The sequence below is a fragment of the uncultured Pseudoxanthomonas sp. genome, assembly GCF_947498795.1.
GTDB lineage: Bacteria > Pseudomonadota > Gammaproteobacteria > Xanthomonadales > Xanthomonadaceae > Pseudoxanthomonas_A.
In genome coordinates this window covers 224,884-281,245 of the sequence record NZ_CANMLQ010000005.1, presented here as the reverse complement: position 1 = coordinate 281,245, position 56,362 = coordinate 224,884, and the positions used below count along the sequence as shown (strand labels likewise).

52 protein-coding genes and 1 riboswitch (2 of these 53 running past the window's edge) are annotated in these 56,362 nt (G+C 67.4%); of the genes, 26 read left to right on the top strand and 26 right to left on the bottom strand.

The genetic code is table 11. From position 1 onward, the window contains the following. The 3 genes from Q0907_RS13995 to Q0907_RS13985 all read left to right on the top strand — a co-directional run. Positions 1-18 carry the end of a DEAD/DEAH box helicase gene (locus Q0907_RS13995; protein WP_296282178.1) on the top strand. The gene continues 1,347 nt to the left of window position 1, outside the view, so only the last 18 of its 1,365 coding nucleotides appear in the window; the start codon falls outside the window, past its left edge; it ends in the stop codon at positions 16-18. A gap of 62 nt (positions 19-80) precedes the next feature. Continuing rightward, positions 81-437 (top strand): 6-carboxytetrahydropterin synthase QueD, encoded by a 357-nt coding sequence (queD, locus tag Q0907_RS13990; RefSeq protein ID WP_296282177.1) that lies wholly within the window; start codon positions 81-83, stop codon positions 435-437. Positions 438-592: 155 nt separating this feature from the next. Further along, a complete protein-coding gene (locus tag Q0907_RS13985; protein WP_296282176.1) occupies positions 593-985 on the top strand; it encodes a phasin family protein in 393 nt (130 codons plus the stop codon). Between the two features lie 110 nt (positions 986-1,095). Here the strand turns inward: Q0907_RS13985 and bioD are convergent, their stop codons facing one another. Further along, positions 1,096-1,764, bottom strand: a complete 669-nt coding sequence (gene bioD / locus Q0907_RS13980; RefSeq protein ID WP_299345809.1) for a dethiobiotin synthase — start codon at positions 1,762-1,764, stop codon at positions 1,096-1,098. A gap of 4 nt (positions 1,765-1,768) precedes the next feature. After that, positions 1,769-2,494: a TMEM175 family protein gene (locus Q0907_RS13975; RefSeq protein WP_299345806.1), complete on the bottom strand. Its 726-nt coding sequence runs from the start codon at positions 2,492-2,494 to the stop codon at positions 1,769-1,771. Positions 2,495-2,576: 82 nt separating this feature from the next. Here Q0907_RS13975 and Q0907_RS13970 point away from each other — a divergent pair, with 82 nt between their 5' ends. The 3 genes from Q0907_RS13970 (at position 2,577) to btuB (ending at position 5,847) form a co-directional block, all read left to right on the top strand. After that, positions 2,577-3,062, top strand: coding sequence for a GAF domain-containing protein (locus tag Q0907_RS13970; RefSeq protein ID WP_296282173.1), 486 nt, complete (start codon positions 2,577-2,579; stop codon positions 3,060-3,062). Continuing rightward, positions 3,059-3,427 carry a TfoX/Sxy family protein gene (locus Q0907_RS13965; RefSeq protein WP_296282172.1) on the top strand — a complete coding sequence of 123 codons (369 nt, stop codon included), beginning with the start codon at positions 3,059-3,061 and terminating at the stop codon, positions 3,425-3,427. The genes Q0907_RS13970 and Q0907_RS13965 overlap by 4 nt, the downstream gene beginning before the upstream one ends. 208 nt (positions 3,428-3,635) lie before the next feature. Beyond that, positions 3,636-3,857: riboswitch (cobalamin riboswitch) on the top strand. Between the two features lie 124 nt (positions 3,858-3,981). Beyond that, a complete protein-coding gene (btuB, locus tag Q0907_RS13960; protein WP_299345802.1) occupies positions 3,982-5,847 on the top strand; it encodes a TonB-dependent vitamin B12 receptor in 1,866 nt (621 codons plus the stop codon). 41 nt (positions 5,848-5,888) lie between these two features. On the opposite strand, the gene Q0907_RS13955 is transcribed toward btuB, so the two are convergent. Further along, positions 5,889-6,365: a hypothetical protein gene (locus tag Q0907_RS13955; RefSeq protein ID WP_299345800.1), complete on the bottom strand. Its 477-nt coding sequence runs from the start codon at positions 6,363-6,365 to the stop codon at positions 5,889-5,891. A gap of 122 nt (positions 6,366-6,487) precedes the next feature. Continuing rightward, positions 6,488-7,558: a DNA polymerase IV gene (gene dinB / locus Q0907_RS13950; protein WP_299345797.1), complete on the bottom strand. Its 1,071-nt coding sequence runs from the start codon at positions 7,556-7,558 to the stop codon at positions 6,488-6,490. A gap of 213 nt (positions 7,559-7,771) precedes the next feature. Here dinB and fabA point away from each other — a divergent pair, with 213 nt between their 5' ends. Together fabA and fabB are read left to right on the top strand one after the other, a co-directional pair. Further along, positions 7,772-8,287 carry a 3-hydroxyacyl-[acyl-carrier-protein] dehydratase FabA gene (fabA, locus tag Q0907_RS13945; RefSeq protein WP_299345794.1) on the top strand — a complete coding sequence of 172 codons (516 nt, stop codon included), beginning with the start codon at positions 7,772-7,774 and terminating at the stop codon, positions 8,285-8,287. Beyond that, positions 8,287-9,495 carry a beta-ketoacyl-ACP synthase I gene (fabB, locus tag Q0907_RS13940; protein WP_299345791.1) on the top strand — a complete coding sequence of 403 codons (1,209 nt, stop codon included), beginning with the start codon at positions 8,287-8,289 and terminating at the stop codon, positions 9,493-9,495. Before fabA ends, fabB begins: the two co-directional genes overlap by 1 nt. 6 nt (positions 9,496-9,501) lie before the next feature. Here fabB and Q0907_RS13935 read toward each other — a convergent pair whose 3' ends face one another. Then, positions 9,502-10,587, bottom strand: a complete 1,086-nt coding sequence (locus tag Q0907_RS13935; RefSeq protein WP_299345788.1) for a glycerophosphodiester phosphodiesterase — start codon at positions 10,585-10,587, stop codon at positions 9,502-9,504. Positions 10,588-10,846: 259 nt separating this feature from the next. Here Q0907_RS13935 and Q0907_RS13930 point away from each other — a divergent pair, with 259 nt between their 5' ends. From Q0907_RS13930 to Q0907_RS13900, 7 genes are all read left to right on the top strand, one after another. Next, positions 10,847-11,488: a DUF2170 family protein gene (locus tag Q0907_RS13930; protein ID WP_296282163.1), complete on the top strand. Its 642-nt coding sequence runs from the start codon at positions 10,847-10,849 to the stop codon at positions 11,486-11,488. Beyond that, a complete protein-coding gene (locus Q0907_RS13925) occupies positions 11,488-12,150 on the top strand; it encodes a PspA/IM30 family protein (protein WP_299345784.1) in 663 nt (220 codons plus the stop codon). The genes Q0907_RS13930 and Q0907_RS13925 overlap by 1 nt, the downstream gene beginning before the upstream one ends. Positions 12,151-12,166: 16 nt before the next feature. After that, a complete protein-coding gene (locus tag Q0907_RS13920) occupies positions 12,167-12,802 on the top strand; it encodes a hypothetical protein (protein ID WP_299345781.1) in 636 nt (211 codons plus the stop codon). Positions 12,803-12,832: 30 nt separating this feature from the next. Next, a complete protein-coding gene (locus Q0907_RS13915; protein ID WP_299345778.1) occupies positions 12,833-14,806 on the top strand; it encodes a hypothetical protein in 1,974 nt (657 codons plus the stop codon). Between the two features lie 86 nt (positions 14,807-14,892). Then, a complete protein-coding gene (locus Q0907_RS13910; protein WP_299345776.1) occupies positions 14,893-20,217 on the top strand; it encodes a DNA repair ATPase in 5,325 nt (1,774 codons plus the stop codon). Then, on the top strand, positions 20,214-20,912 hold the full coding sequence (locus Q0907_RS13905; RefSeq protein ID WP_299345774.1) for a hypothetical protein: 699 nt from the start codon (positions 20,214-20,216) through the stop codon (positions 20,910-20,912). The genes Q0907_RS13910 and Q0907_RS13905 overlap by 4 nt, the downstream gene beginning before the upstream one ends. Then, the gene (locus Q0907_RS13900) at positions 20,909-22,012 is read left to right on the top strand and encodes a toxic anion resistance protein (protein ID WP_299345771.1); all 1,104 of its coding nucleotides are present in this window, start codon (positions 20,909-20,911) and stop codon (positions 22,010-22,012) included. Before Q0907_RS13905 ends, Q0907_RS13900 begins: the two co-directional genes overlap by 4 nt. A gap of 77 nt (positions 22,013-22,089) precedes the next feature. Here the strand turns inward: Q0907_RS13900 and glmS are convergent, their stop codons facing one another. Beyond that, positions 22,090-23,916, bottom strand: a complete 1,827-nt coding sequence (gene glmS, locus Q0907_RS13895; protein ID WP_299345767.1) for a glutamine--fructose-6-phosphate transaminase (isomerizing) — start codon at positions 23,914-23,916, stop codon at positions 22,090-22,092. A gap of 194 nt (positions 23,917-24,110) precedes the next feature. Between glmS and Q0907_RS13890 the strand changes: the two genes are divergently transcribed. The 6 genes from Q0907_RS13890 (at position 24,111) to Q0907_RS13865 (ending at position 31,615) form a co-directional block, all read left to right on the top strand. Further along, complete coding sequence (locus Q0907_RS13890; protein WP_299345968.1) at positions 24,111-25,379, top strand: efflux RND transporter periplasmic adaptor subunit; 1,269 nt, start codon at positions 24,111-24,113, stop codon at positions 25,377-25,379. An 81-nt stretch (positions 25,380-25,460) separates the two neighbouring features. Further along, entirely contained in the window at positions 25,461-26,183 is a 723-nt protein-coding gene (locus Q0907_RS13885) for an ABC transporter ATP-binding protein (RefSeq protein ID WP_299345764.1), read from the top strand. Between the two features lie 75 nt (positions 26,184-26,258). Beyond that, entirely contained in the window at positions 26,259-27,569 is a 1,311-nt protein-coding gene (locus Q0907_RS13880; RefSeq protein ID WP_296281488.1) for an ABC transporter permease, read from the top strand. A 23-nt stretch (positions 27,570-27,592) separates the two neighbouring features. Further along, on the top strand, positions 27,593-28,816 hold the full coding sequence (locus tag Q0907_RS13875) for an FtsX-like permease family protein (protein ID WP_296281487.1): 1,224 nt from the start codon (positions 27,593-27,595) through the stop codon (positions 28,814-28,816). Positions 28,817-28,952: 136 nt separating this feature from the next. Then, entirely contained in the window at positions 28,953-30,290 is a 1,338-nt protein-coding gene (locus tag Q0907_RS13870) for a sigma-54 dependent transcriptional regulator (RefSeq protein WP_299345760.1), read from the top strand. Next, positions 30,287-31,615, top strand: a complete 1,329-nt coding sequence (locus tag Q0907_RS13865; protein ID WP_343229820.1) for a HAMP domain-containing sensor histidine kinase — start codon at positions 30,287-30,289, stop codon at positions 31,613-31,615. The genes Q0907_RS13870 and Q0907_RS13865 overlap by 4 nt, the downstream gene beginning before the upstream one ends. 178 nt (positions 31,616-31,793) lie before the next feature. Here Q0907_RS13865 and glmU read toward each other — a convergent pair whose 3' ends face one another. Continuing rightward, positions 31,794-33,161 carry a bifunctional UDP-N-acetylglucosamine diphosphorylase/glucosamine-1-phosphate N-acetyltransferase GlmU gene (gene glmU / locus Q0907_RS13860; RefSeq protein ID WP_299345757.1) on the bottom strand — a complete coding sequence of 456 codons (1,368 nt, stop codon included), beginning with the start codon at positions 33,159-33,161 and terminating at the stop codon, positions 31,794-31,796. 77 nt (positions 33,162-33,238) lie between these two features. On the opposite strand from glmU, the gene Q0907_RS13855 reads away from it, so the two are divergent. Then, positions 33,239-34,816 (top strand): glycosyltransferase 87 family protein, encoded by a 1,578-nt coding sequence (locus Q0907_RS13855; protein ID WP_299345754.1) that lies wholly within the window; start codon positions 33,239-33,241, stop codon positions 34,814-34,816. Here Q0907_RS13855 and Q0907_RS13850 read toward each other — a convergent pair. Further along, a complete protein-coding gene (locus tag Q0907_RS13850) occupies positions 34,782-35,738 on the bottom strand; it encodes a glycosyltransferase family 2 protein (RefSeq protein ID WP_299345751.1) in 957 nt (318 codons plus the stop codon). The genes Q0907_RS13855 and Q0907_RS13850 overlap by 35 nt on opposite strands. A 42-nt stretch (positions 35,739-35,780) precedes the next feature. Here Q0907_RS13850 and Q0907_RS13845 point away from each other — a divergent pair, with 42 nt between their 5' ends. After that, positions 35,781-36,185: a GtrA family protein gene (locus Q0907_RS13845; protein WP_299345748.1), complete on the top strand. Its 405-nt coding sequence runs from the start codon at positions 35,781-35,783 to the stop codon at positions 36,183-36,185. A gap of 167 nt (positions 36,186-36,352) precedes the next feature. On the opposite strand, the gene Q0907_RS13840 is transcribed toward Q0907_RS13845, so the two are convergent. The 10 genes from Q0907_RS13840 to Q0907_RS13795 form a co-directional block, all read right to left on the bottom strand. After that, positions 36,353-36,775, bottom strand: a complete 423-nt coding sequence (locus tag Q0907_RS13840) for a F0F1 ATP synthase subunit epsilon (protein ID WP_093489858.1) — start codon at positions 36,773-36,775, stop codon at positions 36,353-36,355. An 80-nt stretch (positions 36,776-36,855) separates the two neighbouring features. After that, on the bottom strand, positions 36,856-38,262 hold the full coding sequence (atpD, locus tag Q0907_RS13835; protein WP_299345745.1) for a F0F1 ATP synthase subunit beta: 1,407 nt from the start codon (positions 38,260-38,262) through the stop codon (positions 36,856-36,858). A gap of 39 nt (positions 38,263-38,301) precedes the next feature. Next, on the bottom strand, positions 38,302-39,165 hold the full coding sequence (gene atpG, locus Q0907_RS13830) for a F0F1 ATP synthase subunit gamma (protein WP_093489856.1): 864 nt from the start codon (positions 39,163-39,165) through the stop codon (positions 38,302-38,304). Positions 39,166-39,249: 84 nt separating this feature from the next. Further along, complete coding sequence (gene atpA, locus Q0907_RS13825; protein ID WP_296281474.1) at positions 39,250-40,797, bottom strand: F0F1 ATP synthase subunit alpha; 1,548 nt, start codon at positions 40,795-40,797, stop codon at positions 39,250-39,252. A 46-nt stretch (positions 40,798-40,843) separates the two neighbouring features. Then, positions 40,844-41,371 carry a F0F1 ATP synthase subunit delta gene (locus Q0907_RS13820; RefSeq protein WP_299345742.1) on the bottom strand — a complete coding sequence of 176 codons (528 nt, stop codon included), beginning with the start codon at positions 41,369-41,371 and terminating at the stop codon, positions 40,844-40,846. A gap of 17 nt (positions 41,372-41,388) precedes the next feature. Continuing rightward, on the bottom strand, positions 41,389-41,859 hold the full coding sequence (locus tag Q0907_RS13815; RefSeq protein ID WP_299345739.1) for a F0F1 ATP synthase subunit B: 471 nt from the start codon (positions 41,857-41,859) through the stop codon (positions 41,389-41,391). Positions 41,860-41,964: 105 nt separating this feature from the next. Further along, on the bottom strand, positions 41,965-42,264 hold the full coding sequence (gene atpE / locus Q0907_RS13810; RefSeq protein WP_055939490.1) for a F0F1 ATP synthase subunit C: 300 nt from the start codon (positions 42,262-42,264) through the stop codon (positions 41,965-41,967). A 64-nt stretch (positions 42,265-42,328) separates the two neighbouring features. Next, on the bottom strand, positions 42,329-43,126 hold the full coding sequence (atpB, locus tag Q0907_RS13805; protein ID WP_299345736.1) for a F0F1 ATP synthase subunit A: 798 nt from the start codon (positions 43,124-43,126) through the stop codon (positions 42,329-42,331). 24 nt (positions 43,127-43,150) lie between these two features. After that, positions 43,151-43,522, bottom strand: a complete 372-nt coding sequence (locus Q0907_RS13800) for a hypothetical protein (RefSeq protein WP_299345733.1) — start codon at positions 43,520-43,522, stop codon at positions 43,151-43,153. A 171-nt stretch (positions 43,523-43,693) separates the two neighbouring features. Continuing rightward, positions 43,694-43,873, bottom strand: a complete 180-nt coding sequence (locus tag Q0907_RS13795; RefSeq protein WP_299345730.1) for a hypothetical protein — start codon at positions 43,871-43,873, stop codon at positions 43,694-43,696. A gap of 66 nt (positions 43,874-43,939) precedes the next feature. On the opposite strand from Q0907_RS13795, the gene Q0907_RS13790 reads away from it, so the two are divergent. Then, positions 43,940-44,881: a hypothetical protein gene (locus Q0907_RS13790; RefSeq protein WP_299345728.1), complete on the top strand. Its 942-nt coding sequence runs from the start codon at positions 43,940-43,942 to the stop codon at positions 44,879-44,881. A gap of 107 nt (positions 44,882-44,988) precedes the next feature. After that, the gene (locus Q0907_RS13785) at positions 44,989-45,192 is read left to right on the top strand and encodes a DUF2061 domain-containing protein (RefSeq protein WP_299345725.1); all 204 of its coding nucleotides are present in this window, start codon (positions 44,989-44,991) and stop codon (positions 45,190-45,192) included. Between the two features lie 25 nt (positions 45,193-45,217). On the opposite strand, the gene Q0907_RS13780 is transcribed toward Q0907_RS13785, so the two are convergent. From Q0907_RS13780 to Q0907_RS13770, 3 genes are read right to left on the bottom strand one after another with little or no spacing between them, the layout of a single operon-like run. After that, complete coding sequence (locus Q0907_RS13780) at positions 45,218-45,826, bottom strand: hypothetical protein (protein WP_299345722.1); 609 nt, start codon at positions 45,824-45,826, stop codon at positions 45,218-45,220. Next, entirely contained in the window at positions 45,823-47,970 is a 2,148-nt protein-coding gene (gene lpdA, locus Q0907_RS13775) for a dihydrolipoyl dehydrogenase (protein WP_299345720.1), read from the bottom strand. Before lpdA ends, Q0907_RS13780 begins: the two co-directional genes overlap by 4 nt. A 17-nt stretch (positions 47,971-47,987) precedes the next feature. Beyond that, on the bottom strand, positions 47,988-49,415 hold the full coding sequence (locus tag Q0907_RS13770) for a dihydrolipoyllysine-residue acetyltransferase (RefSeq protein WP_296278986.1): 1,428 nt from the start codon (positions 49,413-49,415) through the stop codon (positions 47,988-47,990). A 275-nt stretch (positions 49,416-49,690) separates the two neighbouring features. Between Q0907_RS13770 and Q0907_RS13765 the strand changes: the two genes are divergently transcribed. Then, complete coding sequence (locus Q0907_RS13765) at positions 49,691-50,449, top strand: hypothetical protein (protein WP_299345717.1); 759 nt, start codon at positions 49,691-49,693, stop codon at positions 50,447-50,449. Here the strand turns inward: Q0907_RS13765 and Q0907_RS13760 are convergent. From Q0907_RS13760 to pgmB, 5 genes are all read right to left on the bottom strand, one after another. After that, entirely contained in the window at positions 50,411-50,968 is a 558-nt protein-coding gene (locus Q0907_RS13760; RefSeq protein WP_299345714.1) for a DNA-deoxyinosine glycosylase, read from the bottom strand. The genes Q0907_RS13765 and Q0907_RS13760 overlap by 39 nt on opposite strands. A 3-nt stretch (positions 50,969-50,971) precedes the next feature. Beyond that, positions 50,972-51,424 (bottom strand): DMT family transporter, encoded by a 453-nt coding sequence (locus tag Q0907_RS13755; protein WP_299345712.1) that lies wholly within the window; start codon positions 51,422-51,424, stop codon positions 50,972-50,974. A 67-nt stretch (positions 51,425-51,491) separates the two neighbouring features. Beyond that, complete coding sequence (locus Q0907_RS13750) at positions 51,492-52,733, bottom strand: MFS transporter (RefSeq protein WP_299345709.1); 1,242 nt, start codon at positions 52,731-52,733, stop codon at positions 51,492-51,494. A gap of 140 nt (positions 52,734-52,873) precedes the next feature. Further along, positions 52,874-55,279, bottom strand: a complete 2,406-nt coding sequence (locus tag Q0907_RS13745) for a TonB-dependent receptor (RefSeq protein ID WP_299345706.1) — start codon at positions 55,277-55,279, stop codon at positions 52,874-52,876. A gap of 74 nt (positions 55,280-55,353) precedes the next feature. Beyond that, positions 55,354-56,362, bottom strand: partial view of a beta-phosphoglucomutase gene (pgmB, locus tag Q0907_RS13740; protein WP_299345703.1) — the 3' end only. It continues 2,003 nt past the right edge of the window; only the last 1,009 of its 3,012 coding nucleotides appear in the window; the start codon falls outside the window, past its right edge; the stop codon is at positions 55,354-55,356.

Genomic DNA, 56,362 nt, shown 5'->3' with positions numbered 1-56,362 from the left:
TCGCGTCCCGCCCGCTGAGTCGAACCCGACGCGCGGCACACGATCCGTGCCGCGCGTTTCCCCGTTTCCGGAAACGCCGCATGGACATCTTCAAGGTCTTCACCATCGAAGCCGCTCACCGGCTTCCTCACGTGCCGGAAGGCCACAAGTGCGCGCGCCTGCACGGCCATTCGTTCCGCATCGAAGTGCACCTGTCCGGCCCGGTCGATCCGCAGGCCGGCTGGGTGATGGACTTCGCCGACGTGAAGGCCGCCTTCAAGCCGATCTACGACCGGCTCGACCACCATTACCTCAACGACATTCCGGGTCTGGAAAATCCGACCAGCGAACAGCTGGCGGCATGGATCTGGCGCGAGGCCAAGCCGGTGCTTCCGCTACTGAGCGCCATCGTGGTGCATGAAACCTGCACCTCCGGCAGCCGCTACACCGGCGACTGAGGCGTGGAACCGGTTTCATACCAGTCCCTACAAGCGTTTGATTTTTAACGGCTCCTGACCGTTCGTCGGATTTCCATACGGCTATTATTGCACTGCAGCATGGACGCAGCTATGCTGCGTCGCAACAGATGGGAATCCCCTTTCAGGAGCACGCCATGAACACCCAATTCAACGAAAGCTTCAGCCAGTTCACGCACCAGTTCGCCGCGGCCGCATCGCGCGCCAACCGCCTGGCGCTGGAAAGCGCCGAGACCGTGTTCGGCGTGCAGCTGAAGACGTTCGAAAAGAACATCGACGCCACCACCTCGTTCTTCGGCGAGCTCGCCGAGACCCGCGACCTGGACGGTTACAAGAATCTGTGGCCGAAGGGCCTGCAGGTCGCCAAGGACAACGCCGAGCGCATGGTCGCCGCCAGCCAGGAAATGTTCGGCCTGAGCCTGAAGACCGGTGAAGCCTTCGGCCAGCTGGTGAAGACCCAGTTCGAAACCGCGACCGACAACGTCCAGGCCTCCGTGGCCAAGGCGACCAAGGCCGCCAAGGGCAAGTAAGACCCGCCCCGGACGTTCGCGTCCACCCTTTATTGCGCGGGTCCCCTCCCTCCGCGCAGCCGACCCGGTAGCCCCCACGCTGCCGGGTTTTTTATTTTTCGGCCCCGCGCCTAGAAAGGAAGCGCGATGTGCCGGCTGAGCGTGCCGGCGTCGATTTGCGGCGCATGCGGCAAGCGTCCCCAGCACGGCACCGGCATGCGCGCGGACAGCAGGGCGAAGTTTTCGTCGCGGCGCGCCATCTCCGGATCGACTTCGTTGGCGATCCAGCCCACCAGGCGCGCGCCGTCGTCCTGGATCGCGCGCGCACTGAGCCGTGCATGGTTGATGCAGCCCAGGCGCATGCCCACTACGAGCACCACCGGCAGGCGCAATTCCTGTACCAGGTGGCGTTGGTCCAGCGTGCCCGTCAGCGGTGCGGCCCAACCACCGACGCCTTCGACAAGCACCACGTCGGCCAGCGGATGCAGGCGCTCGAACGCGGACACCAGAACGCCCAGCTGCACGTCCACGCCGGCGTCGCGCGCGGCGATCTCCGGCGCGAGCGGCGCAGGCAGCGCATAGCGGTTCACATCCTCGTAGGGCGGCACGGGATCGCTGGCGGCCTGCAACGCGAGTGCATCCTCGTTGCGCCAGCCGTCCGGCGTGGCCTCGCAGCCGCTGGCGACCGGCTTCATGCCCACGGCACGCCGGCCGCGCGCACGGAACGCATGCAACAACGCGGCGCTGGCAACGGTCTTGCCCACGCCCGTGTCGGTACCGGTGACGAACAGCCGGTCCATTCGCCTAGCCCTCCACGCGCTCGGGCCAGCGGCGTTTGCCCCAGCGCTGCCCCCCCACGTGGACGATGCCGGTGAACGACAGGAGGAAGTAGACGCTGCCCGCCATGGCGACCTGCCAGGAGCGCGCGTGCTCGCCCAGCAGGCAGGCGATCAGTACCGACAGCAGACCCACGCCGACGAAGTACGCATGCGAGGCGATTTCGCCAGCGGCGTTCGCGGCGGCCTCGCCATCCAGACCCAGCCGCGTGCGTGCACGCCAGGCCAGCACGTACAGGCCGCCGATGCAGGCCGACATCGACGCGAACGCGAGTCCGTAGAAGGTGAACATGAAGGCGAGCGGGCGCGCGCCATTGGCATCGGTCAGCGGCATCGGCAGCCAGCCGCCGGTGATCCACGCGAAGAAGGTGCCCAGCAGCAGCCGCAGCGGATACACGTAGACCAGCACCAGGAACACGAGAAGCAAGCTGAGCAGCGTGGCCGGCACCGTGCCGAGGCGGTAGCGACGGCTCCAGCGCACGTGCGCGTACCAGAACATCGCCACCATCGCGAAACTGGCGGCGAAGGCCGGCACGTTCTTCAGCGCCTGCTGCAGCGCTCCGATGCTGTCCGGGATGCGGTCCACGGAGATGACCAGCAGGGTCACCGCGAACGCGAAGGCCGCATCCACGAACGCCTCCAGCCGGGTCACCCCGTGGCCGCGCCACCCGGCTTCATCATCGCCCGCGTTCATGCCCACCCGTGTCCCCGTCAGGGTTGCCGATGGAATGCATCATATCGGTCCACCGCGAGAGGCCGGGAGTAGAATCGACGGCATGTCATTCGCCTCCCAGACGCTCACCGGCAGCAAGCCGGAACAATACGCACAGCTGGCCGACCAGGCCCGCGCCCTGTTGGCCGGCGAACCGGACCGGATCGCCAACGCCGCCAACCTCGCCGCGCTGCTGTACCACGCCCTGCCCGACTTCAACTGGGCGGGCTTCTATTTCTTCGATGGCCGGGAATTGGTGGTCGGTCCGTTTCAGGGACTACCAGCCTGCGTGCGGATCCCGTTGGACAAGGGGGTCTGCGGAGCCGCCGCACGCACCCGCCAGACCCAGCGCGTGGACGATGTCGAGGCCTTTCCGGGCCACATCGCCTGCGATTCCGCATCGCGCTCGGAACTGGTGGTACCGCTGGTGAAAGGGGACGAACTGGTCGGCGTGCTCGATCTGGACAGTCCCCGCCTGGCGCGCTTCGATGCCGACGACCAGGCGGGCATGGAACGCATCGCCGCCATTTTCGTGGACTCGCTGACATGACAGGCACCAAGCTGCGCAACATCGGCCCCAAGTCCGCCGCCTGGCTTCGCCAGGTCGGCCTGCGCACGCAGGAGGACCTGGAGTCGGTCGGCGCGGTGGAAGCCTTCATCCGGGTGAAGCGTGCGGGTTTCCGACCCAGCCTCAACCTGCTCTACGCGCTGGAAGGCGCCCTGCTGGACTGCCACTGGCAGCAATTGCCCGAAGACCGCCGCGCGGAACTGCTGGTGGCCTACGATGCGGCCGCCGCCCTGCTGCCACCGCCACGCGGTCGTCCCGCCGCCGGCCCGGTGACGACCACGCACACCGAGCGCGAGGAAGACGCGGGTCCGTCGCTGAACCTGTTCGATTCGCGCGGCGACGACTGACCGCGACAATTCGCGTCATCTCGGATCCTGCACGCCACCTGCCTGCGACGCAAAGAAGCAGCGGAGCACGCTCGGCTCTATGCGCCTCCTGAAAGCAACCCTCGCGGGTCTTCCTGTCGTAGCGTCGAGCTTGCTCGACGCCAGACCGTCCGTTGGCGAAAAGCAGCGGAGCAAGCTCCGCTCTACGTGGCGGGCGGACGCTTCCCGTATAATGCGCGCGCTTTCAGGTGACCCAGGCATTCCTGCCACGGGTTGAAACGGGAAGCCGGTGCCCCGCGCAAGCGGCATTCCGGCGCTGCCCCCGCAACGGTAGGCGAAGACAGCCTCGGCATCGGCCACTGTGCGTCCAACGCATGGGAAGGCGCCCCGGCAGCGTGCATCGCGCACGCCTTCGCAAGCCCGGAGACCGGCCTGGAAGTCCACTGGTTGCGATGCGGAGGGCGTCGTGGCGTGCCGCGCCGCCGCTCGTCTGCCGCGCTGTCCGCAACGTTCCCTCTCCGTCATCGCGACTCCACGCCGACAATGCGCGCGGGGCGCGCGATGGAGTTGTTCCGATGCAGAGCCGTACCCTTTCCTCCCCTTCCCTGCTGGCCTTCGCGGTCGCGATGGCGCTGCCACTCGCCGCGCAGGCGCAGGACGCCACCAACCTCGACGAGATCGTCGTCTCCGGCACGCGCACCGAGGTGTCCGTCGAAGACAGCCTGGTCCCGGCGCAGGTGATCGGCCGCGAGGCGATCCAGCGCAGCCAGGCGCGCTCGCTGGGCGAGCTGCTGCAGGGACGCGCCGGCATCTCGATCGCCAACCAGGGCGGCGCGGGCAAGATCACCACGCTCAATCTGCGCGGTGCCGAATCCGACCACGTGCTGGTGCTCGTGGACGGCGTGCGCATGGGTTCGGCGACCGCCGGCCTGCCCGCGCTGCAGGACCTGCCGATCGACCAGATTGATCGCGTCGAGATCGTGCGCGGCCCGCGCTCGAGCCTGTGGGGCTCCGAGGCCATCGGCGGCGTGATCCAGGTGTTCACCCGCCGCAACACCGGCAAGGTACGGCCGAACGTCCGCATCGGCGTGGGCAGCGACAGCACGCGTGAAGCCAGCGCCGGTATCGGCGGCGGCATCGGCCGCGGCTGGTTCGGTGCCGACGTTGCGTATACGCGCACCGACGGCTTCAACGCCTGCCGCGGCACCAGCGGGGATGCCGCAAACCCGTTCGGTGCCGGCTGCTTCGCCGACGAACCCGACCGTGACGGCTACCGCAACACCTCGGCCAGCCTGCGCGGCGGTTACGCGTTCACCGACACGCTGACGCTGGAAGCCAACGCGCTGCGCGCCGACGGTGAGAGCGAGTTCGACGGCAGCTTCACCAACCGGTCCGAAACCGTGCAGCAGGTGTTGGGCACCAAGCTGCGCTACGCGCCTAGCGACAAGGTCAACCTGCTGCTGAGCCTGGGCCGCAACGACGACAAGTCCGACGACTTCCATGACGATGTGCCGTCCGGCTACTTCGAGACGCGTCGCTACGTGGCATCGGCGCAGGGCGACTTCACCGTGGCCACCAACCAACTGCTGACCGCTGGCATTGACTGGCAGGACGACAAGATCGAAAGCGCCACCGCCTTCGACGCCACCCAGCGCGACAACCTCGCCGGCTTCGTCGAATACCAGGGCCGCTTCGGCGCGCACCAGCTGCAGGCCAGCGTCCGCAACGACGACAACGAGCAGTTCGGCAACCACACCACCGGCAGCCTGGGCTACGGGTTCGGGTTCGGCAACGGCCTGAAGCTGACCGCCAGCGTGGCCACCGGCTTCAAGGCACCGAGCTTCAACGACCTGTACTATCCGTTCTTCGGCAACCCGGACCTGAAGCCGGAAGAGTCCGAGAGCGTCAACCTCGGCATCGCGCAGTACGCGGACACCTGGAACTGGACGTTCAACGTCTACCAGAACAAGGTGGACCAGCTGATCTCCTACGACGCGGCGATCTTTCTGCCCAACAACATCGACGAAGCCCGCATCCGCGGCGCGGAGTTCACCGTCGACATCGCGGTCGCAGGCTTCGACATCGCCACGCAGCTGAGCCACACCGATCCGCGTAACCGTTCGGCCGGCTTCAACCATGACAACCTGCTGGCACGCCGTCCGCGCAACACCGCGCGCATCGACGTGGACCGCGCGTTCGGCGCGTTCCGCACCGGCGTGACGTTCAACGCCGCGGGTGAGCGCTACGACAACCTGGCCAACACCGTCCGCCTGGGCGGCTACAGCACGCTGGACCTGCGCCTGGAGTACGCCATGGCGCCGGCATGGACGCTGCAGGCGAAGGTGGGCAACGTGTTCGACCGCGAGTACGAAACGGTCGCCTGGTACAACCAGGCAGGCCGCACCTATGGTCTCAGCCTGCGTTACCAACCGCAGGAGTGACGTCGCTTCCGGTGGCCCGCCTCCGCGGGTCACCGGCGCGTTCAGTGCAGAGGCCCGGTGCGGTGTCCGTACACGGGAATGCTGCCGTCGCCACGTACCGCCCGCAGCGTGTGCACGAGCTGGTGATACGTGGATGCCAATTGCGTGAACAGGTCCGCATAGGCGCTGCGCCCGCTGTCGGCCACCCCCTGGTAGGCGCCACGACCGAGGTCGACGAAGTACTCCACGCTCACGCGGCGCCGCTGCGCCAGCGCGGGAAACAGGCCCGCGATCAGCAGGCAGCGGTCGCCTACATCGCGCAGGGCATCGCTGCGTGCGCTGCCGACGCGCAGCTGCGCGTCCAGCCATTCCAGCGCCTGTGTGCGCGCCAGCAGGTGTCCGTCGCGCTGGTGCCGCAGCAGCACGAAGACCAGATAGCTCTCCTGCGCCTCGTCCAGCGCCTGTCCGCAGCGCGAACACGCCTCACGCACCAGCGCCTGCCACAGCTCGGCCGCAGAACCCTGTCGAATCGCGTCCATCTTCCGCCTCCCCTCAGGCCAACGACGCCGAGACTATCGCCGACGCGCGCGACGTGCTGGCAGACGCGCGCAGGGACTGCCAACGGGCAGCCGCCGCGTGCACAAGCACCCCGTGACCGGCATCAAGCGACGGTGTCGAACAGCCCTGGCTGCGTGGCGACCTCGTCGCGGTCGCGGAAACCCGACAGGCCTACGCCCACCAGCCGGTAGCGCGTCGCGGCAGGCAGGTCCACGCGCTCGCGCAGGGCCATCGCGATGTCGATGAACTCCTGTTCCGACGCCGGCGGCGCCTCCGGCGTGAAACTGCGGGTGAGGATGCGGAACTGGGACGTCTTCAGCTTCAGCACCACGGTCCGGCCCACGCGCTCGGTCTTGCGGCTGGCCTGCCACGCTTTTTCCGCGATGCGGACGATGTGCGGCTCCAGTTCCGACAACAGCAGGTCGGTGGCGAAGGTGTCTTCGGAGGAGATCGACTGCACCGGCTGGTCGGGCTCGACCGGGCGCTCGTCGATGCCGCGCGCACGCCGGTACAGGCCGCCACCGAAACTGCCGTAGCGTGCTTCCAGTTCATGCTGCGTGTACGCACGCAGATCGCCGACGGTACGGATGCCGTCGGCATTGAGCTTGCCCTGCATCACCTTGCCCACTCCGGGGATGCGTTCCACCGGCAACGGCGTCAGGAAGGCTTCCACCTGATGTGGCCGCAGCACGAACTGTCCGTCCGGCTTGCGCCAGTCCGACGCGATCTTGGCGAGGAACTTGTTCGGCGCCACGCCGGCCGACGCGGTGAGCCGCGTTTCTTCGCGGATCTGCGCGCGGATGGTCTCGGCCACGGCAGTGGCGGTCGGCAGGTCGGTCTTCGGCGCGGTGACGTCGAGATAGGCTTCGTCCAGCGAGAGCGGTTCGACCAGGTCGGTATGGCGGAAGAAGATCTCGCGCACCTGCCGCGACACCGCCTTGTAGCGAACGAAATCGGGCGGCACGAACACTGCCTGCGGGCACAGGCGTTCCGCGCGTACTGCCGGCATCGCCGAGCGCACGCCGAACACGCGCGCTTCGTAGGACGCCGCGCACACCACCGAGCGCTCGCCGCGCCACGCCACCACCACCGGCCGCCCGCGCAGCGACGGATCGTCGCGCTGTTCCACCGACGCGTAGAACGCGTCCATGTCGATGTGGATGATCTTGCGCATCACGCGATGATATCGGCCGCCGTACGCGATCGCATGGATGCGCGCGGAAACGATACGGTCGCGTGTGGAGATGCGGACAATGTGCGCGAAACCCTTGCCGCAATTGCGTTGCGCGGATGGTACGGCGGCGTATGGAAAAACCCGGTTGATTTGCATCAAGACAAGCGTATGCACATGTGTGCATTATTTGCGCTTCGCAGAACGGACGATGCAATGAACGCCCCCGCTTCCTTCTCGCGCGACCAGCTGCTGGCCAGCGCGCGCGGTGAACTGTTCGGCCCCGAGAGCGGCCGCCTCCCGAACGACCCGATGCTGATGTTCGACCGCATCACCGAGATCCGCCAGGATGGCGGCACGCATGGCAAGGGCATGGTGCGAGCCGAACTCGATATCCATCCGGACCTGTGGTTCTTCCAGTGCCACTTCCTCGGCGATCCGGTGATGCCTGGCTGCCTGGGCCTGGATGCGATGTGGCAGCTGACCGGCTTCTTCCTGACGTGGATCGGCGCGCCCGGCCGCGGCCGCGCACTGGGTTCCGGCGAAGTGAAGTTCACCGGCCAGGTGCTCCCCACCGCCAAACGCGTGAGCTACGAGATCGACATCAGCCGCGTGGTCAACCGCAAGCTGGTGCTGGCGGTGGCCGATGGCCGCATGCTGGTCGACGGCCGCGAGATCTACACTGCGCGCGATCTGCGCGTGGGCCTGTTCACGTCGACGGAGAGCTTCTGATGCGCCGTGTCGTCATCACCGGCCTGGGCATCACCTCCTGCCTGGGCAACGACGCGGACACCGTGTCGGCCGCATTGCGCGAGGGCCGCTCCGGCATCCGCCATATCCCGCAGTACGCCGAGCTCGGTTTCCGCAGCCAGGTCGGCGGCGCGCCCGAGATCGACCTCGATGCGCAGATCGACCGCAAGCAGAAGCGCTTCATGGGCGACGCGGCCGCGTTCGCGCACATCGCGCTGCGCGATGCGATCGCCGATGCCGGCCTGGACGAGGCCTTGGTCAGCCAGCCGCGCACCGGCCTGATCGCCGGCTCCGGCGGCGGCTCGGCCGAATGGCAGATCGAAGCGGCCGACCTGCTGCGCGCACGCGGCATCCGCAAGGTCGGCCCGTACATGGTCCCGCGCACGATGTGCTCGACGGTATCGGCGACGCTGGCCACCGCGTTCAAGATCAAGGGCGTGAGCTATTCGATCTCTGCGGCCTGCGCGACCTCCGCGCACTGCATCGGCGCGGCGGCGGACCTGATCCGCGCCGGCCGCCAGGACATCGTCTTCGCCGGCGGCGGCGAGGAACTGCACTGGGCCCTGACGATGATGTTCGACGCGATGGGCGCGCTGTCGAGCAAGCGCAACGACGACCCGACCCACGCCTCTCGTCCGTACGACGCGGACCGCGACGGCTTCGTCATCGCCGGTGGCGGCGGCATGCTGGTGCTCGAAGACTATGACCACGCGGTCAAACGCGGCGCGTGCATCCATGCCGAACTGCTCGGCTACGGCGTGACCTCCGACGGCGCCGACATGGTCGCGCCATCCGGCGAAGGCGCGGTGCGCTGCATGCAGATGGCACTGGAAGGCGTCACCAAGCCGCTGGACTACCTCAACACGCATGGCACCTCGACGCCGCTGGGCGACGTGATCGAACTCGACGCGATCCGCGCCGCGCTCGGCGACGCCCTGCCGCCGATCTCGTCCACCAAGGCGCTGTCCGGCCATTCGCTGGGCGCGGCCAGCGTGCACGAAGCAATCTACTGCCTGCTGATGATGCGCGACGGCTTCATCGCGGGCTCCGCCAACATCGAGACACTGGACGAAGGCGCGGCGGCTTTCCCCATCGTGCAGGCGAGCCGAGAGGCGAAGCTCGATACGGTGATGTCGAACAGCTTCGGTTTCGGCGGCACCAACGCCAGCCTCGTGTTCGGCCGCGTCTGAGACGGCTCAGCGGGCGTCGACCGCTCGACGCCCCAGCGCCGGATCGTCGGTGAAGAAACCACCGATCCCCAGCGCGAGGTAGGCCCGGATCTCGGCGATGGAGCCCGCTTCACTGCGCGTGCGCGGCTCGTCGCCATGGCGCAGTGTCGCCGGCAGGAACTGGTTTTCCGGACGGAAGGTGTAGGGCCACACCTGCAGGCCTGCGCTACGGGCATCCGTCATCAACGCCGTCGGCACGCCCAGCGCACCCTCCTCGGTCACCGGGATCAGCAGACGTGCCCAGGGTCCGATGATGTCCGCGTAGCGTGCGATGTCCTTCAAACCTGCGGGCGTCATCAGGTCCGCGTAGCGGGTCGGCTTGCCCGCCGCCAGTGCATCGCCGGGCTGCGCGTCCGGCGCGCCCAACAGCTGCAACAGGCGGATGTTCCCCTGCGACGGTCCCAGGCGCGCACGCAATGCGCGCAGGTTGTCCTGCTCGAACGACTGGATCACCACGGGCGCGGCGCGCGTGTGGGCGTGCGCCGCCAGCGCGTCCAGCAGGCGCTCCTCCATCGGCAGGCCGATGCGCCGGAAGTGGCTGGGATGCTTGATCTCCGGAATCAGGCCGATGGTGCGTCGGCTACGCAGCGAGTGCTCCGACGCCAGCACGATGATCTCGTCCAGCGTCGCGATCTCGTAGCGGCCGTCGTGCGCCGTGCCGCGCAACGCGGGCAGGCGCTCGCGCGCACGCAGCGTCTTCAGCTCGGCCAGGGTGAAGTCTTCGGTGAACCATCCCTCGAACGTCTCGCCATCGATGACCTGCATGCGCCTGCGCGACGCGAACTCCGGCCGCTGCGCGACATCGGTCGTGCCGCCGATCTCGTTCTCGTGGCGTGCCACCAGCACGCCGTCACGCGTGGCGACCAGGTCCGGCTCGATGTAGTCGGCGCCATCGGCGATCGCACGCTCGTACGCGGCCAGCGTGTGCTCCGGCAGGAGCGCACTGGCACCGCGGTGGCCGATGACGAGGGGCTTTCCCGGCGTATCGCCGGCCATGGCAGACGGTAGCGGGGCGACGGCCATCAGCAGCGGGAGCAGATAGCGGAACGGCATGGTGGAATCCTCATGGCGACCAGCATGCCACGCATCATGCGTGGCCCGGACAGCACGAAGCCCGGCTTCCGCCAGGCTCCGGTGCAACGCGGGAGGAGAGAGATGCCTCGTTGCAGGGCGCATTCTGCGCGCCGCCTGTTACACGCAGACGACAGCCGCCACCGCCCGGTCATCTTGCCGGGACATCCTGCGTGACCACAACCGGACCGTGACGCACCGCCGCTTGACATCATTACATGTAATCAATAAACATCATTTCATGACAGCCTCGCACACCGCCATAAAGGCATCCACGCTGCACGTCCGCAACTACCGCGAACGCATGCGCGAGCAGGGGCTGGTCAAGAAGGACGTGTGGATCCGCCCGGAGTACGCCGAGGAACTGGCATCCATCGAGAAATCGATGCGGGAGGCCGAGCGGGAGTCCGGCATTCCCTACCTGCCGACCCAACCGGCGGAAGCGGGATGGACCGTGGCAGCGATCCGCCACGCACTGCAGCAGGCCAGCACCGTGCGCGATGGCCTGATCACCCTGGAGACCATCGAAGGCGCCGAACCCAGCCTGCACCTGGTGATGCACGAGTACGGCGACCTGTCGGTGTTCCTCGCGGTGGGGGGCGAGCAGATCCTGGTCGAAGCCTATCTGTGGCCGGTGGAGGACGTCACCGATGTGGCGGCGTTCAATGCGCACGTGCTCAGCACGCATGTGCTGCTTCCGCTTTCCACCATCGGCATGCAGCGCATCGGCGGCGTGGCGGGCTACACCATGTTCGGCGCGCTGGACACGCATTCCAGCCTGGCCAACGTGATGTTCGAGATCGAGACGCTCGCCGAGAACGCGATCAGCGCGACCGAGGCCTATCGCCCGTTCCTGCGTCCCGCCGCCAGGAAGAAGGCCTGATGCCCGATACGCTGAAAACCCTGTTCAAGCGCATCCAGGAAGGCATGGAAGGCCTGGCCGGCGCGGTGATGGGCGACCGCGCCGAACGGCTGCTGGACGAGGAAATCCGCGCCGTCGACGACGCCCTGCATGGCGCGCGCGGCGAGCACGCCGCCGCGAAGGCGCGCCGCGTGGCGAACGAGCAACACCAGGCTGCGCTGGCCACGCGCATCGGCGAGACCGAGGCCAAGGTGGAATCGGCGTTGCGGCAAGGGCGCACGACGCAGGCGCGCGCGGCGGCGGACGACGTGGTCCGCCTGCAGGCGCAACGCAGCCAGCGGCTGGAGGAGGGTCACGAGCTGGCCGCGCAGGAGCGCCAGTTCCAGCATGTCGTCGAGCAGCTCGAAGGCCGCCTGCGTCGCCTCAAGCACCAGCTCGACATCCTGCGCGCCTCCAACAGCCTGCAGCGCGCGCAGGCCACGGTGGCGAAGCGCCAGCCGGGCGACGCGCTGTACCCGGAACCTGCGTTCGCGTCGGCAGCACGCATGAAGCAACGCCGCGCGCCGGTCCAGGGGAGTGGATCGAGCGGACCGGGCAAGCGCACGAAGGCCGCCGGGGATCCTGCACAGGCCGTGCTGGACCGCGCCCGCAAACGCATCACTTCGTCCGCGCGCAAGCGCTGAAACAGGGGGAGCCACGATGAATGAGTTCCTGAACACCGTCTTGACCTTTCCCACGCTGGTGTACAGCGTGCTGCTCGCTTTCTGCACGGTGTACTGGTTGCTCGCCGCCACCGGCATGGTGGACATCGACGCCGTGGATGGCTGGCTGACGACCGACGGCGACACTGCCGAACCCAGCGTGGTCGCGGGCATGTTGGCGAAGCTTGGACTGTCCGGCGTACCGATGATGCTGGTACTCACGGTGCTGTCCTTCTTCGGCTGGCTGATCACCTACTTCGTGCACCTGTTCGTGCTCCAGCACATCCCCGACAGCCTCCGCTGGCTCGCCGGTGCCGGCACGCTGGTCGTGGCGCTGCTGCCGGGCGCCCTCGTGACCTCGCTGTTGCTGCGTCCCATCGCCGCCGTGATCACGCGACTGCGTCCGCCGGTGCCTCCGTCCGTGCTCGGCCGCACCGGCTCGGTGATCTCGCCGCATGCGGATGCGACCAGCGGACGCGCGCATTTCGACGACGGCGGCGCCGGCCTGATCCTGCAAATCCGCACGCTGCCGGGCGAGCGCCTGATGCGCGGCGACCGCGTCGTGCTCATCGAACACCTCGAACCCGACAACACGTACCGCGTCATGTCCGAAACCGCCTTCCACCAGCAGTAAACACCCGCGCCGTCTACAAGGAGTTCTGCAATGACCACTGCCTCGATCCTTCCCTTCGCCATCGGACTCGTCGTCCTGCTGGTGCTGGGTTTCGGCTTCATCGGCATCTTCAAGGCCTTCTACAAGAAGGTCGAACAGGGCACCGCGCTCATCGTCAACGACATGAGTTCGCAGCCGAAGGTGCATTTCACCGGCGCGCTGATCATCCCGGTGCTGTACAAGGCCGAGCTGATGAAGATCAGCCTGATCACCCTGCAGGTGGACCGTCGCGGCAAGGAAGGCCTGGTCTGCAAGGACAACATGCGCGCCGACATCGCGGTGGCGTTCTACCTGCGCGTCAACGAGACCCCCGGCGACGTGCTGCGCGTGGCCAAGGCGATCGGCGCCGACCGCGCCTCGGACAAGCATGCGGTGGATGAGCTGTTCAACGCCAAGTTCTCCGAGGCCCTGAAGACGGTGGGCAAGAAGTTCGACTTCACCGAGCTGTTCGACAAGCGCCAGGAGTTTCGCGACGAGATCGTCGCCGTCATCGGCCAGGACCTCAACGGCTACGTGCTCGAGGACGTCGCCATCGACTACCTGGAGCAGACGCCCAAGCACCTGCTGGACCCCAGCAACATCCTGGACGCAGAAGGCATCCGCAAGATCACCGAGCTGACCGCGCGCCAGAACGTGCATACCAACGAGCTGGAGCAGAACGAGAAGCTCGCCATCACCAAGAAGAACACCGAGGCACGGGAAGCGCTGCTGGCGCTGGAACGCCAGCAGGCCGAGGCGGAAGCCCGGCAGAAGCGCGAGGTCGAGACCGTGCGCGCACGCGAGGCGGCCGAAACCGCCAAGGTGATCGAAGAGCAGCGCCAGGTATCCGAGCGTGCGCGCCTGGAGACCGAAGAGCAGATCAAGATCCGCGAGCAGGAACAGCTGCGCCAGGTGGAAGTCGCCGAGCAGAACCGCCGCCGCGCCGTGGCGATCGAACTCGAGCGCGTCGCACGCGCCGAGCAGCTCGAGCGCGTGAACACCGACAAGGAGGTCCAGATGCAGCAGGTCGACCGCGACAAGGTCGTCGAGCAGGGCCGCATGGAAGTGGCGAACGTGGTGCGCGAGCGTACACAGATCGAGCAGACCGTCGCGGTGGCCGAAGAGAAGATCAAGGAGACCCGCGAGGTCGCCGAGGCCGATCGCGCCAAGCAGGTCACCGTGCTGGCCGCCGAGGCGGCCGCCCAGGAGACGCTGGTCAAGGACGTGAAGGCCGCCGAAGCCGCCGAACAGGCCGCGCGCCACCGCGCCGTCGAGATGACCGTGCTGGCCGAGGCGGAACTGCAGGCCGCCGGCAAGCAGGCCGAGGCCAAGCGCGTGCTGGCCGACGGCGTGCGCGCCGAAAGCGCTGCGCCGGGCCTGGCCGAAGCACAGGTGCAGGAAGCCAACGCCGTGGCCATGGAGAAGACCGGCCTGGCCGAAGCGCGCGTGCTGGAAGCCAAGGCCGACGCCACCTACAAGCAGGGCAACGCCGATGCACGCGTGCTGACCGAGCGCCTGACCGCCGAAGCCGAAGGTGCGCAGAAGCTGGGCCAGGCCAATGCCAGCGCGACGCAGGCGATGGGCGACGCCGAAGCCAGCAACATCGCCAAGAAGATGTCCGCCGAGGCCGAGGGCCTGACGTCCAAGTTCGATGCGATGGGCAAGATGAGCCCGGATGCGCGCAGCCACGAGGAGTTCCGCATGCTGCTGGAAACCCAGCTGCGCCAGCTGCTTGCGTCGATCGACGCCGGCAAGGCGATCTCGCGCGAGAACGCCGAAGTGCTGGCCGGCGCGCTGAAGAACGCCAACATCGAACTGATCGGTGGCGACGGTGGCGTGTTCAATGCGCTGACCAAGGGCATCTCGCTGGGCAAGGCGCTGGAAGGCATCGTTGGCGAGAGTCCCATCGCCTCGCAGCTGCTGGGTCGGCTGGCAGGCACGGGACTGCCGGCGGCCGGTCGCCAGGCAGAAGCCACCGACGCCTGACGCCCTGCCATGAGCCGGACCGGCGGCGCGTGCCGCCGGCCCCGATTTCCGCATCGACCGCCCAGGACGGGCGAGGATGAGGTCCGATGTCCGAGACGCCGAACACCGCCGTTCCCTCCACCGATACGCAGGTCGACCAGGCCGTGGCCCAGGGCGGCGCCTACGACGTGCTGCGCCGTCGCCTCGACGAACAGGGTGCGCGCCTGCGTACGCTCGTGGAAGCGCTGAACACGCGCCGCCTGCAGGAATTCGGCGACAGCCGCATGGAGGCCATCGGCCGCCTGCGCATCCGCACCGAGCACAATTCGGTCGGGCGCGACATCGTGCAGGTCGGCGACCTGCTGCTGTTCGGCTTCAACGTCTACATGGGCCTGAAGGCGACCACCTCGGTCGCCGACGTGTTCGGCATCTATCGCCTGGTGGAGACCGGCGACGGCTACGACGTGGCGCCCGTCGACATTGCGGCGACCTTCCTGGGCGACGACGCGTTCCAGCGCGATTTCAGCGAGCTGTACAGCTACTACAAGGACGCGCGGCTGCTGCAGTTGATCGTGCGCGACGGGCGCCTGCTGATGGCGTTCCAGATCGGCCTGAAGAACACCGACGTGCGGGTGTTCCGCTGGACGCTCACGGCCGAGGGCGAGGTGAACTACCTCGATGCGCGCGGCGAGCGCGACATCGTGCTGCCGCCTCCGTTCGATTTCGAATGGTCGCGCGCCACCAAGGACATGGAGGTCAGTGGCCGCCACCCGCACCTGAACATCCTCGACACCCTGTTCGTGGAGACCATCGGCGGCGACCTGACGCTGAAGGTGGAAAACAACACGGAGACCGGCGCCGGCGTCTACAGCGAACCGGTCGAGGACCGCACGCAGTCGCTGGACGACGCGCAGATCGAATTCGCGCGGGTCGGCTCGCTGATCCTGCTCAAGGTGCTGCCGTACCGCGAGGGCACGTGGCGCGGACTGGTCTACAACACGCAGACCGGCAAGGCGACCCGACTGGACGCCATCGTGCAGGCCTGCATCCAGCTGCCCGAGGACCACGGCATCATCTTCCCGGGCGGCTACTACCTGCAGAATGGCGAGCACAAGGCCTTCGACGCCGCCGTGCAGCACATGCAGTACAAGCGCACGATCCGTTCGCCGAACGGCGAAGACGTGATGTACATCTTCTACGAGCGCGAGACCGGCCAGGCCGCCCTGCTCGTCTACAACCTTGTGCAGCGCCGCCTGCAGCCGCCGGTGCTCGCGCACGGCTATGCGCGCCTGCACGACGGGCGCATGGTGCTGTTCCGCGCCGAGAACGACGACCCCACCCGCGTCCACCCGATGCAGGTATGGCAGACGCCCTTCACGTCCGACGAATTCGCCGCCACGCGTCCGGCCGGCACGTCGTTCATGGCGAAGCTCGGCAATGCCGAGCTGGTGCGCGCCGTGTCGAATCTGTTCGACCTCGCCCGCGAGATCGAGCGCCCGGACGTGTCCGCGCAGCGCTACCAGTTGCTGACGCACGGCACGCGACGCCTGTTCGACGTGCACCACTGGATCGACGATACGCAGTGCGATGGCCTGGCCACGCTGCTGCACGAGATCGCCGGCACCGGTGAGTCGGTGCTGGACGAGTACGAGAAGGTGCAGGAGATCCGGCGCCAGTCGGAAACGTCGATGGCGCAGGCGCAGCGCGACCATCGCGCCCTGCTCGGCCGCCTGCAGCCGGAGGGGTGGACCGGCATCGGCGAGTTCGTCGAGGCGCTGGGCGCGGTATCGCGCCTGCGCGGTCATCTGCTGACGCTGCGCGACTTCCGCTACATCGATACGGCGGCCATCGACGCGATGACGGCCGCGCTGCAGGAAGCGCATGAGCGTATCGGCACGGCGACCGGCCAGTTCCTCGCCGGCGAAAAAGCGCTCGCGCCGTTCCAGCAGCGCCTGCTGGAACTCGACGCACGCGCGCAGAAAGCCGCCAGCGCACGCGAACTGGCAGAAGCCATCGAGGCCATGCAGGGCATGGCCGGCGAGCTCGACATGCTGTCCGAACTGATGGCGACGCTGCGGGTGGACGACGCGACCCAGCGCACCCGCGTCGTCGACGCCCTGTCGGCCATCTACGCCCGCCTCAACCAGACCCGCGCACGCGCCACCCAGCGGCGCCGCGAACTCGGCTCCGCCGAAGCAGTGGCGCAGTTCGGCGCGCAGTTCACTCTCTTCAGCCAGGCCGTGAGCAATGCGCTGGCCATGGCCACCACGCCGGAGCGCGCCGACGAGCAGCTGTCGCGCCTGATGGTGCAGCTGGAGGAACTGGAGAGCCAGTTCGGCGAGCACGAACAGTTCCTCGGCGACATCCTGTCCAAGCGCGAGGAGATGCTGGACGCCTTCGAGGCGCACAAGCAGGCGCTGCTGGACGATCGGCAGCGCAAGGCGCAGTCGGTGCAGGAAGCCGCCAACCGCATCCTGGAGGGCCTCGGCCGGCGCACCGAGCGCTTCACCACGCCGGACGAACTCAACGCGTTCTTCGCCGGCGATGCGCTGATCCTGAAACTGCGCGAACTGGCCGGCCGCCTGCGCGAGCTGAAGGACTCGGTGAAGGCCGACGACATCGAAGCGCGCATCAAGGGCGCCCGCGACCAGGCCGTGCGCGGCCTGCGCGACCGCAGCGACCTGTTCGAAGACGCGGGCAACGTCATCCGCCTCGGACCGCGCCATCGTTTCAGCGTCAACACGCAACCCTTGGACCTGACGCTGATCCCGCGCGGCGACACGCTGGCCGTGCACCTGACCGGCACCGACTACCTGGCGCCGCTGCAGGAACCGGCGCTGGACGCCCTGCGCGACTACTGGAACGTCAGCCTCGAATCCGAATCGCCCTCGCTCTACCGCGGCGAGTACCTCGCATGCCGGCTGCTGGATGACGCGCTGGCGGGCGAGGCCGGGCTCAGCATGCAGGCGCTCGAACACGCACTGGCCGATCCCGAGGCACTCGACAGGATCGTCCGCGAGTACGCCGCGCAGCGTTATCGCGAAGGCTACGAGAAGGGCATCCACGACCATGATGCGGCCGCGATCCTGCGCGCGTTCCTCCCCCTGCGCAATGCCGCGGGCACCCTGCGGCACGCGCCGTCCGCGCGCGCGCTGGCGGTCGCCTGGTGGTGCCGCAGCGACGCCGTGCCGCAGGAAACGATCGAGCGCATCCGCGCCGCCCGCGCGATCGATGCGCTGTCGCCGGCGGGCCGCGCCATGGCGACGCTGCGCGACGACCTGGCGGCCACGCTCGCCGAGTGGATCCAGCGCGATGCGCTGCCCTTCGCCAGGACGGACACGAAGGCGGCCGCCACGTTCCTGATGGACACTGTCACCACGGCGACACCGACCTTCCGCTTCACCCACTACGCCGACGCGCTGGTGTCCGCCTTCCGCGCACGCCTGACCGACGACGCGGGTGGTGCCGTCCTCGCCAGCGCACTGCAACGGCTGGAGGCGAAGCCCGCCGCGGCGTGGTCGCTGCTGCGGCAGGCGCTCGAAGCGTTGGCCGCCCTGCCCGACCATGCCCCTCTCGCCGCCTACGTGCCGGAAGCGATTGCGCTGCTGCGGCACGGACCGCAGCTGACGCACGTGGTCGAACACGTCACGCTGATGGCCACCGTCGACGGCCTGCTGGGCGAGCACGCGCGCATCCGCGAGGGACGGCTGGCGCTGGCAGTGGACGACCTGCCGGCCCGCTTCGCCACGCACCGCGAGCACTTCGTGCCGGCATGGCAGCGGTACCAGGCATTGCGCGGCGAAGTGGCGCAGCGGGAACGCGCGGCGATGCGCCTGTCCGAGTTCAAGGCGCGCCCGCTGACCTCGTTCGTGCGCAACAGGCTGATCAACGACGTCTACCTGCCCGTAATCGGCGACAACCTCGCCAAGCAGATGGGCACCGTCGGCGAGAGCAAGCGCAGCGACCTGATGGGCTTGCTGATGATGATTTCGCCTCCCGGCTACGGCAAGACCACGTTGATGGAGTACGTGGGACACCGGCTGGGGCTGGTCTTCATGAAGATCAACGGACCGGCGCTCGGCCACGAGGTGCGCTCGCTGGATCCCGCGCAGGCCCCGGATGCGACCTCGCGGCAGGAGCTCGAGAAGCTCAACCTCGCGCTGGAGATGGGCAACAACGTGATGCTGTACCTGGACGACATCCAGCACACGCATCCGGAATTCCTGCAGAAGTTCATCTCGCTCTGCGACGGCACGCGCCGCATCGAGGGCGTGTGGCGCGGCAAGACCAAGACCTACGACATGCGCGGGCGCAAGTTCGCGGTGGTGATGGCGGGCAATCCTTACACGGAGTCGGGCGAAGTCTTCAAGATTCCCGACATGCTGGCCAACCGCGCCGATATCTACAACCTCGGCGACGTGCTCGGCGGAATGGAAGACGCTTTCCTGCTGAGCTACGTGGAGAACTGCCTGACATCGAACCCGGTGCTCGCGCCGCTCGCCACTCGCGACCTGGCCGATCTCTACCTGCTGGTCGACAAGGCGCGCGGCAAGGACGTCAGCACCAACCAGCTGTCGCATGCCTACAGCGGCGCGGAGATCGGCGAGATCGTCGCCGTGCTGCAGCGGCTGCTGACCGTGCGTGACGTGGTCTACCGCGTCAACCAGCAGTACATCGCCAGCGCCGCGCAGGCGGACAAGTACCGGGTGGAACCACCGTTCCGGCTGCAGGGCAGCTACCGCAACATGAACAAGCTGGCGGAGAAGATTTCCCCGGTCATGAACGCTGCCGAGCTGCAGCAGCTGATTTCCGACCACTATCTCGGCGAGGCGCAGTTGCTGACCACCGGGGCCGAAGAGAACCTGCTCAAGCTCAGCGAGTTGCGCAGCATGCTGACCGGCGAAGAACAGGCGCGCTGGAACCAGATCAAGGCGGACTTCCTGCGCAACAAGGCGATGGGCGCAGACGATGCGGATGTCGGCGGTCGCGTGGTCGCACAGCTGGCCGACATCGCCGTCGGCCTGCAGCGGATGAGCGAACCCGCGCCGGTGGAAGTGGCTGCACCTGCGCCCTGGGAAGCCTTGCTCTCCGCCCTGCACGCCCTGCGCATGCCGGAGACCGCCACGCCGGTCACGCCCGCCCCCGCAGCGGCGGTCGTGGACACAGCGCCGGTACTTCAGGCGCTGCAGCAGACGATGGTGCGGCAGGACCAGCTCAACGCCGCCCTCGTCGCGCTGGCGCAGGCGATGCGCAGTAACGTGGCGGCCCCCGTGCCTGCCGGTGCGCGCAAGGCCAAGCCGAGATCGCCGCGTGAAGCGGAATTCGACCAGGTGATCGCCAGCCTCGCCTTCAAGGAAGAGCGTCCGACGCCCACGCTGGACGTATCGCCGTCGACATCCGGCGAGGATGAAGAAGGGGAGCCGCGGAGGTGAGCCTGCCGCCTTCCACCGACGCCGACACCATCGGCGTCGCCGAACACGCCGCCGCGATCCGTGCGTTGGCGCAGGCCGGCGCGGGCGACCTGCAGGCGACGTTGCGCGACCTGCGCACGGTGCTGCTGTCCGCCGATCCGCGCGCGTTGCGCCGTAGCGTCGGCTTCTGGGGCCGGCTGATCGGCCGCGACATCCGCCTGGCCGCCGAGGCACGGTCCTTGCGCGAGCGCAGCGGCATCCTGCTGCGGCAGGCCGGCTTCGAAGCCTCCCGCTTGCACCGACAGCATGAGACGCTGGCCGCGCATGCGCAGCAACTGCGTGATGCATGCGCGCGCCTGCAACGCGAGATCGACGACCTGGCGCGCCAGCAGGCCGCGGATGACTCGCACGCGGGGACGTCGCGGCTCGCGCACCTCATCACCCTGCGCAGCGCCTACGAGATCACCGCCAGCCAGCTGGACCTGGTCGCCGCCAACGCACTCGCCATCGCCGAGCGCCACGCGCAGCAATTGCCCCTGCTGACCGTGCTGCTCGACCAGCAGCTCGGTGTCGCCGCCGGTGCCGACCACGGAATGCAGCTATCCTCCGCCACGCGGACGATAGAAGCGCTGGAAGCCCACATCGAACACCTGCCCGCCCCGTCTGCCACGCAGACAGCGGTCGCGCAGCGAACCCTACCCAAGGAGGCCACATGACGACGACCCCATCCGAACAGACGCTGGTGCCCGCGGCGCTGTCGCCGCAGTTGCTGACCGACCTGGGCCTGGAAAGCGCCGACATCCCGCGCATCCAGGAGGCGACCAAGGCGCTGCAGGACATCGCGCCCGGCAACCTGCACACCTATGGCCGTGAAGCGACCACCAAGACCAGCGCCTTCAGCACGCAGTTGCTGGACAAGGTCCGCAATGCCGACCTCGACAGCAGCGGCGACAAGCTGGGCGAAGTCGTGCGCATCGCGCGCTCGCTGAATCTCGAGTCCTTCCATGGCCGCTCCAAGCTGCCGATCCTGGGACCGCTGATCGACAGGATGCGCGCGACCAAGGACGACCTGGTCCAGCGCTACAGCTCCACCAACCGCCAGATCGACCAGCTGATGGGCGACGTGGGCAAGACCCAGCAGATCCAGCAGCAGCGCGTACGCGAGTACGACCAGATGCACGACATCGTGCTGGACGAGCGTCGCGAACTCGGCGTGCACGTAGCCGCCGGCCGCGTCCGCATCGCCGAACTGGAAGCGGAGCTGGCGACGCTGGCGGGCAAGGAGGATCAGGAATCCCGTACGCGCCGCGCCGCCCTGGACACCGCGCTGCGCCTGATCGACAAGCGCGTGTCCGACCTGCAGGTACTGCAGCACGCGGCGGACCAGACGCTGCCGATGATCCGCCTGATCCAGGCCAATGCCATCCAGCTGATCGAGAAGTTCAGCGCCGTGCGCGACATCACCATCCCGATGTGGCGCAACCAGTTCGCTATCCAGCTGTCGCTGGCCGACCAGCGCAACGCGGTGGAACTGGCCAACGCCATCGACGACGCCAGCAACGAATTGATGCGCAAGAACGCCGAGCTGGTGCATGCGACCGCCGTCGGCACCGCACGCGCCAACCAGCGCTCGGTGATCGACATCGAGACCCTGCGCACCGTCAACGAAACCCTGATCCGGACGGTGGAGGAAGTCCGCGAGATACACCGCGAAGGCATGGCCAAGCGGAAGCAGCTGTCCACCGAGCTGGTGGACATGCGCGAAGATCTGGAAAAGCGATTGGCGCTGCCGACGGCGGGCACCGCAGCTTCCTGATCGCAAGTTCGCGTCTTACCAAACAGAAACGGGCCGCATTGCGCGGCCCGTCCTCTCTCCGGCATCTGGATGGACGACTACTCCACCGTCACCGACTTCGCCAGGTTGCGCGGCTTGTCCACGTCGGTGCCGCGCGCCAAGGCGGTGTGGTACGCCAACAGCTGCACCGGGATGGTGTGCACGATCGGGCTGAGCACGCCGACGTGGCGCGGCGTACGGATCACGTGCACGCCTTCGGATTCGCTGAAGTGGCTGTCCTGGTCGGTGAAGACGAACAGCTCGCCGCCACGCGCGCGCACTTCCTGCATGTTGGATTTCACTTTCTCCAGCAGGACGTCGTTCGGCGCGATCACCACCACCGGCATGTCCGCATCCACCAGCGCCAGCGGACCATGCTTCAGTTCGCCGGCCGGATACGCCTCGGCGTGGATGTACGAGATTTCCTTCAGTTTGAGCGCGCCTTCCAGTGCGATCGGGTAGTGCAAGCCGCGGCCGAGGAACAACGCATCGGACTTCGGCGCGAAACGCTCGGCCCACGCGGCGATCTGCGGCTCGAGGTTCAATGCGTGCTGCACGCTGCCCGGCAGGTGCCGCAGCTGTTCCAGATAGTCGGCTTCCTGCGCCGGCGTGACCTTGCCGCGCAACTTGCCCAGCACGACGGTCAGCTGGAACAGCGCCGCCAGCTGGGTCGTGAAGGCCTTCGTCGACGCCACGCCGATCTCAGCGCCGGCGCGGGTGTAGCAGACCAGTTCGCTGGCGCGCGGGATGGCGCTCTCGGGCACGTTGCAGATCGACAGCGTGTGCTGGTGCCCCAACGACTTGGCGTACTTCAGCGCTTCCATCGTGTCCAGGGTTTCGCCGGACTGCGAGATGGTGACGATCAGGTGCTTGGGATTGGCGTAGGCGTCGCGGTACCGATACTCGCTGGCGATCTCGACGCTGCACGGCAGGCCGGAGATGGCTTCGAGCCAGTAACGCGCCGTCATGCCGGCATAGTAGCTGGTGCCGCAGGCGAGGATCTGCACGCCTTCGATGTCCTTCAGCGCGGCTTCGGCATCGGCACCGAACAGCGTGGGCGAGAAGCCGCCGTCGACCACCGCTTCGATGGTGTCGGCGATCGCACGCGGCTGCTCGTGGATCTCCTTCTGCATGAAGTGGCGGTACGGGCCCAGTTCCAGCGAGGCCAGTGACACATCGGACACGTGCACGTCACGCTGCACCGGCTGGTCCTTGCCGTCGAACACCTTCACGCTGTCGCGCGTCACCTCGGCGGTGTCGCCCTCTTCCAGGAAGATCACGCGGCGCGTCGCCTGCAGGATCGCGGACACGTCGGACGCGATGAAATTCTCGCCTTCGCCGATGCCGATCAGCAGCGGGCAGCCCATGCGGGCGCAGACCATGCGGTCCGGTTCCTTGCGGCTCACCACCGCCAGCGCATATGCGCCGGTGAGTTCCTTCACCGTGCGCTGCAACGCAGCCAGCAGGTCATCACCACCCTTGAGGTGGTGGTGCATCAGGTGGGCGATCACTTCCGTGTCGGTCTGCGACTCGAACACGTAGCCGAGGGCGCGCAGTTTCTCGCGCTGCTCCTCATGGTTCTCGATGATGCCGTTGTGCACCAGCGCCACGCCGTGGCTGATGTGCGGATGCGCGTTGGCTTCGGTCACGCCGCCGTGGGTCGCCCACCGCGTATGGCCGATGCCCAGGCTCGCATTGAAGCCCTCGGCAGCGGCCGCGCCTTCCATTTCGGCCACGCGGCCGGTGCGGCGCACGCGGCGTACGTCCTGCTGGTCCACGACGGCGATGCCCGCCGAATCGTAGCCCCGGTATTCCAGCCGCTTCAGTCCTTCGATCAGTACCGGCACCACGTCGCGCCCGGCGATCGCGCCCACAATTCCGCACATAAGCGTGTGTCTTCCATCTGAGTGAAACGAACGGACATTCTACGTGTCCGGTACTGGACAGCCCCTGTCCGCGCAGTGTCCGCGGACACCCGGACAGCCTCCAGTCCCGGACAACCCCCTTGCGAATCAATCGCTTGCGTTTGGCACGCATCCTGCTGATACCTGCAGGTCATTCCACAGAACGCATGCCGCCGATGATTCGGGACACCTCCGCGCAAGACCGAGTGCTCAGCTCCTCGCAGACCCGTCCGGCCTGGCGCCGCTGGGTATGGCCCGCGGCCGGCGGCGCCCTGCTGCTGGCAGGCATCGTGTTCGCCGCACGGGGCTGGCTGTCGGGCACCGCGTCCATCGACGGGGCGCGCCTGCGCATCGCCGAAGTGACGCGCGGCGACCTGGTCCGCGACATCGCCGCCGACGGCCGCGTGATTGCCGCCAACAGCCCCACCCTGTATGCCGTGGCCGGGGGCGTGGTCACGCTGAAGGTCGTGGCCGGCGACAAGGTCGCCAAGGGCCAGCCGCTGGCCGAGATCGACAGCCCGGAACTGCGCAGCAAGCTGGCGCAGGAGCAGACCACCCTGGCCGGCCTGGAAGCCGAAGCGAGCCGCGCCACGCTGGATGCCAGCGTCACCCGCGCCGATGCGCAGAAGGCGCTCGACCAGGCCGAGATCGAACGCCAGGCCGCCGAGCGCACCCTGCAGCGCTACCAGCGTGGCTACGACGGCGGAGCGGTGCCGCAGGTCGACGTGCTGGAAGCGCAGGACAACCTGCGCAAGGCCGAGATCGCACTGTCCCACGCACGCAAGGACGCCGGCCTGCAGGGCCAGGGTGCGGGCCTGGATGCGCGCAACAAGCAGCTGCTGGCCGAACGCCAGCGCGCCGTGGTGACCGAGGTGCAGCGCCAGGTCGATGCCCTGACCCTGCGCGCGCCGTTCGACGGACAGGTCGGCCAGATCCAGGCCGTGCAGCGCTCCAACGTGGCGATCAACGCGCCCGTGCTGAGCGTGGTGGACCTGTCGGTGTTCGAAGTCGAGATCAAGGTGCCGGAGAGTTTCGCGCGCGACCTCGCCATCGGCATGCCGGCCACGCTCACCAGCGCCGGCCAACCGTACCCGGGCGAGATTTCCGCGGTGTCGCCGGAAGTGGTCAATGGCGAAGTCGTCACCCGCCTGCGCTTCTCCGACAAGCAGCCGCCGGGCCTGCGCCAGAACCAGCGCCTGGCCGCACGCATCCTGATGGATACGCGCCGCAACGTGCTGATGGTCGAACGGGGTCCGTTCCTGGAACAGGGCGGCGGTCGCTACGCCTACGTCATGGACGGCAGTTCCGCCGTGCGCCGTCCCGTGCAACTGGGCGTCAGCAGCCTGAGCAACATCGAAGTGCTCGGTGGCCTGCAGCCCGGCGACAAGGTCGTCGTCTCCGGCAGCGACCTGTTCGGCGATGCCGAGCGCGTCTCGGTCAACTGATCTCCCCTACTCCACACGCTGCTCCCCCACGCCCCTCCCCCGCCATCCATTCCGCACCAGAACCCGAAGAAGGAACCCGCCATGCTTGAGATGCGCCAAGTCGCCAAGGTCTACCGCACCGAACAGGTGGAAACGCACGCGCTGCGTTCCCTGGACCTGCATGTCCGCGAGGGCGAGTTCGTCGCGGTCACCGGCCCGTCGGGTTCCGGCAAGACCACCTTCCTCAACATCGCCGGGCTGCTGGAGACGTTCACCGGCGGGCAGTTCCTCCTCGACGGGCAGGACGTCAGCCACCTGGGCGACGACGCGCGCTCGCGCCTGCGCAACCAGAAGATCGGCTTCATCTTCCAGGGCTTCAACCTGATCCCCGACCTCAACCTGTTCGACAACGTCGACGTACCGCTGCGCTACCGCGGCATGCCGGCCGCCGAGCGCAAGCAGCGCATCGAAGACGCACTGGCGCGCGTCGGCCTGGGTTCGCGCATGAAGCACTTCCCCGCCGAACTGTCGGGCGGCCAGCAGCAGCGCACCGCGATCGCGCGCGCACTGGCGGGCAGCCCGCGCCTGCTGCTGGCGGACGAACCGACCGGCAACCTCGATTCGCAGATGGCGCGTGGCGTGATGGAGCTGCTCGAAGAGATCAACCGCCAGGGCACGACCATCATCATGGTCACGCACGATCCGGAACTCGCCGCGCGAGCGCAGCGCAATGTGCACATCGTGGACGGCATGGCCACCGACCTGTCGGTGGAGCCCGCGCTGATGCGCGCGGCCCACGCCGCCGAAGCCAACGCGTCCGCGTAGGGTGGGCCCCGGCCCACCGCAGACAGACCCAAGACAACCCCATGGTGGGCCAGGGCCCACCCTACGGAGCCACGCATGTTCGGCTACTACTTCTCCCTTGCGCTGCGCAGCTTCAAGCGCAACAAGGCATTGACCTTCCTGATGGTGCTGGCCATCGCGCTGGGCATCGGCGCCAGCATGACCACGCTGACCGTGTTCTACGTGCTGTCCGGCGACCCGATCCCGCAGAAGAGCGACAAGCTGTTCTATCCGCGCATCGACCCGCGATCGGCGAACGGCTTCACGCCGGGCGACGAGCCGGAGGACCAGTTCACGCGTTACGACGCCGAACACCTGCTGCGCGACAAGAAGGGCGACCGCCAGGCCTTCATGACCGGGGGTGCTTCATCGATCGAAACGGAGGATGGCCGCATCGAACCCTTCCGCGTCGATGCGCGCTACACCACCGCCGACTTCTTCCCGATGTTCGACGTGCCGTTCCGCTACGGCAACGGCTGGTCGGCGGCGGACGACGAATCGCGGGCGCGCGTGGCGGTGATTTCCAAGGCGCTCAACGAGAAGCTTTTCGGCGGCGCGAACAGCGTCGGTCGCGACATCAAGGCGTCCGGTGCGACCTTCCGCGTGATCGGCGTGCTGGACGAGTGGCGCCCGGCACCGAAGTTCTACGACATGACCCAGGACCGCTTCACCGAGGTCGAGCAGCTGTTCGTGCCCTTCTGGACCTCCCGCGCCGTGAAGATGGGCACGCAGGGCAACATGAACTGCTGGGGCGACTCGAGCGCGGACGAGGAAGGCTCGCAGGGCCCGAACGCACCGTGTTCATGGCTGCAGTACTGGGTGGAACTGGGCACGCCGGCCAAGGTCGAGGCCTACAAGCAGTACCTGCAGAACTACTCCGACCAGCAGCGGGCGGCGGGCCGTTTCGAGCGCGCCACCAACGTCGACCTGCACAACGTGATGCAGTGGCTGGACAAGCAGGGCGCGGTGCCTGGCGACGTGCGCCTGCAGATGTGGCTGGCGTTCGGCTTCCTGGCGGTCTGCCTGCTCAACACGGTGGGTCTGCTGCTGGCGAAATTCCTCGGCCGCGCGTCGCAGATCGGCGTAAGGCGTGCACTGGGGGCGACCCGCAAGGCCATCTTCGCGCAATGCCTGGTCGAAGCCGGCACCGTCGGCCTGGTCGGCGGCGTGCTTGGCCTGGTACTCGCCTGGCTCGGCCTGCTGGCGGTCCGCCAGCAACCGGCAGGCTATGCCGACCTCGCGCACATGGACCTGAAGATGCTGCTGGCCACCTTCGCGCTGGCGATCGTCGCCAGCCTGCTCGCCGGCATGCTGCCCGCCTGGCGCGCGATGCAGGTGACGCCCGCCATCCAGCTCAAGAGCCAGTGACCCATCCATCCAAGAGGCACGTCATGGACATCCGCCCCATCCTTTCCACCCTGGCCCGCCACAAGACGGCCGCCGCCCTGATCGTGCTGGAAGTGGCGCTGTCGTGCGCCATCATCTGCAACGCGGTCTTCCTGATCACCCAGCGGCTGGAGCGCATCGATCGCCCCACCGGACTGGCGAACGAGGAGATCGTGCGGATCAGCATGGGCAACCTCGGCGAAGATCCCAATGCCGATGCGCTGGTCAGGCAGGACGTCGCCAGCCTGCGCGCCCTGCCGGGCGTCAAGGCCGCCGGCAGCATCAACCATGTGCCGTTCGACAACTCGTCGTGGAACAGCTCCATCCAGCTCGCGCCCGAACAGGAGCGTCCCAGTGCGCAGGCGAACATCTATCTTGGCGATGCGGTCGTCGAGACGCTCGGCCTGAAGCTGGTGGAAGGCCGCGACTTCAACGCGGACGAATACGTCAGCTGGACCGAGATCAACAAGCAGAACGCCAAGTTCGTGATGCCGGCCGTGATCCTCAGCCGGGAGCTGGCGAACAAACTGTTTCCCGGCGAGAGTGCCGTCGGCAAGAACATCTACTCATGGAATACCGACAACGCGCCGCACCGCGTGGTCGGCGTGGTCGATCGGCTGATCCGCACCAACGACAACGGCGGGCCGGCCGAAGGCGGCTTCACCATGATCCTGCCCGCGAAGGACCTGACCATGGGAACGTTCGTGCTGCGTACCGCACCGGAACGCCGCACCGAGGTGATAAAGGCCGCGTTGGCGGCGCTGGAGAAGAACAGTGCCCGCCGCCTGGTGCTGCGAGACGGGACGTTCGAAGACATCAAGCACAACTACTACCGCGGCGATCGCGCGATGGCCTGGCTGCTCATCACCGTGATCATCTCGCTGCTGGTCGTCACCGCGCTGGGCATCGTCGGGCTGGCCAGCTTCTGGGTGCAGCAGCGCACCAAGCAGATCGGCATCCGCCGGGCGCTGGGCGCCACGAAGGGCCAGATCCTGCGCTACTTCCTGACCGAGAACTTCCTGCTGGCGACCATCGGCATCGTCATCGGCATGATCCTGGCCTACGGCATCAACCAGCTGCTGATGGGCAAGTACGAGCTGCCCCGCCTGCCGCTGCTGTACCTGCCCGTCGGCGCCGTGCTGCTGTGGTTGCTGGGCCAGGTGGCGGTCTACGGCCCCGCACGCAAGGCGGCCTCGGTGCCGCCGGCGGTCGCCACGCGTACCGCGTAAACTCGACCGGGCGCAGGGAGCGCGTGCGAAGGAACGGGGAGCGAGAGGACGCAACGCCCCTCGTTCCTCGTTCCTCGTTACGCTCCACTCCCTCCTCGCTACGTGCTACCCGCCTCAAGCCCCGGTCCGCCACACCATGCCCACCATCCTCGTCATCGACGACAACCTCGCCGTCAGTACGGCGCTGGAAGTCCTGTTCTCCCTGCACGACATCGACACGCTGCACGCGGAATCGCCGGACGCGGGGCTGGCGGTGCTGCGCGAGCAGCAGGTCGACTTGGTCATCCAGGACATGAACTTCACCCAGGACACCACCTCCGGCGCGGAGGGCGAACAGCTGTTCGCCGACATCCGCATGCAGTGGCCAGACATGCCGGTGATCCTGCTGACCGCATGGACGCACTTGGAAGTCGCGGTGAACCTGGTGAAGGCCGGCGCAGCCGACTACGTCGCCAAACCCTGGGACGACCGCAAGCTGTTGGCCACGGTCAACACGCTGCTGGAACTGGCCGAAGCGCGCACCGAACTGGAGCGCCGCCGCAGCCGCGAACGGCGCGGCCGCGACCAGCTGTCCAGCCGGTACGACCTGCGCAACCTGGTGTTCGAGGATCCCGCCAGCGAGCGCGTGGTCGCGCTCGCCTGCCAAGTCGCGCGCTCCGACCTGCCGGTGCTGATCACCGGGCCGAATGGCGCGGGCAAGGAGAAGATCGCGGAGATCATCCAGGCCAATTCCAGCGTGAAGTCCGGCCCGTTCGTCACGCTCAACTGCGGCGCACTGCCGTCGGAGCTGATCGAAGCGGAGCTTTTCGGCGCCGACGCCGGCGCCTACACCGGCGCCAACAAGGCTCGCGAGGGCAAGTTCGAAGCCGCCGACGGCGGCACGCTGTTCCTGGACGAGATCGGCAACCTGCCGCTCACCGGCCAGATGAAGCTGCTGCGCGTGCTGGAGACGGGCCGCTTCGAACGGCTGGGTTCCAACCGCGAGCGCCACGTCACCGTGCGCGTGATCAGCGCGACCAATGCCGACCTGCCCGCGATGATCCGCGAGGGCGGCTTCCGCGAAGATCTCTACTACCGCCTCAATGCGATCGAGCTCGCGCTGCCGCCGCTGGCCGAGCGTCCCGGCGACATCCTGCCGCTGGCCGAGCGTTTCCGGCCCGCCGACAAGCCACTGGGCGAGAGCGCACGCGCCGCGTTGCTGCGCCACGCATGGCCCGGCAACGTGCGCGAGTTGCGCAACGTCATCCAGCGCGCCGGCCTGCTGGCGATGGGCGAGCGCATCGAAGCCACCGATCTCAACCTGCCGCGACCGGCGCCGGTGCGCACCGCGGTCGCCGCCGAACCCGAGCGTACCGATATCGAAGCCGCCATCGCGCGCGCCGGTGGTGTCATCGCACAGGCGGCGGCGGACCTCGGCATGAGCCGGCAGGCCCTGTACCGGCGCATGGAACGCTTCGGCATCAAGGCCCCATGATGCGTCGCTCGCTCGCCGGCCGCATCCTGTCCTGGCTGCTGCCGCTGCTGGCACTGGCCGTGGTGCTGCCGGTGCTGCTGTCGCACTGGATCGGCGACGACGTCGTCGCCGTACTGGCGTCCGCGATCATCGTGCTGCCGCTGGCGATGTGGGCGATACGCCGCGGCCTGCGCAGCACGTATTCGCTGTTCCGCGCCCTGGCCGGAAGCGTCAACAGTTATCGCGACGCCGAGTACAACTTCGGCATCCACTGGCGCGGCAACGATGAACTCGCCGAACTGGTGCGGTCGCACGCGGCACTCGGTGAGGTACTGCGGGAACAGCGCCTGAGCCTGGTGCAGCGCGAACTGCTGCTGGACACCATGGTGCAGAACACGCCCGTCGCCATGCTGCTGATCGCCCCGGGAGGCGATGCGGTGCGTCGGGTGATCTTCGCCAACGTCGCGGCCCGCAAGCTCCTGCACAGCGGCTGGAAGCTCGAGGGACAGGACTACGACACGCTGATCGCCGCGGCACCGGTCGAGATGCGCGAAGCACTGGGCCGGGGCGGTGACAGCCTGTTCGCCATCGGCAGCGAGGAAGAGGACGGCGAGGAACAGGTGTACCACCTCGCCCGCCGCACTTTCCGTCTCAATGGACGCCCGCACGAACTGCTGCTGCTCCGCCTGCTGACCAGCGAACTGCGCCGCCAGGAGGTGATGACCTGGAAGAAGGTCATCCGCGTGATCAGCCACGAGCTCAACAACTCGCTGGCGCCGGTGGCCTCGCTCGCGCATTCCGGTGCCGAGCTGGTGCGCCGTGAACGATACGAGCGCCTGGAGGAGGTGTTCGGCACGATCGAAGAACGCGCACGCCACCTGGAGGGCTTCATCCGCGGCTATGCGCGCTTCGCCAAGCTGCCCTCGCCGCAACTGCAGACAGTGCACTGGCGCGCCTTCTTCGAAGGCCTGCAGCGCCAGATCGGTTTCGAACTGCTGATGACCGAAACCGAGATCGACGGCCGCATCGACGTCGCGCAGCTCGAGCAGGCGCTGCTCAACCTGCTGAAGAACGCGCACGAATCCGGCACGACCGCCGACGGCGTGTCCGTGCGGTTGACGCGGCTGCCCGACTGGCTGCGCATCGAGGTGATGGACCGCGGCACCGGCATGAACGACGCCGTGCTGCAGAACGCGCTGGTGCCGTTCTATTCGACCAAGCGCAACGGCACCGGCCTGGGCCTGGCGCTGACCCGAGAGATCATCGAAGCGCACGGCGGCCGGCTGTCGCTGCACAACCGCGACGGCGGCGGGTTGTGCGTGTCGATCCAGTTGCCGGAAAACTGATCTGTCCAAAGCCCGGACACCGAATCCACTCGTCCGCACCCGAAGCCGGACCAGCATGGCACCGACTCCCCCTCTCCCTCCGGGAGAGGGCAAGGGGTGAGGGCTGGCCGCCGCGATGCCGATTCAACGGGCTTTCGTCCGAATGCCCCACCCATGGCGGGCTTGAGCCCGCCCTACGTCACTTCGGCTTCTTCACCGGTCGATGCCAACCTTCGATGCTGACCTGGCGCGCACGCGCCACCGTCAACGTGTCGGCCGGCGCATTCTTCGAGATCACGGAGCCCGCACCGATGGTGGCGCCATCCGCCAGCGTCACCGGCGCGACCAGCGAGGAGTTCGAACCGACGAAGACGCGATCGCCGATCGTCGTGGTGGACTTGTTCACGCCATCGTAGTTGCAGGTGATGGTGCCGGCGCCGATGTTGGTGCCGGTGCCGATGACGGTGTCGCCGAGATAGGTCAGATGGTTCGCCTTGCTGCCCACGCCGATGCGCGCGTTCTTCGTTTCGACGAAGTTGCCCACGTGCACGCCATCGGCAAGCACGGTGCCGGGACGCAGGCGCGCATAGGGGCCGATCAATGCGGCACCTTCGCTGGTGACGCCTTCCAGGTCGCAATGCGCGCGCACCTGCGTGCCGGCCGCGAGCGAAACATCCTTCAGGCGCGTGAACGGGCCGATGACGACGCCATCGCCCAGTTCGACTTTGCCTTCCAGCACCACGTCGACGTCGATCTGCACGTCGCGACCCACCGTGACCGTGCCACGCTGGTCGAAGCGCGCCGGGTCGACCAGGCGTGCACCCTGCACGCATAGCGCGCGTGCAGCGCGAACCTGGTAGGCACGCTCCAGCTGCGACAGCTGCCAGGGATCGTTCGCGCCTTCGGCCTCGATGGGCTCGCCCACGAGCACCATTTCCGCAGGGGTGAATTCCTCCGCCGCCATCGCGAAGACATCGGTCAGGTAGTACTCGCCCTGCGCGTTAGCGTTGGACAGGCGTGCCAGCCACCCCTTCAACGCACTGCCGTCGGCGGCGATGATGCCGGTATTGATGGTGCGGATGCGGCGCTGCTCCTCATCGGCGTCCTTGTGCTCGACGATCGCGGCCACGCGGCCCGCCTCGTCGCGCACGATGCGTCCGTAACCCGTCGGATCGACCGGCTCGGCCACCAGCACCGCGAGCCGCCCGGGCGCATCGAGCAGGCGCTGCAGCGTCTCGCTGCGCGTCAGCGGCACGTCACCGTACAGCACCAGCACGCGCGCGCCGTCGGGGACATCGGGCATCGCCTGGGCCACGGCGTGGCCGGTGCCCAACTGCTGTGCCTGGTGCGCCCAGTGCAGGTCCAGCTGGTCGGCGAAGGCTGCCTGCACCTGGTCGCCGCCATGACCGTAGACCACATGCACGCCGGCCGGCGACAACGCGCGCGCCGCCTCGATCACGTGCGCCAGCATCGGGCGTCCGGCGATGGGCTGCAGCACTTTCGGCAGCGCGGACTTCATGCGCTTGCCTTCGCCGGCGGCGAGGATGACGACGTGGAGTGGTTTCATGTGGTTTCCCATTACGATGATGACGGCCTTCGACCTTGGTGCGATGGTATCAACTCAGTCCCCGCACGACCCTGCCCATGACCCAGCACATACGCTCCACCCCTCTCCGCGACGGACGGCTTGCCTGGGTCGTCGCACTGCTGCTGGTGCTGCTTGCGCTGTTCAAGCAGGGGCAGGACGCGAACTGGGACCTGCGCAACTACCACCTCTATACGCCATCCGCGCTGCTGGACGGCCGCTTCGGCGATGACATCGCGGCGGCGCAGTTGCAGACGTGGCACAACCCGGCGCTCGATATTCCCTTCGCCTGGATGGTGAAGGCGGGTCTGCCCGGATGGCTCGTATCGATGTGGCTGGCACTTCCTTCATTCATCGCGATCCTCTTCGCGCTGCGCCTGCTGGACCTGGCGTGGCCACTGGGACGCAGCGCCACGCGTACCGTGATGGCCGGTCTGGCCGCCGTCACGGGAGCGGCGGTGATGCCCAGCATCGGTACCACGTTCAATGATGCGGTCGTGGCGGCCGGCGTGATGGCGGCGCTGTGGTGGATCGCGGACTCGCAGGGACGCCGCCACGCATGGGCGACCTGGCTGCCGGCGGGCCTGATGGCCGGCGCGTGCGCGGGCCTGAAGCTCACCGGCGCGCTGTACTGCATCGGCTTCATCGCGGCCGCCCTGGCCTGTGGCCCGATGCGCGGGCTGCCGCTGCGCATCCTGGCGCTGGCGATCGGCGGCCTGGCCGGGTCGGCACTGACGGCTGGGCCGTGGGCACTCCACCTCTGGCAGGCGCATGGCAACCCGTTGTTTCCCTACTTCAATGACTGGTTCGGTTCGGTCGACGCGCTGCCGCAGGCGTACAAGGACGGCCGTTTCATTCCGCACGGCATCGATGCCCTGCTGGTACCGTTCCATCTGCTGACCGACAGCAGCCGCTTCTCGGAAGGGAAGCTTGCCGACCCCCGCGTACTGCTCGGCTTCGCCTCGCTTGGCGCGTGGTGGATATCGGTGTGGCGGGGACGGCAGCGGGACGCCGCCGCGATGCCGATCGCCCATGCCCTTCTCGCGTTCGCGCTGGTCAGCTTTGCCGTGTGGGTAATGCTCTATGGCATCTACCGCTACCTGTTCGCGCTGGAGTTGCTCTGCTCCATCGCCCTCTTCGGCGTCGTATCGACGCGGCTGCCAGCCCGCTATGTACGACCTGCCATGGTGGCGCTCGCCGTTCTGCTGGTCGTAGCCACCAACCGACCGAGTTGGGGTCGCTCGCCCTTCGTCACCCCCATGGTGTCGGTACGGATGCCGGCGCTGCCCGCCGACAGTCTCGTGGTGCTGGCGGACGATGATCCGATGGCGTACACCGTCGCATACCTGCCTCGGCGAATCGCCGCGGTATCGATTCGCAACAATTTCATGGCGCCGACGCGCTGCACGGGGTTGCAGGTGGCGGCCGAACAACGCGTTCGGTCGCATGAAGGACCGGTCTACCTGCTTCGCTTGGCCTCCACGCCAGCGGCGAACGAGGCGTTGGGTGCCTACGGTCTGGTCGCTCAGGGCCCCTGTCTTCCCGTGTCGACAAGCCTGGGGGACCTTGCGCTCTGCCCGCTGGCACGGGGTACGCCCACGCCTACGGTCTGCGCTGCGACAGCACCTGGTCGGTGATCAGCCGCTGGATCTCGTTCGTTCGCCGGTTGACGGTATCCAGGATCAGCCCGGTCGCGATCGACACCACCCCGACCAAGGCGAATGCGACCGCGAGCACGGCGGTTGATGGATGGGTGACCAGGCCCGTGCGCGCGAACTCATGGATGACGATGGCGCCGAATCCAAGACTGGATACCATGCATGCCGCCGCCAGCACGCCGAAGAACAGCAGCGGCCGCATGTCCTTGAACAGGAACAGGATCGTCTTCAGTACCCGCATCCCGTCGCGGTAGGTGTCGAGCTTGGATTCACTGCCATCGGGGCGCGTGCCGTACTCGATGACCCGTTCGGACAGCACGAAGCCATTGGCCAGTGCGAACACCGTCATTTCGGTCTCGATCTCGAAGCCGCGCGAAAGCACCGGCATGGACTTCACGAAGCGACGCGAGAACACGCGGTAGCCGGACAGCACGTCGCGGACCGGGTGGCCGAACAGGGCGCTGATGCAGCCGCGCACGAGTCGGTTTCCGATGCCGTGGAAGCGACGGAAAGAGGCACGATCGTGCGACTCCAGCCGCGTGCCCACGACCATGTCGGCCCGTCCCTCCGCAATATCCTCGATGAGCGACCGCACGGCGGATGCAGGATAGGTATCGTCGCCGTCCGCCATCACGTAGATATCGGCATCGACGTCGCGGAACATCGCCCGCACCGCGTTGCCCTTGCCCTTCGCAAGTACATGCCGCACCTGTGCTCCGGCCTGCGCCGCCAGCAGGGCGGTGGCGTCGGCGCTGGCGTTGTCGAACACCCACACCTCGGCCTCCGGCAGCGCCTCGCGGAAATCGGCGACGACCTTCTGCACGGTCGGCGCTTCGTTGTGGCAGGGAATCAGTACGGCGATGCGCAAGGCGACGGTCCGGTCGACGACGGGCGCGGGCATCTTACACGGCAAGCGGTGCGCGACCGGGGTTACCATCGCTGCATGGCCTCTCCGTCTTCCAGGCACGTCCTGCTTCGCCAGGGCGGCAGCTTCCTCATCATCGGCGCGCTGCAGCTGCTGGTGGACTGGGCCCTGTTCGTGGCGCTGACCGCGCTCGGCGTAGCGGCGGCGCCGGCGAATCTCGCCAGCCGCGTGGGCGGCGCACTGCTCGGCTTCTGGTTGAACGGACGCGTGACCTTCGCGAGCGAGGGTGCCGCACGCCTGGGCTGGTGGCGCTTCGCCAAGTTCCTGCTGGTGTGGGTGCCACTGACGGTGGCGAGCACGCTGGCGGTGACCTGGGTGGCCACGTCGCTGGGCCTGGCGCACGCCTGGCTGGCCAAACCGCTGGTGGAAGGCGTGCTGGCCCTTGTGGCCTTCTTCCTCTGGCGGCACGTGGTCTATCGTTGATCGACCGCGTGTAGCGTGCGCCATGCGCACGATGCCGTGGCTGGTCCGCGGTGCGCCGGGGAAGGCGTGGCGCGGGCGGTATCGCCAGATCGTGCGCATGGCGCACGCTACGAAACGACAACGCCGGCACTAGGCCGGCGTTGTCGATGGTGCGGAAGCGGTGGACCTCAGTGCTTGAGGTTCTTGCGCAGGCGCTCCAGCGCGCTGAGCTGGGCGATGCTCATGGCCAGCTGGGCCTGGGCTTCTTCCACGCTCATCTTCGGGTCCTTGTGGGACAACACGCGCTCGGCTTCTTCCTTGGCCTTGCGGACCTGCGCCTCATCGATGTCGGTCGCGCGCACGGCGGTGTCGGCCAGCACGGTCACGACCTGCGGCTGCACCTCGAGGATGCCGCCGGAGATGGCGAAGTCCAGCTGCTCGCCGCTGGCCAGCGTCACCACCACCTTGCCCGGCTTCAGGCGGGTGATCAGCGGCGCGTGCTTCGGCGCGATGCCGAGCTCGCCCAGCTCGCCGGTGGCGACGACCAGGGTGGCTTCACCGTGGAAGATTTCCTGCTCGGCGCTGACGATGTCGCAACGGATGGTGCTCATGGAACTCTCTTTGCCGTGTAGGGCGGGCCTGGGGCCGCCGCCGGTTGCCACGAAGGTGGGCCTGGGCCCACCCTGCGTGCTTACGCCTTCTCGGCGAGCTTCTTGGCCTTCTCGACCGCTTCTTCGATGCCGCCGACCATGTAGAACGCCTGCTCCGGCAGGTGGTCGTACTCGCCGTCGACGATCGCCTTGAACCCGCGGATCGTGTCCTTGAGCGAAACGTACTTGCCCGGCGAGCCGGTGAACACTTCGGCCACGTGGAACGGCTGGCTGAAGAAGCGCTCGATCTTGCGGGCGCGCGACACGGCCTGCTTGTCTTCTTCGGACAGTTCGTCCATGCCGAGGATGGCGATGATGTCCTTCAGTTCCTTGTACTTCTGCAGCGTCGACTGCACGCGGCGCGCGGTGTCGTAGTGCTCGTGGCCGATGACGTTCGGGTCCAGCTGGCGGCTGGTCGAGTCGAGCGGGTCCACGGCCGGGTAGATACCCAGCGAAGCGATGTTGCGGCTCAGCACGACGGTCGCGTCCAAGTGGGCGAACGTGGTGGCCGGCGACGGGTCGGTCAGGTCGTCCGCGGGCACGTACACGGCCTGGATCGAGGTGATCGAACCGGTCTTGGTCGAGGTGATGCGCTCCTGCAGGACGCCCATTTCCTCGGCCAGCGTCGGCTGGTAACCCACGGCCGACGGCATGCGGCCGAGCAGTGCCGACACTTCGGTACCGGCCAGCGTGTAGCGGTAGATGTTGTCGACGAACAGCAGCACGTCCTTGCCCTTGCCGGACGCGTCCTTCTCGTCGCGGAAGTACTCGGCCATGGTCAGGCCCGTCAGCGCGACGCGCAGGCGGTTGCCCGGCGGCTCGTTCATCTGGCCGTACACCATCGCCACCTTGTCGAGGACGTTGGAGTCCTTCATCTCGTGGTAGAAGTCGTTGCCCTCGCGGGTACGCTCGCCCACGCCGGCGAACACGGACAGACCCGAGTGCGCCTTGGCGATGTTGTTGATCAGTTCCATCATGTTGACGGTCTTGCCGACGCCGGCGCCGCCGAACAGGCCGACCTTGCCGCCCTTGGCGAACGGGCACATCAGGTCGATGACCTTGATGCCGGTTTCCAGCAGGTCGGTGGCCGAGGACTGGTCCTCGTACGACGGGGCCGAACGGTGGATTTCCCAATGATCCGACGCCTGCACCGGGCCGGCTTCGTCGATCGGGTTGCCCAGCACGTCCATGATGCGGCCCAGCGTGCCCGCGCCGACCGGCACCGAGATGGCCTTGTCGGTGTTCACGGCGACCAGGTTGCGCTTCAGGCCGTCGGTGGAACCGAGGGCGATGGTGCGCACGACGCCGTCGCCGAGCTGCTGCTGCACTTCGAGCGTGATGGCGGTGTTCTCCACCTTCAGCGCGTCGTACACCTTCGGCACTTCGTTGCGCGCGAATTCGACGTCAACCACCGCGCCGATGATCTGAACGATCTTGCCCTGACTCATTGCTGCATTCCTCTAGATGAATTCTTGTGACTACGCGCGTCAGACTGCCGCCGCGCCGCCGACGATTTCGGAGATTTCCTGGGTGATCGCCGCCTGGCGAGCCTTGTTGTAGACCAGCTGCAGGGTGCCGATGAGCTTGTTGGCGTTGTCGCTGGCGGCCTTCATGGCCACCATGCGCGCCGCATGCTCGGACGCGATGTTCTCCAGCACGGCCTGGTACACCAGCGACTCGATGTAGCGCGTGATCACGTGGTCGAGCACGGTCTCGGCATCGGGTTCGTAGATGTAGTCCCAGTCGTGGTGCGCGACCTGCGTTTCCGCGGCGGGCAGCGGCAGCAGCTGGTCGAACGCCGCGCGCTGGGTCATCGTGTTGACGAAGTCGTTGTAGACGACGAACACGCGGTCCAGCGAGCCTTCGGTGTAGGCGTCCAGCATCACCTTGATCACGCCGATCAGCTGGTCCAGCTTGGGCGCATCGCCCAGGTGGGACACGCTGGCCAGCATGTTGACCTTGACCCGGCGGAAGTACACCGAGGCCTTCTGGCCGATGGTGACCACGTCGACCTCGACGCCCTTCTCGTTCCACTGGCGGATCTCGCCGAGCATCTTGCGGAACAGGTTGTTGTTAAGGCCGCCGGCCAAGCCGCGGTCGGACGACACGATGATGAAGCCGACGCGCTTGACGTCCTTGCGCTCCACCATGAAGGGATGCTGGTAGTCGGTATTGGCCTGGGCCAGGTGGCCGATCACCTGCTTCATCGCCCGCGCGTACGGGCGCGAGGTCTTCATGCGGTCCTGCGCCTTGCGGATCTTGGAGGCCGAGACCATCTCGAGCGCGCGCGTCACCTTGCGGGTGTTCTGCACGCTCTTGATCTTGGTTTTGATTTCGCGTCCGCCTGCCATGTCTCGCTCGCTTGTTTCGTCTTCGTCGGGCGGACCTGCGATCCGCCTGCCTACGAACGGTGGGCCGGGGCCCACCCTACGCAATTACCAGGTACCGGTCTGCTTGAACTCGGCGATGCCCTTCTTGAAGGCGCCTTCGATCTCGTCGTTCCAGTTGCCGGTGCTGTTGACCGTATCGACCAGCGCGCCCTGGGTGTTGGTGAAGTGCGCGTGCAGCGCATCTTCGAACGCCAGGATCTTGTTGACCGGCACGTCGTCCAGGTAACCCTCGTTGACGGCGTAGATGGACAGCGCCTGCAGGGCGATGGACATCGGCGCGTACTGCTTCTGCTTCATCAGCTCGGTGACGCGCTGGCCACGCTCCAGCTGCTTGCGGGTGGCTTCGTCCAGGTCCGAGGCGAACTGCGCGAACGCGGCCAGCTCACGGTACTGGGCGAGCGAGATGCGGATGCCGCCCGACAGCTTCTTGATGATTTTGGTCTGGGCGGCGCCACCGACGCGCGACACCGAGATGCCGGCGTTCACGGCAGGACGGATGCCGGCGTTGAACAGGTCGGTTTCCAGGAAGATCTGGCCGTCGGTGATCGAGATCACGTTAGTCGGCACGAACGCGGACACGTCGCCGGCCTGCGTTTCGATGATCGGCAGCGCGGTCAGCGAACCGGTCTTGCCGGTGACCTTGCCTTCGGTGAACTTCTCGACGTACTCCTCGGACACGCGGGCAGCGCGCTCGAGCAGGCGGGAGTGCAGGTAGAACACGTCGCCCGGGTAGGCTTCACGGCCCGGCGGACGCTTCAGCAGCAGCGAGATCTGGCGGTAGGCGACGGCCTGCTTGGACAGGTCGTCGTACACGATCAGGGCGTCCTGGCCGCGGTCCATGAAGTACTCGCCCATGGTGCAGCCGGAGTAGGCGCTGATGTACTGCATCGCGGCCGATTCGGAAGCGGTGGCGGCGACGACCACGGTGTGGGCCAGCGCGCCGTTCTCTTCCAGCTTGCGCACGATGTTGGCCACGGTCGAAGCCTTCTGGCCGATCGCGACGTACACGCACTTGATGCCGGTGCCCTTCTGGTTGATCACGGCGTCGATGGCCATCGCGGTCTTGCCGGTCTGGCGGTCGCCGATGATCAGCTCGCGCTGGCCGCGGCCGATCGGGATCATCGCGTCGACCGACTTGTAACCGGTCTGCACCGGCTGGTCGACCGACTTGCGCCAGATCACGCCCGGGGCGACGCGCTCCACCGGCGCGGTCAGCGAGGTGCCAAGCGGGCCCTTGCCGTCGATCGGCTCGCCCAGCGCGTTCACGACGCGGCCGAGCATTTCCGGACCGACCGGCACTTCCAGGATGCGGCCGGTGGTCTTGGCCACGTCGCCTTCGCGCAGGTGCTCGTAGTCGCCCAGGACCACGGCGCCGACCGAATCGCGCTCCAGGTTCAGCGCGAGCGCGAACGTGCTGTTCGGCAGCTCGATCATTTCGCCCTGCATGACGTCGGCCAGGCCGAAGATGCGCACGATGCCGTCGGACACGCTGGTGACGGTGCCTTCATTGCGCGACTCCGCGGCCAGCTTGACCTTCTCGATACGGGTCTTGATCAGGTCGCTGATTTCAGAGGGGTTGAGCGTGGTAGCCATGGGTAAGTCCTGTGTGCCCGCTTGCGCGCGGCGGTTCAATGGGAATTCAGTGCGTCAGCGCCGACTGCAGGCGCGCCAGCTTGCCTTTCAGCGAGCCGTCGATCACCACGCTGCCGGCATCGATCACGGCGCCGCCGATCAGCGACGCGTCGACCGCCGTCTCCACCTCGACCTCGCGACCGAAGCGCTTCTTCAAGGCGGCCTTGATCACGTCGAGTTCGCCGGCGGGCAGGTCCGTGGCGGAGGTGACCTTCGCCTTCACGACATGCTCGGCGTCGGCGCGCAGCTCCTCGAACAGGCCGGCAATCTCCGGCAACTGCGGCAGGCGGCGCGCATCGGCCAGGATGCCCAGGAAGCGGGTGAACGCATCGCTGGCGCCGTCCGGCGACAGCAGCGACACGGCGTCCGCCGGCAGCAGCTGCGGATTCGGCAGCAGCGCGGCCACGCGCGGGTCCGCCGCGGCATGCGCGGCAAAACCCAGCGCCTGCGACCAGGCGGCGAAGTTGCCTTCGTCGCGCGCCGTCGCGAAGGCGGCGCGGGCGTAGGGGCGTGCGACGGTCAGGGCCTGGCTCATCGGTCAGATCGTCCGGATCAGATTTCGGCGGCGAGTTCGTCGAGCAGCGCCTTGTGGGCGTTGGCGTCGATCTCGCGCTTCAACAGTTTCTCGGCACCACTGACGGCCAGTGCGGACACCTGCTTGCGCAGGTCCTCGCGGGCACGCGTGGCGGCGGCCTCGATCTCGGCCTGGGCCAGTTCCTTCTGGCGGTTGGCTTCGGCGATCGCCTCGTTCTTGGCCGCGTCGACGATCTGGTTGGCGCGCGCGTGGGCCTGGTCGATGATCTCGTTGGCCTTGACGCGGGCGTCCTTCAGCGCTTCGTTGACCTTTTCCTGCGCCTGCGCCAGATCCTTCTGGCTGCGGTCGGCGGCGGCGAGGCCTTCGGCGATCTTCTGCTGGCGTTCTTCGATGGCAGCGAGCAGCGGCGGCCAGATTTTGGTCGCAATGATCCAGATCAGGCCGGCGAAGGCCAGCGCCTGGGCGAACAGAGTGAGATTGATATTCATCGTAAACCTGCCGGTGATGAAGGGCCCGCGCACATCGCGCCGGCCCAGCTACGCCTGGTGACTGACCGCGGGCCGGAGCGCGCGGTCAGGCGTGCACGCGACGGATCAGCCCGCCAGCTTGGCCAGCTGTTCGGTGAAGATCGTGATGAACGGGCTGGCGAAGGCGAACAGCAGGCCCACGGCGACCGAGATGATGAACGCGGCGTCGATCAGGCCGGCGGTGATGAACATGCGCACCTGCAGGACCGGGATCAGCTCCGGCTGGCGGGCAGCCGATTCCAGGAACTTGCCGGCCATGATGGCCAGACCCAGGCCGGCGCCCAGCGCGGCCAGGCCGATCATGATGCCGATGGCGAGGGCGGTCGAAGCCTGGACCTGGGCGAGGTTGGTGAGGATGCTTTCCATGGTGATCTCCGGAACTAAGTGCTTGAAAGGTGGATGGTACGAAGGGAACGGTGAAGCGGAAACGTTAGTGGCTGTCTTCCGACAAGCTCAGGTAGACGATCGACAGCATCATGAAGATGAAGGCCTGCAGAGGGATGACCAGCAGGTGGAACAGCATCCAGCCCAGGCCGAATGCTGCGCCGCCGAGCATGCCGACGATGCCCGCGCCGCCCAGCACCCAGATCAGCAGGAAGACGATCTCGCCGCCGAACATGTTGCCGAACAGTCGCATCGCCAGCGAGATGGGCTTGCTGACCCATTCGACGATGTTGAGGATCAGGTTGAACGGCATCATCCACTTGCCGAACGGCGCCGTCAGGAACTCGTGGGTGAAGCCGCCCAGGCCCTTGGAGCGCAGCGCGAAGACGATCATCAGGAAGAACACGCTGATCGACATGCCCAGGGTGGCGTTGACGTCGGCGGTGGGCACCGGCTTCCAGTAATGCACGCCCATCAGCTCGAGCGGCTTGGCGATGAAGTCTGCCGGGATCATCTTCAGCAGGTTCATCATCAGGATCCAGAAGAAGATGGTGATCGCGATGGGCGTCACCAGCTTGCTGGTCCCGTGGTAGGTGTCGCGGGCCTGCTTGTCCACGAACTCGAGCATGATCTCGACGAAGGCCTGCCACTTGCCCGGCACGCCGGCGGTCGCCTTGCGGGTCGCCAGCCAGAACGCGAATACGATCAGCAGCCCCATCAGCACGGCGGTCACGAAGGTGTCGACGTTGATCGTCCAGAACGGACCGTCGCCACCCACTTGGGCCGTGAGGTTCTTCAGGTGGTGCTGGATGTAGCTGGTGGGAGTAAGAGCCTCGCCCGCCATGAGTCGGAAACCTTTCTAGTTGGGTTATCGCTGCTTGCCGGTCGCGACCAGCACCTGTGCCACCAGTCCGGTGATCACGCCTGCCAGGAGAGGCAGCGGGGGCAGCTTGTACAGCCCCGCGCCAACCACCAGCACGCCGATCACCACGACCCACTTCACCACCATGCCCGCGACGAGCCTCAGCACCGCCGAGACGGCCCCGAGCACGCCGCCACCGAAGGCCATCCAGGCCGCCAGCAGCGCGCTGGCCACGATCGCCAGCCCTCCAACCGCCGCCGCGACCGCCTGGGGCACGCCCCGGAGCAGGAACAGCAGCGCGACCAGCAGCACCGCGCCCGTCTGCCAGACAGCGGCGCGCAACACTAGCCGCCGGCCCGTAGCGACGGAATTCAGCACACGAAAGCCCTACGGAATTGGCGGGGTACAAGGCGGTAAAGCGCCTCGCCGAGCCGCAAAAGTATAGCAGCGGGACAATTTCCGGGACAACCGCCAAAGGTAGAAAGCGGGCCTCAGGGGCACACGCCGCCCGCAGCCCTTGCGCCGCCTGCGTGTAACCGTTTCCCCTGTTCAGAATTTTCCCGGGAATTCTCCGGAACTTTGCCGGAAACTCCCTGTCAGTCCTTGCAAGGCCTGCTGCTCAACTTCCTCGTCCGATGCTCCGCCACAGGCCTTCCACGAAGCCCCGGCTGCCCCCGGGGCTTCACTTTTTTGTGGCATCGGGAAGACGTCGCCGGGCGTGACGTTCATCCAATTCACCCGATGACGACCCGTGGGCCATGAAGGTAGTGCTCCCCCTCGACGCATGGAGCGCCCATGAACCGGCCCTGCCCCCGCAACACCCCCGCCTTCGTTTCCCTGCTCGCCTGCCTGCCGCTGGCGCTGCTCGCCACCACCGCCGCCGCGCAGGATTTCAGCGACGACGCCCGCTTCGAAGTCCGCCTGTCCGCCTTCAATCCCGAGGCCAACATCCGCTTCGACGGTACCGGCGTCGCCACCGACGGCGAGCGCACGGAGGAATTGGCGGCGGCGGGCGGCATCGATTCCGATGGCCGCTGGCGGCCGCGCGGCGAGCTTGCCTTCGCCATGTCGCCGCGGCAGTCGCTGCGCCTGAACTACTACGACTACCGTCGCAACCAGTCGTGGAACTTCGATGGCGACTGGGTCGACCCCGGCAACATTTTCGACGAGGTCGAGATTCCCGGCGAACCGGTCGAAATCCCCGCCATCGACGTCGACGGCCGCCTGAGCTTCGAACTGGCCAGCCTGAATTACGAGTTCGCGGTCATCGACACCCCGCGCTTCCAGTGGGGCCTTGGCGCCGGCGTCACCCACGCGGTGCTGGAGGCGCGCGGCACCGGTACCAGCACCGGCACGGGCGAGATCGATCCGCAGTGGGAGTCTTTCCGCTGGAAGAAGGACGGGACCTCGCCGAACCTGCACACCCGCGTGAGCTGGGCGCCGACCGAGCGACTGCGTATCGAGGCCCAGGCCCAGTACCTGGACACGCGCTGGGGTGACTTCGTCGAGGAGCGCGGACATTTCGAGCGCGGCGGCCTGATCCTCGAGTACCTGGTCACCGAGCGCCTGGGGATTCACGTCGGCTATGACTGGTTCCGCCTCAAGCTCGCCAACGACTATCGCGGATCCTTCGAGGCGCCGCCCGAGTCCGGTGTCGGAACCGTCGAGGTCACCGGCAAGCTGACCGGCCAGTTCAAGGTCCACGGACCCATGGCAGGCGTGACATTCCGGTTCTGATCCGGCCCTATCGATAGATCTCGCTTATCGATCCCAGCGAAATGTTTCATTGGACGGCACGTGCGGGGCGCCCATACTTGAGACCTGTTCTCATCTGGAGCCCCGCCGTGAACAAGACCCTGAGCTTCGCGATCCTGCATTTCTCGGTGGCCTTCACCCTGGGCTACCTGTTCACCGGCAGCCTGCTGGTGGGCGGCGCGCTGGCGCTGATCGAACCGGCCTGCAATACCGTCGTTTTCCACTTCCACGAGAAGGTATGGAAGCGGATCGAGGCGCGGCGTGCCGCGAGAACCGTTCCGTTGCCTGTCTGACGCGTTCGACGCCGGTGCGGACCGGCTAAGGGTTGCCCAGCGACTTATCCAACGCCATGGACTCCTTTCTGCGCTGGATACATGTCGCGTCATCGACCGACAGCCCCGACTCCAGGTCACAGGGATGCATGGAGCGACCTGAGGCGGCGTTTTCCCGAAGATCCTTCAACATCAGCTGGCGGGTGCCCAACCACTCTCCGAGATTGACGATGCGCGGCTCGCATGTGGTGGGTTCGAGCACGGTGCCGGGCCGATCCCAAAACAGCAGCAGGAAATCTCCCGGCGCTACACCACTCATACAATTATTCCCCAACGGGTATTCCAATCGGGGTATAGCGGTGAGCGCCTTGCCCTTTATCTGCTCCACTAGCACGTAGCGGGCAACCACCCCGCCGATCTGATACGGCATTCCGTACAACCTGGCTGATGACGGAGTGTCGCCGAGAAAATTTCGCAACGCGGATTCACGCACAAGTTCGACAGCGGAAACCCGGACCAAGGCCACGTAAGCATTTCGCGCGGCAAGATCGTCGAGATCACGCGAACCCACCGGACCGCACTGGCACGCCAGCGCAGCAGCGCTGGCGGCCAACAAGACGCCCGCCAAACAGACTCGGGCGAGCAGGCGGATCACTTCTTCTTCGGAATGTACAGGTCGGTGATGGTGCCTTCGTAGACCTCGGCCGCCATCGCCACGGATTCGCTGAGCGTCGGGTGCGGATGGATGGTCGCGCCGATGTCGCCGGCTTCCGCGCCCATCTCGATCGCCAGCGCCAGTTCGCCGATCAGGTCGCCTGCATGCACGCCGACGATGCCGGCGCCGATGATGCGATGGGTGTGCTCGTCGAAGATGAGCTTGGTGGAGCCCTCTCCGCGGCCGATGCCGACCGCACGCGCCGACGCCACCCACGGGAACTTGCCGACGCCGATCTTCAGGCCCTTGGCCTTGGCTTCGGTCTCGGTCACGCCGACCCAGGCGATTTCCGGATCGGTGTAGGCCACCGACGGGATCACGCGCGCCACCCACTCCTTCTTCTCGCCGGCGGCCACTTCCGCCGCCAGTTTGCCCTCGTGCGTCGCCTTGTGCGCCAGCATCGGCTGGCCGACCAGGTCGCCGATGGCGAAGATGTGCGGCACGTTGGTGCGCATCTGCGCATCGACCGGGATGAAGCCGCGGTCGGTGACGGTCACGCCGGCCTTCTCTGCGTCCAGCTTGCCGCCGTTGGGCGAACGGCCCACCGCGACCAGCACGCGATCGAACGTGCCCGACGCCAGTTCCGGCGCCTGACCTTCGGTGGCGCTCTCGAAGCCGACGGTGATGCCCTTCTTCGACGCCTCGACCTTGGCGGCCTTGGTCTTGAGGTAAACGATGACGCCCTGTTTCTTCAGGCGATCGGCCAGCGGCTTCACCAGGTCCTTGTCGGCGCCCGGCATCAGCTGGTCCATGAACTCGACCACGGTCACTTCACTGCCCAGCGCGCGGTACACCGTCGCCATTTCCAGGCCGATGATGCCGCCGCCGACCACGAGCAGCTTCTTCGGCACCTCGGCCAGCTGCAGCGCATCGGTGGAATCCATCACGCGCGGATCGTCCCACGGGAAGTTCGGCAGCTTCACCGCCTGCGAACCGGCGGCGATGATGCATTGCTCGAAGCGCAGCAGCTGTGCCTTGCCATCGCTGCCGACGATCTCGAGCTCGTTCGGCGAGACGAACTTCGCCACGCCGGTCACCGTGCGCACCTTGCGCTGCTTGGCCATGCCGGCCAGGCCCTTGGTGAACTGGCCGACCACCTTGTCCTGCTTGAAGCTGCGGAGCTTGTCGATATCGATCTTCGGCTTGCCGAAGCTGATGCCGATGTCGTCCGAATGCGAGGCCTCGTCGATCAGCGCCGCCGCGTGCAGCAGCGCCTTCGACGGGATGCAGCCCACGTTGAGGCAGACGCCGCCCAGGGTTTCGTAGCGCTCGATCAGCACGGTGTCGAGACCGAGGTCCGCCGCGCGGAACGCCGCCGTGTAGCCGCCAGGGCCCGAACCGATCACGACGATGCGGCATTCGATGTCGGCCGTCTTGCCGGTGCCAAGCGCCGGCTTCGGCGCCGAGGTGGCCGGTGCGGCAGGGGCGGCGGGCGACGGCGTGACGGGAGCGGACTTGGCCGGCGCCGCGGCAGCGCCCTCGCCTTCCAGGATCGCGACGAGGCTGCCTTCGGCCAGTTCATCGCCGAGCTTGACCTTGATCTCTCTGATGACACCGGCCGCAGGCGACGGGACCTCCATCGTCGCCTTGTCCGATTCCAGCGTGACCAGGCCCTGGTCCTTCTTCACCGTGTCGCCGACGGCGACCAGGATCTCGATGACCGGCACGCCATCGTAGTCCCCGATGTCGGGCACCTTGGCTTCGATCAGGCCGCCGCCACCGGAGGCAGCGGGTGCTGCGACCGGGGCAGCAGGCGCAGGCGCGGCAGCCGGCGTCGGGGCCGGCGTTGCAGGGGCCGCAGGGGCCGCAGGTGCGGCCGGCGCGGGTGCGGAGACGGCGGCGCCTGCGGCTTCCAGCACCGCCACGACGCTGCCTTCGGACAGCGCGTCGCCCAGCTTGACCTTGAGTTCCTTCACCACGCCTGCGGCCGACGAGGGCACTTCCAGCGTGGCCTTCTCCGATTCCAGCGTGACCAGGCCCTGGTCCTTCTTCACCGTGTCGCCGACGGCAACCAGGATTTCGATGACCGGTACATCGCTGTAATCGCCGATGTCGGGGACTTTGACTTCGATCGTGTTTGCCATGTCTCAAGCCTCCCGGATCAGAGCAGCACGCGGCGCATGTCGCCGAGCAGCTGGGCGAGGTAGGCGGTGAAGCGCGCCGCGGCGGCGCCGTCGATCACGCGGTGGTCGTAGCTCAGCGACAACGGCAGCATCAGGCGCGGCTGGAACTGCTTGCCGTCCCACACCGGCTGGATCGACGACTTGGACACGCCAAGGATGGCGACTTCCGGTGCGTTGACGATGGGCGTGAAGGCCACGCCGCCAATGCCGCCCAGCGAGGAGATGGAGAAGCAGCCGCCGGACATTTCAGCCGGGCCGAGCTTGCCGTCGCGCGCCTTCTTCGCCAGTTCGCCGCTTTCCTGCGCGATCTCGTTGACGCCCTTCTTGTCGACGTCGCGGATCACCGGCACGACCAGGCCGTTCGGCGTATCGGCGGCGAAGCCGACGTGGAAATACTTCTTCAGCGTGAGGTTCTCGCCACTGGCATCGAGCGAGGCATTGAAGTCGGGGAACTTCTTCAGCGCCGAGACGCTGGCCTTCATCAGGAAGGCGAGCATGGTCAGCTTGATGCCGGCCTTTTCGTTCTCCTTGTTCAGCGCCACGCGCAGCGCTTCCAGGTCGGTGATGTCGGCGTGGTCATGCTGGGTGACGTGCGGAATCATCGCCCAGTTGCGGGCCAGGTTGGCGCCGGAAATCTTCTTGATGCGCGACAGCGCGACGACTTCGGTCTCGCCGAACTTGCTGAAGTCGACCTTAGGCCACGGCAGCAGGTTCAGGCCACCACCGGCAGCCGCCGGCGCACCCGCAGCGGCAGGCGCCGACACGCCGCCGGCCAACGCGCCCTTGACGTACTTCTGCACGTCTTCCTTGCTGATGCGGCCACCGCGCTCGCTGCCGCTGACTTGGTTGAGGTCCACGCCGAGTTCGCGCGCGAACAGGCGCACGGCCGGGCTGGCGTAGGCAACCTTTTCGGGGAGCACGCGGTCGGCGTTGAATTCGACCGGGGGCGTACGCGGCGGCGAGGCTTCCGGATCGATGCCCGGCTTGTCGTCCAGCACGCGCGAGGCAGCGGGCGCCGCGGCGGGTGCGGCGCGCTCCTGGGCGATCTCGCGCTGGGCAATCTTGTCCGGCGTCGGCGAAACGGCGACCGGTTCGACCTTCGCGCCGGTTTCAGCCGTGGCGGTCGGTGCGGGTGCGGCGGCGGGCTTGGCCTCGGCGGCGCCTTCGCTGGTTTCGATCAGCGCCACCACGGCGCCTTCGGCGATCTCGTCGCCCAGCTTGACCTTGATCTCCTTCACCACGCCGGCGAACGGCGACGGCACTTCCATGGTCGCCTTGTCCGACTCCAGCGTGACCAGGCCCTGGTCCTTCTTCACCGTGTCGCCCACGGCGACCAGGATCTCGATCACCGGTACGCCGTCGTAGTCACCGATATCGGGGACTTTGGCTTCCTTGATGTCGGACATGGCGTTACTCCGGTGCGGGCGTGAAGAAGGGAACCCCTATTGTGTCCGCAGTGGCGCGATGCGCCAACCACTCCTTCGTGTTAATTGCTGTCCCCGAGGGACATTGCGCCCCGTCGCGCGCGCAGTGGTATCCCTTTGGTCGGACGACGACGCAGCACGCGACCCCGCAATACGCACCCGCATTGTTCATCAGACATGCGCGTTCGCACGTATCTGGATGCGGCGTTCACGGGCCCACGCCTAGCATCGCCGCCCATCCCTTCCCGGAGGTTCCCATGCGCTGGCTCGTCCTGCTGTTGTCGCTCGCCATGCCCGTCGTGTCCTGGCTGTCACAGCAGGGTTCGTTCGGCCCCACCAATGGTGCGATCTCGGACCAATATCCGACGCTCATCGTGGCGGCCGGCTACGCCTTCGCCATCTGGGGCCTGATCTTCCTGTGGGACGTCGTGTTCGGCGTCTGGCAGGCGTTTTCGCGGCGGGTGGCGACGGCGCCTCTCGCCGGTGTGCGACCGTGGGCGGCGGGCGGCTTCGCGCTGACCGCCGTGTGGATGCCGGTGTTCTCGCAACAGCTGTTCTGGCTGGCGTTGTTGATCATCTGGGGGGCGCTGGCCTGCCTGCTGCGCTGCGCGGTGGCGCTTTCCGACGCGCGCACCACCACCCCGGGCCTCACTGCGTGGGCATGGGCGCCGCTGTCGCTGCATGCGGGATGGCTGTCGATGGCGGCCTTCCTCAACACCGCGCAGGTGATCGTGGCATACCGGCTGCTGCCGACCGACGCCATGCTGCCATGGACGCTGGTGCTGTTCGCTTTGGCGACCGCGCTGCTGTTGTGGGCGAACCATCGCATGCGCGGCAACCTGCTGTTTGCCGCGGCCGCGCTGTGGGCCTTGGCGGCGGTGTACGTGAAGCAGTCGGGCTGGACCGTGCCAGGCAGCGACACGGCCGCGGTGGTGGCGGTCGTCGTCGCGGTCGTGCTCGCGGTGCAGACCGTGTGGCTACGAGTCCGGCCGCAGTCCCGCCCCGCGTTGGGCTGAGCCTGCCAGCCACGGCGTCAGCACGCTCCACGCCTCGCACAATGCCGCCAGTCCCATCGCGGCATGGGCCGGGCTGGTCGATGGCAGCGCCACGCTCTGCACGCGGCGTTGCGATGCCGCTGGCCAGTGCGGTTGCACATGGCGGCGGAACAGCGATGACGCCGTCGCGCCATTGAACGCGATGGCGCGCAGCCCGGACAGCGAGGCGATCAGTGGCACGATCGCGTTCGGTCGTTCGCTGCCGCGCACGATGGCGCTGTCGAGGCTGCCGGTGCGTCGGCATTCCCCGACCACGTCCCACAGCCCGATGCCGGCGCGCTGCATCGCCGCGATGCGCTCTTCGTACGATGCCACGGTCGGCACGCCGGCCAGCGTCGCCATCACCGGCCAGAAACGGTTGCGCGGATGGGCGTAGTAGCGCGCTGCCTGCAGCGAGGCCGCGCCCGGCATCGACCCCAGTACCAAGACACGGCAATCGGGCGCCACGACAGGGGGCAGTCCGGTCAGCACCTCGTCCATGGTCTATGCGGTCGCCTGCCAGGGCCTCACCACCAGCAAGGCACCGGCCACGACCAGCAGCAGGCCGAGCACCCGCACGGCATCGACCGGCTGTCGCGCATGCAGCACGCCGAAGTGATCCAGCACCACCGAGCCCACCAGCTGCCCCGCTACCACCAGGCAGATCAACGACGCGGCCCCCAGCCGCGGCACGAGCAAGGTCGCCGATGCGACGAACACGGCGCCGATCACGCGCCCCATCCATGCCCACCACGGCACCTTCGCCAAGGCCGCAGGCACGAACACCGGCCGCGTGAGCAACCACCAGGCCAGCAGCACCCCGGTGCCCACCAGGAACGAGCACAGCGAGGCGAACAAGGGGCCGGCCGTCTGCTTGCCCAGCGACGCGTTGATCAACGCCTGCAGTGGCAACAGCATGCCGATGAAGAGGGCCAGGGCCACGCCGGTCGCGTTCATGTCGGGTCCCGCACGAAAGGAGGCGACACGATACGCCAAGCGCCGCGACGCGCGGGTGCGAGCGCCCTCAGGCCGGCGCCATCGTCCGGTCGCGCCGCGACACGGCGCGATGCAGCAGCGCCATCGACACCAGCAGCATCGCCATCGGCGCCAGTAGCAGGTAGAACGCACGCGACCCGTCGAAATGCGCGAACAACTGTCCGGTGATGTATGAACCGGTGGTGCCGCCGAGCGCCGAGAACACCACGATCAAGCCCGTCATCGCCGCATGCCGCGCCTTCGGCAGCGCGCTCAGCACCACCGAATTGATCGCCGGATAGATCGGGGCCATCAGCAGGCCGATCAGCGGGAACACATATGCGGCCAGCGGCGCGTTCCACCACGTCATGCCTTCGCGAGGCTGCACGTTCGCGGCCAGCGGCAGCGCCACCAGCACCAGCACCGCCATCGCGACCACGCACCCGCTCAGCAACCAGAACCAGGGCACGCGCCGCAGCAGCACGCCGCCGCACAGCCGGCCCAGCGCCAGCGACCCGGCGAAGATACCGGCCGCCTGCACGCTGAGCGTGGTGGGGAGGTGCAGGATCTCGCGGTTGAACGTCGGCAGCCAGGTGTTGATCGCCTGCTCCATCAGCACGTAGAGGAACGCGGACACCAGGAACACCGCCACCAGCGGCAACGCCAGCAGGCGGAACATGTCGACGAAGGACTCGCCCGCCGCATGTCCATCTTGCGCGGCGCGTTCGTCCAGCGTGCAGGTCGCCAGCAGGACGACCACCGCCACGCACAGGGCGGCGAGCACCCAATAGACGTCCAGCCAGACCGGATCGCCCGGCACCTCGGCATTGATGAACGCAGCAAACAGCCACGCGCTGCCCAGGATGCCGACCATGAACCAGCCTTCGACCGTGCTGGTCAACGCGGCGTGTCCTTTCGCGTCCTCGGTCAGCAGGCCGATGCTGGAGTACACCGACACCTTCACCAGCGCGAACGACACGCCGACCGTGGTGAACAGCAACTTGGTCGCCCAGAACGCGTGCAGCAGCGGCATTGCGGCGCAGGCGAGCGCGACCAGCGACAGGCCGAGCATCATCGCGCGACGATACCCCAGCCTCGGCAGGAACGAGGCCACCAGGAACGACGTGACCGCGATCGGCAGGTCCTTGAACGCTTCCAGCAGGCTCGCATCGGCCTTGCTGATGCCGAAGCCCTGGATGGACTGCAGGATCACCGTGCCCACGGAGTTCAACAGCATGGCGAAGATCATGTAAGTCAGGATCATCGCCAGGATCATGCGGGTGCGCGTCATGGGCGGTACCGGTCGGTTCGTGCGCGACGTCAGCGCGGCCCTGCCGCGCGACGCCCAGTGCGAAGAGGATATCCGCCACAGGCCGGGGAGAGACGGCGCGGCGGCGGAAGACGGCCCGCGCGAACGCGGGCCGCGCTGCATCACCAGCGGTAGGCGACGGAGGCCTGGTACGACGTGCCTTCCAGCGGACGTCCCATGAACACGCCACCGCTGGTCGCATTGCCCAACACGCGGGCATTGCCCTCGGTCAGCGCGATCTCGTCGGTGACGTTGCGGCCCGAGAAGGTGAACTCCCAGTGGTCGCCCAGGTGCGCGCTGGCACCGACGTCCCAGGTGTCGTACTTCGGCAGCACCTGGCCGTTGGCGGGATCCGAGTAGCGATCGCCCACATGGGTGTAGGTGGTGAACACCTTCAGGTCGCCCCACGGCAGCGACCAGTAGTAGCTCGGCGTCAGCCGTGCGCGGAACTTCGGCTGGCGCACCACCTGGTTGCCGTCGAACGTGGAGAAGTCGCCATACTTGGCGCGCAGCCAGGTCGCGTTCCAGGCCAGCTCGAACCCACCGACCGGTCGCCACGCGCCCTCGAACTCCAGGCCACGCGCCTTCGAGTCACCGATGATGACGACGTTGTTGCCGTTGTTGTCGAACGCCTGGTAACGCAGGCCCGTGAAGTCGTTGTAGAACGCGGTGAGGTACATCTCGTACGTCTCGCCGCCGGCCTTCAGGCCCAGCTCGTACTGGTCGATCTCGGTCTTGTTGTTGGCGCCGTCGCGCAGATTGTCGAACTGCGGGAAGGTGAAGCCCGAGTTGACGCGGCCGAACAGGCTGACGCTGTCGTTGAGCGTGTAGTTCAGGCCCGCCGTCCATGACACGTCGCTGTCGTTCTGGTCGATGCTGCGCGGCGTGGTCGAGACCGAGGTGTTGTTGTCGTACAACGTGTTCGGATTGCCGTCCAGGTCGACCGTGACCGGGTCCCACACCGTGCCGTTGACCTCCTGCCGCTCGTAGCGCACGCCAGCGTCCAGGCGGATGCGGTCGTTGACGGTCCATTCGTCGGCGATGAAGAAGGCCGTGTTCTGGCCGTCGTAGTCACCGCGGATGTTGTAGAACGCGGTGCCCACGAAACCGTCGCGCGTGGCGACCTGCCCGTTGGACAGCGCCAGGTTCACGCGGCGCGCGTTGTCCTGCGCGGTGAGCAGCATGTTGTTGCCCAGCCACCAGCGGTCCTTGGACGAATAGTCCGCGTAGTACACGCCGAAGGTCAGCGCATTGCGTTCTGTCAGGTCGATGCTGAAGCGCAGGTCGTTGGTGAACGAGCTGATCTCCTTCTCCACCACCCAGAAGCCTGCCGTCAGCACCTGCTGGTTCGGGTCCACCGTACCGCCGCCGTTGACGAAGGTGCCGGTGCCGGTCACGCCCGCGCCGTAGGTGTCGGTGATGTACGACGACAGCGTCTGCGGATTGGCGCCGGTGAACAACGCGTAGGTCGGCGCGTCGCCTTTCAGGTAGTTGAACTTGTCGCTGATGGTCCAGTTGCCGACATACCAGTCGAGCGAACCACCGAACACGTCGATGTCCACGCCACGGCCATCGGCCAGGTCGCGCGTCATCGTCTGGTTGCCGACGCCGGTCGGCAGCGTCACCCGGCGGAAGTCGTCGCCGACCAGCGTGCCGGTCGTGGGATCCAGTCCCGGGAAACCGGAGATGTCCTCGCCGTTGTTGCGCGAGACCAGCGGTACCGCGGTGTAGAACGTGTTCTTGTCGTCGGTGTGGCGCGCGTAGAGATTGAACTCGCCCTCGGCCCAGCGCTTGGTCAGCGTGGCGCTGAGCTGGCCGCCCTTCTCCACCGGAAAGCCGGTCTGGCGCACGCCATCGGTCTCGCGGTAGAAGCCGCCCACGCTGTAGTACCAGCCGCTGTCGGTGCCCAGCGGGCCGCCGCTGTAGAAATCGACGCGACGCAGGTCGTCGGTACCCACCGTCAGGCGCACCAGGCCTTCGGGCGTGTCTTCGCCCTTCTTCTGGATGAAGTTGACGGTGACGCCGGGCTGGCCGTTCGAGTAGATCGGGCTGGGGCCGCCGCGCAGGCCTTCGACGCGCGCGATGGTGTCGTCGATGCGGAACAGCGTGGTGTTCTCGAGGAACGACAGCGTCGGCGGCGGGAAGATCGGCGAGCCGTCCAGTTGCAGGGTGAAGAACGGTGCATCGCCCTCGGACGGCATGCCGCGCACGAAGACGTTGGCGCCGGTACCGCCGCCGCTGGCCTCGGCCCAGACGCCCGGCACGATCTTCAGCAGGTCGGCGGTGCTGGTGGGCGCGGTTTCCTGGATCTGCTCGGGCGTGGCGGTGCTGATCGAGAAGCTGGCGTCGCGCTTGCGCAGGCCCTTGAACTTGGCCGTGCCGCTGACGACCACGGCGTCCAGCGTCTTGGCCTCCTGGTCGGCGGGCGCCGCGGGTGCGGCTTCCTGCGCGCTCGCCAGCGCCGGCGATAGCGCCAGCGCGATGGCGGCCGACAGGGCGTAGCGCATCGGGTGCTTGGTGTGTTGCATGGTCCCTCCCTCCACTTGCATTGTTGTCGTGTTGTTGGCTGGCTGCCCACCGCGGCTTCTGTGGCCACGTGCGGTCAAGGCGATACGAACGTCCTCAGGTCAAACGCGTTGATGTGCGGGATGACGGCGTCGGCATGGCGCAGCGCGCGCGCGTCGCCGATGCCGATCGCGGCCATGCCCGCCGCATGGATGGCTTCGATGCCGGCCGCGGCGTCTTCCACGCCGATGCAGCGGTGCGCCGGCACGCCGAGCGCGGCGGCGACGTCGAGGAAGATGGCCGGGTCGGGCTTGGCGCGGACGATGCGCCCGGCATCGGCGATGTAGTCGAAGCGGTCGGCGATACCCAGCTTCTGCAGCAGCGCCGGCGCATTGCGGCTCGCCGACGCCAGGCCGAGCTTCAGGCCCGCCGCGCGCGCCGCATCCAGTACCTCGCTCACGCCGTCGAACAGATCCTGCGGACCGACGTGCGCGATCTCCTGCACGTAGTAGCCGTTCTTCGTATCGGCCAACGCGCGCTTCTCGTCGTTGGAATAGCTTCGCGTGGCGCGCTCGAGGATGATCTCCAGCGACGCCATCCGGTCCACGCCCTTCAGGCGTTCGTTGACCTGCAGGTCGAACGGCACGCCGATCTCGTCGGCCAGCCGCTTCCATGCCCGGTAATGCGTGTGCGCGGTATCGGTCAGCACGCCGTCGAGATCGAAGATCAGCGCGTCGCAAGCGCGGGGCAGCGGCAGCTTCGGTGGCGATGGCACGGCGAGCGGCAGCGCGACTTCGCGCCCTGCCTTCAGTATCACGTCGCTGCCGGCGTGGCCGAACGCCAGCGCGTCGCCTTCATCGAGGCGATAGCGGGCACCGCGCGCGTCCACGTCCACGCGCAGCGCACAGCCGCGCCAGCGGAGGTTGAAGCCGTAACCCTTCCAGGCCTGCGGCAAGGTGGGGGCGAACTGCAGCCGGCCCGCCACGATGCGCAAGCCGCCGAATCCCTGCACCAGCCCCAACCAACTGCCGGCCATCGCCGCCATGTGCACGCCGTGGTCGGTGTTGCCGTGCAGGTCGTCCAGGTCCACGCGCAGGCTGGCGTCG

What these genes read in the sequence shown, in the direction of transcription:
- Q0907_RS13890 (WP_299345968.1), top strand. Translation starts at nt 24,111, where the DNA reads ATGATTCGGGACACCTCCGCGCAAGACCGAGTGCTCAGCTCCTCGCAG.
- glmS (WP_299345767.1), bottom strand. Translation starts at nt 23,916, where the DNA reads ATGTGCGGAATTGTGGGCGCGATCGCCGGGCGCGACGTGGTGCCGGTA.
- Q0907_RS13850 (WP_299345751.1), bottom strand. Translation starts at nt 35,738, where the DNA reads ATGCCCGCGCCCGTCGTCGACCGGACCGTCGCCTTGCGCATCGCCGTA.
- Q0907_RS13885 (WP_299345764.1), top strand. Translation starts at nt 25,461, where the DNA reads ATGCTTGAGATGCGCCAAGTCGCCAAGGTCTACCGCACCGAACAGGTG.
- Q0907_RS13975 (WP_299345806.1), bottom strand. Translation starts at nt 2,494, where the DNA reads ATGAACGCGGGCGATGATGAAGCCGGGTGGCGCGGCCACGGGGTGACC.
- Q0907_RS13875 (WP_296281487.1), top strand. Translation starts at nt 27,593, where the DNA reads ATGGACATCCGCCCCATCCTTTCCACCCTGGCCCGCCACAAGACGGCC.
- lpdA (WP_299345720.1), bottom strand. Translation starts at nt 47,970, where the DNA reads ATGGCAAACACGATCGAAGTCAAAGTCCCCGACATCGGCGATTACAGC.
- Q0907_RS13815 (WP_299345739.1), bottom strand. Translation starts at nt 41,859, where the DNA reads ATGAATATCAATCTCACTCTGTTCGCCCAGGCGCTGGCCTTCGCCGGC.
- queD (WP_296282177.1), top strand. Translation starts at nt 81, where the DNA reads ATGGACATCTTCAAGGTCTTCACCATCGAAGCCGCTCACCGGCTTCCT.
- fabB (WP_299345791.1), top strand. Translation starts at nt 8,287, where the DNA reads ATGCGCCGTGTCGTCATCACCGGCCTGGGCATCACCTCCTGCCTGGGC.
- Q0907_RS13745 (WP_299345706.1), bottom strand. Translation starts at nt 55,279, where the DNA reads ATGCAACACACCAAGCACCCGATGCGCTACGCCCTGTCGGCCGCCATC.
- Q0907_RS13770 (WP_296278986.1), bottom strand. Translation starts at nt 49,415, where the DNA reads ATGTCCGACATCAAGGAAGCCAAAGTCCCCGATATCGGTGACTACGAC.
- Q0907_RS13965 (WP_296282172.1), top strand. Translation starts at nt 3,059, where the DNA reads ATGACAGGCACCAAGCTGCGCAACATCGGCCCCAAGTCCGCCGCCTGG.
- bioD (WP_299345809.1), bottom strand. Translation starts at nt 1,764, where the DNA reads ATGGACCGGCTGTTCGTCACCGGTACCGACACGGGCGTGGGCAAGACC.
- Q0907_RS13765 (WP_299345717.1), top strand. Translation starts at nt 49,691, where the DNA reads ATGCGCTGGCTCGTCCTGCTGTTGTCGCTCGCCATGCCCGTCGTGTCC.
- glmU (WP_299345757.1), bottom strand. Translation starts at nt 33,161, where the DNA reads ATGAAACCACTCCACGTCGTCATCCTCGCCGCCGGCGAAGGCAAGCGC.
- Q0907_RS13790 (WP_299345728.1), top strand. Translation starts at nt 43,940, where the DNA reads ATGAACCGGCCCTGCCCCCGCAACACCCCCGCCTTCGTTTCCCTGCTC.
- atpA (WP_296281474.1), bottom strand. Translation starts at nt 40,797, where the DNA reads ATGGCTACCACGCTCAACCCCTCTGAAATCAGCGACCTGATCAAGACC.
- Q0907_RS13870 (WP_299345760.1), top strand. Translation starts at nt 28,953, where the DNA reads ATGCCCACCATCCTCGTCATCGACGACAACCTCGCCGTCAGTACGGCG.
- atpE (WP_055939490.1), bottom strand. Translation starts at nt 42,264, where the DNA reads ATGGAAAGCATCCTCACCAACCTCGCCCAGGTCCAGGCTTCGACCGCC.
- Q0907_RS13855 (WP_299345754.1), top strand. Translation starts at nt 33,239, where the DNA reads ATGACCCAGCACATACGCTCCACCCCTCTCCGCGACGGACGGCTTGCC.
- Q0907_RS13955 (WP_299345800.1), bottom strand. Translation starts at nt 6,365, where the DNA reads ATGGACGCGATTCGACAGGGTTCTGCGGCCGAGCTGTGGCAGGCGCTG.
- Q0907_RS13915 (WP_299345778.1), top strand. Translation starts at nt 12,833, where the DNA reads ATGACCACTGCCTCGATCCTTCCCTTCGCCATCGGACTCGTCGTCCTG.
- atpD (WP_299345745.1), bottom strand. Translation starts at nt 38,262, where the DNA reads ATGAGTCAGGGCAAGATCGTTCAGATCATCGGCGCGGTGGTTGACGTC.
- Q0907_RS13845 (WP_299345748.1), top strand. Translation starts at nt 35,781, where the DNA reads ATGGCCTCTCCGTCTTCCAGGCACGTCCTGCTTCGCCAGGGCGGCAGC.
- Q0907_RS13920 (WP_299345781.1), top strand. Translation starts at nt 12,167, where the DNA reads ATGAATGAGTTCCTGAACACCGTCTTGACCTTTCCCACGCTGGTGTAC.
- Q0907_RS13820 (WP_299345742.1), bottom strand. Translation starts at nt 41,371, where the DNA reads ATGAGCCAGGCCCTGACCGTCGCACGCCCCTACGCCCGCGCCGCCTTC.
- Q0907_RS13865 (WP_343229820.1), top strand. Translation starts at nt 30,287, where the DNA reads ATGATGCGTCGCTCGCTCGCCGGCCGCATCCTGTCCTGGCTGCTGCCG.
- Q0907_RS13880 (WP_296281488.1), top strand. Translation starts at nt 26,259, where the DNA reads ATGTTCGGCTACTACTTCTCCCTTGCGCTGCGCAGCTTCAAGCGCAAC.
- Q0907_RS13760 (WP_299345714.1), bottom strand. Translation starts at nt 50,968, where the DNA reads ATGGACGAGGTGCTGACCGGACTGCCCCCTGTCGTGGCGCCCGATTGC.
- Q0907_RS13840 (WP_093489858.1), bottom strand. Translation starts at nt 36,775, where the DNA reads ATGAGCACCATCCGTTGCGACATCGTCAGCGCCGAGCAGGAAATCTTC.
- Q0907_RS13795 (WP_299345730.1), bottom strand. Translation starts at nt 43,873, where the DNA reads ATGAACGTCACGCCCGGCGACGTCTTCCCGATGCCACAAAAAAGTGAA.
- dinB (WP_299345797.1), bottom strand. Translation starts at nt 7,558, where the DNA reads ATGCGCAAGATCATCCACATCGACATGGACGCGTTCTACGCGTCGGTG.
- Q0907_RS13970 (WP_296282173.1), top strand. Translation starts at nt 2,577, where the DNA reads ATGTCATTCGCCTCCCAGACGCTCACCGGCAGCAAGCCGGAACAATAC.
- atpG (WP_093489856.1), bottom strand. Translation starts at nt 39,165, where the DNA reads ATGGCAGGCGGACGCGAAATCAAAACCAAGATCAAGAGCGTGCAGAAC.
- btuB (WP_299345802.1), top strand. Translation starts at nt 3,982, where the DNA reads ATGCAGAGCCGTACCCTTTCCTCCCCTTCCCTGCTGGCCTTCGCGGTC.
- fabA (WP_299345794.1), top strand. Translation starts at nt 7,772, where the DNA reads ATGAACGCCCCCGCTTCCTTCTCGCGCGACCAGCTGCTGGCCAGCGCG.
- Q0907_RS13930 (WP_296282163.1), top strand. Translation starts at nt 10,847, where the DNA reads ATGACAGCCTCGCACACCGCCATAAAGGCATCCACGCTGCACGTCCGC.
- Q0907_RS13750 (WP_299345709.1), bottom strand. Translation starts at nt 52,733, where the DNA reads ATGACGCGCACCCGCATGATCCTGGCGATGATCCTGACTTACATGATC.
- Q0907_RS13910 (WP_299345776.1), top strand. Translation starts at nt 14,893, where the DNA reads ATGTCCGAGACGCCGAACACCGCCGTTCCCTCCACCGATACGCAGGTC.
- Q0907_RS13925 (WP_299345784.1), top strand. Translation starts at nt 11,488, where the DNA reads ATGCCCGATACGCTGAAAACCCTGTTCAAGCGCATCCAGGAAGGCATG.
- Q0907_RS13900 (WP_299345771.1), top strand. Translation starts at nt 20,909, where the DNA reads ATGACGACGACCCCATCCGAACAGACGCTGGTGCCCGCGGCGCTGTCG.
- Q0907_RS13985 (WP_296282176.1), top strand. Translation starts at nt 593, where the DNA reads ATGAACACCCAATTCAACGAAAGCTTCAGCCAGTTCACGCACCAGTTC.
- Q0907_RS13935 (WP_299345788.1), bottom strand. Translation starts at nt 10,587, where the DNA reads ATGCCGTTCCGCTATCTGCTCCCGCTGCTGATGGCCGTCGCCCCGCTA.
- atpB (WP_299345736.1), bottom strand. Translation starts at nt 43,126, where the DNA reads ATGGCGGGCGAGGCTCTTACTCCCACCAGCTACATCCAGCACCACCTG.
- Q0907_RS13755 (WP_299345712.1), bottom strand. Translation starts at nt 51,424, where the DNA reads ATGAACGCGACCGGCGTGGCCCTGGCCCTCTTCATCGGCATGCTGTTG.